Consider the following 57,671-nt stretch of genomic DNA (forward strand, 5'->3'; position numbering starts at 1 on the left):
TATCGGAAGCCTGGCCCTGAGCACCACCCAGAGGCTGATGGATCATAATACGCGAATTCGGCAAGGAGAAACGCTTACCCTTTGCACCGGCAGCAAGCAGGAAAGCACCCATCGAAGCCGCCATACCAGTACACAGCGTAGACACATCCGGCTTGATAAACTGCATCGTGTCATAGATGGCCATACCAGCAGAAACCGATCCGCCAGGAGAGTTAATATAGAGCGAAATATCCTTTTCAGGATTTTCACTTTCCAAAAACAGCAACTGCGCTACCACCAGATTCGCGGTCTGGTCATTGACCGGACCCACCATGAATATGACACGCTCTTTCAGCAGACGCGAGTATATGTCATAAGACCGCTCCCCACGTCCACTCTGCTCCACCACCATAGGCACCATGCCCAGCATATTTGTATCCAACGCCGAATTACGGATGATGCCTGTCATGTGATTTCCTTTTAAATTAAGCCTGAGCGTTATTACCCATCAGTTCGTCGAAAGGCAATTGCTTATCAGCGACCTTAGCTTTACCTAAAACGTAGTTAACGACGTTTTCTTCTAAAACAAGGGCTTCCACTTCTGCCAGACGATTACGATCACTGTAGTAGTATTTTACTACTTGCTGAGGATCTTCGTAGCTCTGTGCGAAATCTTCAACCTGGGCTTTGATCTGGTCAGCAGTTGCCTGCAGGCTGTTGGTTTTCACCAGTTCAGCCAGAATCAGACCCAGACGGACGCGACGCTCAGCTTGTGCAGCGAACAGCTCTTTAGGGAATGGAACGTCTTTAACATTCATGCCACGCTGAGCCATATCCTGACGTGTCATCTCTGCCAGACGCTCGGTATCCTGAGCAACCAGAGATTGTGGCACATCAAAGCTGACAGCTTTAACCAGTGCGTCCATGACGCTTTCTTTGGTTTTCGCTTTTACGCGGCCACGTACTTCACGCTCCAGATTTTCTTTGATGTCAGAGCGCATTTTTTCGATGTTGCCATCTTCTACGCCCAACATTTTAGCGAAATCTGCATCGACTTCCGGCAGATGTGCCCATTCAATTTTGGATACTGTGATCGTGAATTCTGCAGTTTTACCAGCAACATCCTTGCCATGGTAATCTTCAGGGAAAGCCAGTGGGAAAGTCTTGGACTCGCCAGCTTTCAGACCCAGAGTTGCTGTTTCAAACTCAGGCAACATACGGCCTTCGCCCAATACAAATACAAAGCCTTCAGCTTTACCGCCAGCGAATTCAACGCCGTCAATCTTACCGACGAAATCCACTGTAACGCGGTCACCGTTTTGTGCGGACTGGTCTGCGCCACCGTCACCGTGCGCGCCCTGCTCGCCTTTTACGTGAAAATGTACGCGTTGCTTACGCAGAATATCGATGGTTTTATCGATTTCAGCATCAGTCACATCAGATTTAACTTGCTCAACTTCTGCACCAGACAAGTCGCCAATGACGATTTCCGGATACACTTCAAAAGTCGCATCAAATGCTACATTACCTTCAGCAACGCCTTCGCCAGTTTTTGGCTCTATGCTAGGGTAACCTGCTACGCGCAGATTGTTTTCATTTGCAGCCAGTGCAAACGCCTGACCTACTTTATCGTTCAGGACTTCAGTCTCTACCTGATAGCCGTATTGTGCAGCCACCATTTTCATTGGGACTTTACCAGCGCGGAAGCCAGGCGCTTTTGCTGTACGGGCACGCACTTTCAAACGCTTTTCAACTTCTGATTTCACATCAGCGATAGGAAAAGAAATCGTGAGGCGGCGCTCCAATTTATCTAAAGTTTCGACTGCAGTTGCCATGAAAATCGTCCAAATAGTAAAAATTCTGTGGTGCGAGGAGGGGGACTCGAACCCCCACACCATTGCTGGCGTCAGGACCTAAACCTGGTGCGTCTACCAATTTCGCCATCCTCGCGGGATGAGTTAAGTTACATACCGACACAAAAATCTTGCATCAGCAAAAAAGCAAAGGGCGACCCGAAATTCAAGCGTCGCCCAAAACTAATGCATGTGGCATTACAACTCCAGCCCGATATTCTACTGGATTTTGTATTGCTGTGTCTTATTTTTTAAAGCATTTTCAAAAAAACGCTTCAAAACAATGCTGACACACCGATTTGATGCACAACCATGCACAGAACTCAGTCTGCGCATGACTGATTCAGGCTGACTCAGACCGGTTTTTTAACCCTGAACCAGGCTGCATACAAGGCGGGCAAGAACAACAGGGTTAACGCTGTGGCGATGATCAGACCACCCATGATCGCAACAGCCATTGGCCCCCAAAACACCGATCTGGACAAAGGTATCATCGCCAGCACTGCCGCTGCTGCCGTCAGAATAATCGGACGGAAACGGCGCACGGCTGATTCGACGACGGCATCCCAGGCAGGTACACCCTCGCGAATATCGTGCTCAATCTGATCAATCAGAATGACCGAGTTACGGATAATCATGCCAAACAAAGCAATCACACCAAGCTGTGCCACAAAACCAAAAGGACGGTGTAACAGCAGCAAGGCCATTGCGGCACCAGCCAAACCCAGCGGCCCAGTCAGGAACACCAGCAAGGAACGTGAAAAACTATGCAACTGCAACATCAGCAAAGTGAAGATAATAAAAATCACCAGCGGCACATTGGCAGCGATAGATTGCTGCGCCTTGCCACTATCAGCCGCGGCACCAGCCAGCTCGACCTTATAACCTGCCGGCAAAGCTGCCTGCAAATCTTTGAGCTTAGGCGCAATTTGCGAAGACACTGTCGGCCCCTGGATGCCATCCGCCACATCGGATTGCACCGTTACCGCCCATTCACGCCCTTCACGCCAAACAACACCCGGCTCCCAGAGCAAACCAATTTTAGCCAGTTGAGATAAAGGAACCGCCTTACCCGTCGCGGTTGGCACATTCACGACACGCAATGCTTCTATGGTTGCAGCTTCATTCACAGGCTGACGCACCACCATGTCGATCAGTTTATTCCCATCACGGAACTGCCCTACTGTAGTTCCGGATAACACGGTGTTAGTGACGCGCATAACCGCTTGCGAAGTGACTCCCAGTGCCCGCAATTTATCCTGATCGAGATCGACACGGATGACTTTGACCGATTCATTCCAGTTGTCATTAACGCCTACCGTATTTGGATTGGCGCGCATGACTTCCTTGACCTGATCTGCGATTTCACGCACTTTCGCGACTTCGAGTCCAGTCACACGGAACTGCACCGGATACGGCACTGGCGGCCCATTCGGCAGCAGCTTCACGCGTCCGCGCACTTCAGGAAATTCCGTCTTAAACGCATCGACAATTTTCAGGCGCAGCGCTTCCCTCGCCTTCAAATCTTTTGGCAACACAACGATCTGCGACACATTCGTTTGCGGGAAAATCTGATCCAGTGGCAGGTAGAAACGCGGACTACCAGTCCCAACGTAACTGGTCACACTCTCCACCCCATCCTGCTTCTGAATAAAGGCTTCAAATTTTTTGACCTGTGCTTCGGTTGCGCGGAATGCAGACCCCTCAGGCAACCACATTTCCACCATCAACTCAGGACGACTGGAGTCCGGGAAGAACTGCTGCTCGATAAATTTAAAACCAAACACACCCAATCCGAACACACCCAAAGTAACCATTATGGTCGTTTTGCGCCACTCCACACACCAGTTTACGATTTTTCTGAAGCGACTGTAAAACGGGCTATCAAAAATTTCATGAGAGTGATCACCAACTGCATGCGCCTTGGTTTTCAGCAGCAAGTAACCGAGATAAGGCGTAAACAGCACAGCTGCCAGCCAGGAAATCACCAGCGCCAGCGCATTGACTGAAAACATAGAGAAGGTATATTCACCGGCTGCAGATTTAGCCAGACCGATAGGCAGGAAGCCTGCAGCAGTGATCAAAGTCCCCGTCAACATAGGCATAGCAGTCGAGGTATAGGCAAACGTCGCTGCGTCAAATCTGGAGAAACCCTCCTCCATTTTACGCACCATCATTTCAACCGCAATGATCGCATCATCCACCAGTAAACCCAGCGCAATAATCAATGCACCGAGCGAGATTTTATGCAAATCGATTTCCAGAATATGCATGAACAGGAAGGTAATCGCCAACACCAGCGGTATCGTCAGACCCACCACCAGACCGGGCCAGATATCCAGTCGCAAAGGTTTGGTATGCAGGCCGAGCGACAAGAAACTGACCGCCAGCACAATCACCACCGCCTCGATCAGGGTGTGTACAAACTCCCCTACCGATGCTTTTACCGCATCCGGCTGATTCGTCACTTGTTCCAGCACGATGCCGACCGGGAGCTTGGCTTTCAGGTTGCTCACTTCTGCCTGTAAGTTCTTGCCCAGGTCGATAATGTTGCCGCCTTTTTCCATCGAAATACCAAGGCCAAGCACTTCCTTGCCATTGAAGCGCATTTTGTCTTGCGGCGGATTTTTATACTCGCGTTTGACCGTAGCAAAGTCACCCAGACGGAAGGTGGTTCCATTCGCACGCAGTTGCAGATTTTCCAGATCCTTGACTGTCATCAGTGCACCGGACACCCTGACCTGCAGGTTGTCGGTAGACGTAGTCAGTACGCCGGTACCTTCTACACCATTCTGAGAATTTATCTGCGAAACGATCGCATCGAATGACACGCCCAACTGAGCAAATTTCTGATGCGAAAAAACGATATTAATTTTTTCATCCTGCACACCAAACAGCTCTACCTTAGAAACCGAAGGAATACGCAGGAACTGCTGACGCACAAAATCCGCATATTCCTTTACCTCTTCATAGGTAAAACCATCACCGGACAATGCAAAGATAGAGCCATAGGTATCACCAAACTCATCATTGAAAAACGGCCCGATTACACCGGCAGGCAAGGTAGATTTAATATCGCCGATTTTTTTACGTACCTGATACCATGCCTGAGGCGTTTCCTTAGGTGGCGTAGATTCACGCAACTGCAGGATGATGACGGTTTCACCTGGTTTGGAGTAGCTACGAATTTTGTCTATATAAGGTGTTTCCTGGAGCTTTTTTTCCAGCTTATCAGTGACCTGATCCGCCATCTGCAACGCAGTAGCACCCGGCCAGATCGCTCGCACCACCATGGCGCGGAAAGTGAAAGGCGGATCTTCATCCTGCCCCAGCTTGCCGTAACTGAAAATACCGCCCAGCAGCAGCACCACAATCAGATAGCGGGTTAGAGGAATATGCTCAAGCGCCCAACGTGATAAATTAAATCCACCGGAAGAACTCATTTAGCCACTCCTACTGATGCAGCGCTCGCATCAACGCTGGGAGCCGGCTTAGCAACTGCACCCAGAATGCTGACCTTCTGGCCCGGCTTTAACAAATTGACGCCAGCCGTTACCACCATCTGACCTTTGTTTATGCCGTTTGCGATGGCGACAGTTTCACCAGAAGTGGCGCCCAACTGCACCGGAACCAGCTTTGCCACACCGTCCTGCACTACCCAGACCGAGCTCACACCTTTTTCCTGAAACAGTGCAGTCATAGGCAAACGAATCACCTCCTGAGCCGAGCCAGTACGCAGACTCACAGTTGCCGTCATACCCAGGCGTACATCCTGCACATCGGCAGGCAAGCTGATTTTTGCCAGATAGGTGCGAGTTGCAGGATCAGCCAACGGCGACAATTCACGGATTTTTCCGCTTATAACTTTGCCACTGTCAGCCCATAATCTGATTTGTATATCACTGAACTGCTTAATTGAATTAATCGCGTTTTCCGGAATACCGACCACTACATCCATCGCACCTGACTGAGCAACCCGAACCACAGGCGTACCCGCCGCTACGACCTGCCCAATCTCGGCTTCCAGTGCTGTCACCACACCATCTATATCTGCCACCAGGCTGGTATAGGAAGATTGATTTGACTGGTTTTTATACGCTGCCTGTGCCTGTTCGAATGTGGCCTGCGCTGCCTTGTAAGCAACTTCTTTGCTATCCAACACGGAAGCGGCTACGAAATTCTTAGTACGTAAATCCTGGTAGCGCTTCAGTTCAGCAGCAGCCAGATCGCGGTTGCTTTCCGCAGAACTCAATGCCGCTTTAGCCTGCAACTGTGCCAGCGCAATATCCTGAGGATCTAGCTGCATCAGTACCTGGCCACGTTTAACGACCGACCCCAACTCCACTTTTCTTACCAATATTTTGCCTGGCACCCGGAAACCCAGCCTGGATTCAATATGAGGACGCACCTCACCGGATAACTCCAACGCAGCAGAACTATCACTGACACCGGCGAAAATGGCGCGAACAGGACGTATTACCTCCACCTTCTCTGGTGCTTTAGAGCAAGCACTCAGTCCCAGCACGACGGACAGGGCAAGAGCAAACGGCAAGCGCAGGGCTGCGTAGCCTTTCATGAGATTTGGCTTTTCTGGTGTTAACACTGGAGTTTTCCTTTACTATGCAGGCTGAACGAGGTAGCTATATCAAAATAACAAGGTAACTTAATTACAAGATTTACGCAAAATTGTCCCAACAAGGCATGGCGACGCACGCAGTACCCACAGTACGACAAGGAGCCATAACGCAGCTGGGGCGGTTTTGCGTAAGTCCTAAATTACTGACTCAAAGGTTAGTTATTATATGTATCCATCCATTCTTTGCCAATGACTTTTCAGTCATTAATATTATTGCGCACCATGTCTGTCGATCATTACGAAAATTTCCCTGTTGCATCACTGCTACTTCCGGGCCGCTTGCGACCAGCCGTTCAAGCCATTTATGCGTTTGCACGATATGCAGATGACATCGCCGACGAGGGAGACTACGCCTCCGAATGGCGCCTACAACAATTACAAGAATTGGATGAAGACCTGGTTCGCATGCAATCTGGCAAGCCTTGCAAGCATCCACTGGTGAGCGCCTTAGTTCCACACATGCTAAAACATGCATTGCCAGCACAAGCATTGCGCGACCTACTCTCTGCTTTTAGCCAGGATGTGGTCAAGAAACGTTACCATAGTTTCTCTGAGTTAAGCGATTATTGCGCACGCTCTGCCAATCCAGTCGGCAGACTCATGCTGCACCTGTATCAGCATGTGAATCCGCTCAGTCTGCAACAATCCGATTCTATATGCAGCGCTTTGCAATTAATTAATTTTTGGCAGGATATTGCGATCGACTGGAACAAAGAGCGCATCTATCTGCCACTGGACGATATGCGCGAGTTTCAGGTTTCAGAAACTGACATACAAAGAATGACTGTCAACAAATCCTGGCAAGCATTGATGCAGTTCCAGACCGGGCGCGCCAGAACTATGCTGCTGTCAGGCAGCCCGCTGTGCAAAGCACTCGGCGGCCGGAGAGGCTGGGAGTTGCGCTTCGTTGTACAGGGTGGATTGTTGATACTTGAGCGCATAGAACAAGCCAACTACGATATTTACCAGCATCGCCCGGTTATCAAAAAATCAGACTTTCCTGTGTTGGCCTGGCGCGCACTGCGTATGTAGCGCAAACGAGCGCTTAGTCTTTACCACAAGGCGCTAACATCGCAGGCAAATCTTGCTGTTCATCATCATTCAGTGCACACTAGCTTACCAACCGAATCCTACGTTAAGAAAGCAATCAATGAAAGCCACTTTCCAACGCCTGGCCCTGCTTACCTGTGGCCTCATCATGCTAAATGGATGCACCGTCATTGCGATTGCAGATGCTGCTGTCTCCACAACCGTCAAAGTCGGCAGTGCCGTGGTAGGCACTGCTGTCGATGTGACCGCAGCTGGTGTGAAAGCTGTCACAAACAGCAACGACAAGCCTGCAAAATAAGTCCGTTCAAAAAACTGCTACATAAGCCAATTCCCCTTAGCGCCATGCCAAGTGAACAAAACATCGCCAGACAAAGGGCCGTGCAAAACGCGGCCAAGTCCGTGCTGGCGGCGCTGCCTCAAATGATAGACGCCAGCGACAATGAGCAAACGATTGCTGAAAAAGCGAAAAGCTTATTGCAGCAACAGGGCTATACCGACACTTGGTACTATGAATGCCACGCGTTGGTGCTACTGGGCTCGCGCAGTTGTATGTCGGTCTCAGGAAAAACTTACCAGCCGCAGGCTGAGCTGGTTGGGCAAACCAATCTGATCACCGTCGATCTGAGTCCGCTTGATGAAGAATGCTGGGGCGATTTTGCACGCTCTTTTCCAGTGGAAAACGGCCGGGTCATTTCGCAACCCCAGTCGCTGGAGTTTCAGAATGGGCTGCGCTTTGTACAAGCCATGCAGGCCCACTTACTGCGCATCGCAAGACCTGACTATACTTTCGGCCAGCTATTTGACTGGGCCAATTTGCGCATCAGACAAAGCGGCTTTGTGAATTTGGATTATCGCAATAATGTCGGTCACAGCATTGCAACCTCAAGAGAAAACCGGCAATTTATTGAGGCGAATAATCGGGCTCCACTCTCTTCAGTTGATTTTTTTAGTTTTGAACCCTTCGTGCGTCTGAAAGGCGGGCATTGGGGTTTCAAGCATGAAGGTATTTTTTTCTTCAACCAATCCGGTGTGCTCGAAGAACTCTGAAGAAACATCAGAAGCAAAAAAGCAGCTACTTGCATAGCTGCTTTTTTTGTTTAAGGAACTAGCCGTTTCTGACTAACGGGCTAAAACACGATATGTATCACACACAATTTACAATAATTTTAGCGGATGCCGCCGGATTGCTCATACTGACTGTGCCGCTAGGATTTTGCACCGTGCAAGTCTGACCTGCTGGCTGGGTGTCCACTTTCACCGAGTAAGCCGTACCGTCAAGCAGACTCCAGTTGAAGAAATAAATACCGATTGCATTTACCAGACGTTGATCTACCTTAGTTCCAAAGGTATTTGACAAAGTCAGCGAAGAACCCGCATTCAAACCATTGACCGTAAATCCGACTGGCACGGCTGGCACACAGCTGACGCCAATATTAGCTGCAGCATCAGGTTTGCTGTTATCAGCAGTTCCCGACCCGTTGGTCACTGAGCAAAAACGACCTGCAGGCGGCAAAGAAACACTCACTACATATGGCTTACCATGCGCAACATATTTGCCAGCCAATTGAAATGCGCCATTGCTGGAAACTGTTTCCACGTAATCCTGTAAAGTATTTTTAACTGTATCAGTGGTATTGGTGTTCAGCGTGATTTTGCCCGCATCCGGCAAGCCAGTGAGCGTACCTTTTAATTGCACATTGGGGACACAAGTCACAACAACCGAATTATTGACGCCTTCACCCGTCATTTTTCCAGTACCACCAGCGATATTGCAGTTAACATATTTAGGCTGCGCAGCAGCAGTAATCGAATAACTCGCATTGCTGGCAACATCAAATGCAAACGTGCCATCCGCAGTCATAAACTTTAAAAAACCACGCTCATTCTGCAAAGTCAGGCTATTCGTGCCATCTGTCCCCAAACCTGTAACCGTACCACCAATTGAAGTGTAGACAAAGCCACCACAACCTGCCAGTACCACAACGAGGCCACACGCTATTCCAAAAAATTTTGTTTTATTCAAGATCTTCATCCGGATGAGTAAAGTTGGTGAAAACACGCCTGACGAGTTGAGAGGCATATGACTTTTATAGCCCGATATTATACGTTCTATACGAATTTGGTCGAATAATTCTACGAATCAGCCGTCTGCGCTACCAAAAGTACCATCTAATCTTTCGCTGACAGTGGTTCCGGCTGCTGTTCTGTTTGTTGTTCTGTTTGCAGTTTGTTAGGATAGCGCCTTTATCCGGCATTGTGCCGACTACTTATCCGATACAGCATGTCTCCTGACGAATATTGCCAGCAAAAAGCGGCGCAAAGTGGTTCCAGTTTTTATTACAGCTTCCTGTTCTTACCAACAGAACGCCGGCACGCGATCACCGCCTTGTATGCATTCTGCCGCGAGGTCGATGATGTAGTCGACGAAAGCACAGACGACATGGTCGCCAGATCCAAACTGGGCTGGTGGCGCAAAGAACTGCAAGCTATGCTGGATCAGCAGCCCACGCATCCGGTTACCAAGGCATTGCTGCCACACGTGGCGACCTATCAGCTGGATAGCAAGCATCTGTTTGCCATCATCGATGGCATGGAAATGGATCTGAATCAGACCCGTTACCTGGATTTTGCAGGCTTACAAACCTATTGTTGGCATGTGGCGGGCGTAGTTGGCGTACTGTCAGCCAGTATTTTCGGCATCACGCATCCACAGACGAAAGAATTTGCCGAAAAACTGGGGCTCGCATTCCAGATGACCAATATCATTCGTGATGTGGGTGAAGACGCACGTAAAGGCCGGATCTACCTTCCCGTCAATGAATTACAGGAGTTCAAGGTCACCGCCGCAGACATACTGAATGCCAGACATAGTGCGCAATTCGAAGCGCTGATGCAGTTTCAGTATGAGCGCGCGCAGAAACTGTATGATGAAGCGTTCGCCCTGTTACCAGCACAAGACCGCAAGGCACAACGTACTGGCCTGATCATGGCCGCGATTTACCGCGCCTTGTTGGTTGAAATTCAGCGTGATGGTTTTCATGTACTCACGCAACGCATCTCGCTGACGCCTATCCGTAAGCTCTGGCTAGCCTGGAAAACCTATATCCGTGGCTGATTCCGCACTTCAAATCGCCGTGATAGGCGCGGGCTGGGCTGGTTGCAGCGCCGCAGTCAAACTGGCGCAGGCCGGGCACACAGTACAGCTACTGGAAGCCAGTGCCCATGCCGGTGGACGCGCGCGACGGGTTGACCTTCAGGGCTATGCACTGGATAACGGCCAGCACATCCTCTTAGGCGCTTATCACGACAGCGTGGCCTTGATGCGTGAGCTGGGACTGAAACCTGAGCAGTTATTCAAGCGACTGCCGCTGCAAATGATTTATCCGCCGGCGACCGATGGCATGCATTTTCTGGCGTCTGGCTGGCCTGCTCCCTTGCATTTGCTGATGGCCTTGTGGCATGCGCGTGGCCTCAGCCGTGACGATAAACTGGCACTGGCGCGTTTCTCGACAACAGCACGCTGGATGGGCTGGCAGCTACACCAGGATTGCAGCGTAGAGGAATTGCTGATTCGCTTTGAGCAAACGCCACGCTTAACGGAATTGATGTGGAATCCCTTGTGTGTTGCAGCGCTAAACACACCAGCACCTCAGGCGTCGGCACAAGTGTTTTTAAATGTACTCAGAGATAGCCTGGGTGCCAGCCGCAGCGCTTCCGACATGCTGTTGCCTGTGAGTGACCTGAGCAGCTTACTGCCGCAGGCTGCGATGAACTATTTGAAAAGCAAAGGGGCAAAAGTCCAGCTGTCTTGCCCAGTGAGGCAAATTCAGGCTAACGCCGACGCCAGGTGGTCGCTGCATACCAGCGACGGCAGCACTTATATGGCAGACCGGGTGGTGATTGCAACCGACAGCAAGAACGCAGCGCGCCTGCTGAATCCGCTTGCTGGCTCAGACTCCAAGGCCATACCCGATTACGACTATGCAGCCATCACTACCGTCTATCTGCAATATGGATCGGAAATGCGTCTGGCGCGACCCATGTTCGCCTTGCGCGAGCTGCCAGAACGCGCGCACTGGGGTCAGTTTGTATTTGATCGCGGCCAGTTACATGCTGAGCAGGCAGGCTTGCTGGCGATCGTGATCAGCGCTCCGACCAAGACACTCGAATTAACGCATGAAGAACTCGCAATCCAGGTCGCTCACCAACTTGCGGAATCACTGCAAGATTCTGCTTTGCTGCATCCAGTCTGGTCCAAAATCATCACCGAAAAACGCGCAACCTATCTGTGTCGCCCGAATTTAAGCAGACCGGACAACCGCAGCACTGTGCCCGGCATTTATCTGGCAGGCGATTACACCGCCGGTGACTATCCGGCTACTTTAGAAGGCGCTGTACGCAGCGGCATCGCGGCAGCACGCATGCTCAGCGCCGACGCCAAAACACGCAACGCGAATTAGTCAGTTCACAGATCATCCAGATCACGGATTTTGCTCATTGCTTCGTCAATACGATCAACGCTGATAATCCTTAAGCCATCAATGCCTTGCTTAGGCGCGTTTGCTTTTGGAATCATCGCCACGGTAAAGCCCAGTTTCGCGGCTTCGCGCAAACGCTCCTGACCGCGCGGCGCAGGACGGATTTCACCGGCCAGCCCAACCTCGCCGAACACCACCAGATGGCGCGGCAAGGGCTTATTACGCATCGACGAGTTAATCGCCAGCAGCACGGCCAGATCGGCCGCCGGCTCAGCAATTTTGACACCACCGACTGCATTGATAAACACATCCTGATCAAAGGCCGCCACCCCGGCATGCCGGTGCAATACTGCCAGCAACATCGCCAGACGATTCTGCTCCAGTCCAACCGACAGGCGACGTGCATTGGGTGCATGCGAACTGTCAACCAGCGCCTGAATCTCCACCAGCAGCGGGCGGGTTCCTTCCTGCGTCACCATCACACAGGAACCGGCGACCTGCGTATCATGCTGGGACAGGAACAAAGCTGAAGGATTAGACACACCGCGCAAACCGCGCTCGCTCATGGCAAACACGCCCAGCTCATTGACGGCACCAAAACGGTTTTTGATTGCACGCACCAGACGGAAACTGGAGTGCGTATCGCCTTCAAAATATAAGACCGTGTCGACGATATGCTCCAGCACACGTGGCCCGGCCAAGGCGCCCTCTTTGGTCACATGCCCAACTAAGATCATGGTGACATTCATGGTTTTTGCGACCCGCGTGAGTTGTGCCGCACATTCACGCACCTGGGCTACTGAACCCGGCGCAGAACTGAGCGCATCGGAATACAGCGTCTGTATCGAGTCGATCACCACCACCTGGGGCTGATGATCTGACAAGGTATTCAGGATTTTTTCGAGCTGAATTTCTGCCTGCAAGGCCAGCCCGGTCGTTTCTATGCCCAGCCTGTGCGCCCGCAAGGCAATCTGAGCGCCGGATTCTTCACCACTCACGTACAAGACTTTTTTAGAACGCGCCAGGTTGGCCAGGGCTTGCAATAAGAGTGTGGATTTACCTATGCCCGGATCACCACCAATCAATACCACACCACCGGGTACCAAACCGCCGCCCAGCACGCGGTCAAACTCTTCAATACTGGTGCTGAAACGCGGCACATCGGCGGCCTCAATGTCCGACAAATTGAGGACGGGTGCAGTCTGCGCCAGGCTTTGTGGTTTTGCAGAGTAACGGTTGCCTGCGCCTGCACTTTCAACCAGGGTTTCCACCAGCGTATTCCACTGACCGCAGGACGGACACTGCCCAGCCCATTTATTGACGATACCGCCGCATTCTGTGCAGGTGTAATTGGTCTTCGCTTTTGCCATATCTTTTGCCGTAACTTTCAGGATTCCCAAATAAACACTGATATTTTAACCAGTATTGAATAATTAGCCTGCGCTATTTCAGCCGATCCTGCAGATTTTCATGGTATAAAGCAGACCGATAACACTTTGTAACAGGCACATAATAAGCATGAAACGCGGTTTCTATACGATTATGGCGGCGCAGTTTTTTTCTTCGCTCGCCGACAATGCGCTGCTGATCGCCGCTATGGCGTTACTAATTTCCATGCAAGCCCCGGGCTGGATGACCCCCTTGCTCAAATTGTTTTTCGCTTTGTCCTACGTGCTGCTGGCCGCTTATGTCGGCGCTTTCGCGGATGCCCTGCCTAAAGGTAAGGTGATGTTCATCACCAATCTGATTAAGGTTGGTGGCTGTGCACTGATGTTTTTCCATGTTCATCCGCTGATTGCTTATGCACTGGTCGGATTTGGCGCTGCGGCGTATTCACCGGCGAAATACGGCATCCTGACTGAATTACTGCCTGCTGAAAAACTGGTGGCAGCCAATGGCTGGATCGAGGGCTTAACTGTCAGCTCCATCATCTTAGGTACCGTACTGGGTGGCTCACTGATCGACCCAAGGGTGTCCGCAGCACTATTGAATTTTGACTTTCCACTCATCGACTTCTCCATCAACACCCCCACTGAAGCCGCACTCTGTGTGATCACCGCGCTGTATGTACTTGCCGCGCTGTTCAATTTGCGCATACCTGACACAGGTGCACGCTACGAGCATCAGAAACCGAATCCGATCAAGTTGATCGCAGACTTTGGGCATTGCTTCAGCACCTTGTGGCGCGATAAGTTAGGTCAGATATCGCTGGCCGTTACGACGCTGTTCTGGGGCGCTGGTGCAACGCTACAATTTATCGTGCTGAAGTGGGCAGGAGAATCGCTGGGCTTACCATTGAACAAAGCGGCCATACTGCAGGGTGTGGTTGCGATTGGCATTGCAATCGGCGCAGTAGCAGCAGCGCGTTTCGTTCCGCTGAAAAAATCCCTGAGTGTGATGCCGCTGGGCGTAGCGATGGGTCTGGTCGTCACCACCATGATCTTCGTTCACAACGTCGTCATTGCCTACCCACTATTGATCTTAGTTGGTGCGCTGGCAGGTTTTTTTGTAGTACCGATGAATGCCTTGTTACAGCATCGCGGTCATGTGCTGATGAGTGCAGGTCATTCGATCGCAGTCCAGAATTTCAATGAAAACCTGTCTGTACTGATCATGCTGGGCTTATATGCTTTGATGGTCTCACTGGATCTGCACGTAAAAACAGTCATCGTACTATTCGGCTTATTTGTGGCTGGCACCATGTTGCTGGTCATGAAAAGACATGCAGCAAATCAAAAAGAATTTGACTCACTGGCGCTGATAGGCGAACACAAGCACTAGGACCTTCTTCACATTAACTCAGGCAGACATGCAAGCTTGCCTGAGTCGACGAGTGCTTCAGACTGAGCTACGACCATCCCGCTCAGAACGAAGAGCTCGCGCAGCTGTGGCACGCTCTGCCCAGTCATCCGGGATCACAAAACCACGCTCGTATTCCCATGCATAGCCAGCCGCATCGCGCCTGAGTTTAGCCAGCATTAAAGGCGCATCGGAAACTGCAAATTGCGCGCTGAGCATGCCTATCAAATCCACAGCACGGACAGATTGCGCCGCATCGACTCTGGCAGGCGCCAGCCATTCCAGGCGGTCAAGCAGACAGCCTTCCCAGTCAGATTGCTGGCGCAATTCCTGTAAGGTCCAGATTTGCCCTTTGCAATGATCTGCTGCCACACCCCTGACTTGCGGTAAATGCTGATTATCGGCCTCGCGATAAAACAACCAGCCCTTAATCAAAGCACTGACCTGATCAGGTGCGTGCTCCAGTCTCTCCAAGGCTTGAGGCTGCTGCCCGAGTCGCATCTGACTGTGAATAATCTTATGCATTTTGGCACCCAGACTATCTGCCAGATTGGGCCCCAGATAATCATAAACATCCGGCTTCTGCCCGCTGCTATCTGCTGTAGCAGGATGAAATAAATAGAATTTGGTGGCCAGCTCACAGTGCGTCCAGCCCGCTTGCCCAGGAATCAGAAAATCAAACTCCCCTACTGTTCTGCCTTGCGCATCATGGATCTGCAGGCCACGCTGAGTGCCCGGATACATCATTTGAAAATAGGCGTGCAGCAAATTTTCCGCATACAAACCCAATCGTCGTGTCGCCTTATGCCCGGCGAGCAGCCTTTTGAAAGCCTGAGGCGCACTCAGAATGTGCCGTATGTCAGCCCGCACATCCCGTTCTGACAAAAAAGCTGCACGCACATCTGCATCATGCCAGCACGCATCCGCGTTCAGTAAATGCGGTGAAGTCAGCAACCAGATCAAAGCACGCAGATCCGGATCGCTCACATCTCCCCATTCCGCGTGAAATGTCTGCTGATAAGTGAAATCAGTCATTCAATTCTGCTGCATGACTTGCATCGCCATGCACAGGTCTTGCCAGGCCTTACTTTTATCCAGCGGTTTTCTGAGTAAGTAGGCGGGATGATAGGTTGCGATCAACGGTATCCCTGCAAACACATGCTGTTTACCACGCAACTGCGCGACCGGCGTATTCATATCCAAGCCCAACAAAGCGACTGCGGCAGTTTTGCCTAGCGCTACGATGACCTGAGGCTGTATCAGTGCAATCTGGCGCTGCAAATAGGGCAGACAGGCTGCAATCTCTTCTGCACTGGGCGGTCTGTCCTTGCCAGCATCATCAGTCGGTCTGCATTTGACAACGTTTGCGATGTAGGCACGTTGTCCGCGCTGTACACCTAACGCTTTCAGCATATTGTCCAGCAATTGGCCAGCTGCGCCGACAAAGGGCTGACCCTGAATATTTTCGTTGTAACCCGGACCTTCGCCGACAAACAACCAGGGTGCACCTTGGTCACCAACGCCAAACACCGTTTGCTGGCGGCCTTCACACAAGCCACATGCGCGACAGCCAGCAACAGTCTGCTGCAGCTCATTCCAGCCCATCTGCATTAGCGACGCAGCCTGTGCAGGTGCAGCTACAACCTCAGGAAGCGTTGCAGATTGCGGCAGGCCCGCTACAAATTCTGCATTCGCTTCAATGTTGGCGTTGACAGGTGCAGAAGTTGCTATCAATGCCGGACCCGCATCCAGCATCGGCTCCTGAGTTTGAGCCTGATCTGCCAGCGTATGCGTTTCCTGCACTGCGGCGTTGACATCGACCGGAAACCAAACTGGACCCAAGCCCATTTCATTCAACATTTTTACCTGCAACAGCGAGCTGGCCGCACTCATCCCTGACTCCTTCGCATAACGATCGCATCTTCGCGGGTATTGGACTGCGCCGGATAATAAGCTTTTCTGCGCCCTATCTCGACAAAACCAGCCTGCTGATAAACCTGAATGGCACGCAGATTACTGACCCGGACTTCCAGCAAAATGGACTCCATTCCAGACTGCGCTGCATGATTGAACACATGATCAAGCAACTGACGCGCCAGACCCTGGCCTTGGAAAGAACTTGCGACCGTAATATTCAACAGATGTAACTCATCGACCACAGCCATCACCACACAATACGCAATGACACCGGCATCAGGATCACGCAGGCAAAATGCGTCATACCCACTGGTGAAAGAATCGGTAAAATTTCCACGGGTCCAGGGATGGCTGTATGACTGCTCCTCTATCGGCAGCAGGCTATCTACATCGGCCAGAGTCAGTCTGGAAACGGCAAATTGTTGCGCCATCTCAGACATGGCCTTTGAGTGCACGCTCAGCCGTTGTGAGCGCAATTTTATTGCGCAGATACAAAGGTTGTGCCTGCGAGGCAGGCTGAGCCAGACCCTGCATAAAATCCTGCAATGCCAGTTCTGCGACTTCACGCGCATGCGGCATCACGGACAACACCGGGTAAGGGAAATCACCGGGTATTGAAACACCGTTACCAGTTACCACCGTTACCGCCCCCAAAGACGCGCAACGCTGCAACAATTCGCCCTCTTCCAGGCGTAACAGTTCAGGCTGAGCGGTCTCACTCAGCACGCCATTTACATTGTGATATTGCGCCCAGTAATGCTCGCCCATACGCGCATCCAGCAAACAAACCAGCTCACTGTCCGGCGCATGACTGGCGGCTGCTTGCGCCATGGCGCGTAGACTAACCACCGGCAACACAGGCAAATCGGCCGCGTAAGCCATACCTTGAATAATGCCGCAAGCGGTACGGATTCCGGTGAAAGCACCTGGCCCACAGCCGAAAGCCAGTGCATCGCATTCTGCGAGTTGCACACCGGCTTCCGCCAGCAAACTCTGTAAAGCAGGTATGATGCCTTTCGAATGCGTTTCCACGCCCGATAATTCACGGATAAAGCGGCCACGCGCGCTGATAATTGCGGCTGACGCAAACTCTGTTGAGGTTTCTATTGCTAAAATCGTAGTCATACGCTTATTTTACTGTGTCCGGGCAGTGCAGGTGGAAATTTCCAGCCTGCGCTGCCCTCGATTGATCTCCCGAAGCCATACTCATGCAAGAACTCAAGGATTTACAAACCCAACTTCAACAATCGCGCTGGCTGGTTGCGTGCCTATGCGCCGCCTGGTGCGATACCTGCAATGCCTATCGCGAGCAGTTTGATGAACTGGCAAAAAAACACCCCGATAAATGCTTTGCATGGATAGATATTGAAGACGAAGCGCACTTGGTGGATGAGGTCGAGATTGAAAACTTCCCCACCCTGCTGATACAGCTAGACCACAATGTGGAATTTCTCGGCACTATGCTGCCAGATACCACGCAACTGCACCGTCTGCTGAATTCGTTAGCCAGCGAACTGCAAGCCGGTCAGGTCAAATCATTCAAGCGCAGCTCACTGAATCAAAACGCGCCAGACAACTGGGACCTCAGGCAATTAATACTGGATCAGCAGTAAGCAGATATCCCGCCCATCCCTTTTCTTATAGGAGAGATGCTCACTCAACTCGCTCCGAAAACGAAAAAAGGGACTAGATTTTCATCTAGTCCCTTGAATCTGGTGCGGCTGGCAGGAATCGAACCCACGACCCCTTGGTTCGTAGCCAAGTACTCTATCCAGCTGAGCTACAGCCGCGAAGACAGAGAGTATAGCACGATGCCATCTAAAATTACTAGCCCCTGATTCTAAATCTTACGCAAAATCCGGCACATCACTCAGGCAGTGAGTCCTCATCGTTTTGAGCGGCACAATGAAAAAAGGGACTAGATTTTCATCTAGTCCCTTGAATCTGGTGCGGCTGGCAGGAATCGAACCCACGACCCCTTGGTTCGTAGCCAAGTACTCTATCCAGCTGAGCTACAGCCGCGAAGACAAAGAGTATAGCACGATGCCATCTAAAATTACTAGCCCCTGATTCCAAATCTTACGCAAAATCTGGCGCATAACTCAGGCAGAGACCCGTCATCGTTTTGAGAAACACAACGAAAAAAGGGACTAGATTTTCATCTAGTCCCTTGAATCTGGTGCGGCTGGCAGGAATCGAACCCACGACCCCTTGGTTCGTAGCCAAGTACTCTATCCAGCTGAGCTACAGCCGCGCAAGCTGAGATTATAGCAAAGACCCCTGAGGAAAGTAAGTCTTTGCACCAACTAATTTAGATTTCGACCTGTGCGCCCACTTCGATAACACGATTACTTGGAATTTGATAGTAATCCGCAGCATCACGTGCATTGCGCGACATCGCCACAAACAAGCCCTCGCGCCAGGCTGCCATACCACTGCCAGGACTGGAAACGATGGTCTGACGGGAGATGAAATACGAAGTCTCCATAGGCTCAAACGTTAAACCATGCTGGGCACACAATTCCAGCGCCGCAGGAATATCCGGTTCATTTTTAAAGCCATAGAATACATCGACCTGATAGCAGGCATTACCCAGGCTGGTGACCTTCACACGCTCAGAAAACGGCACCCAAGGGATTTCACGGTTATACAGGGTCAGGAACACCACGCGCTCATGCAGGATTTTGTTGTGCGAGAGATTGTGCAACAAGGCATGCGGCACACCATCTGCCTCACCACGCAGGAACACAGCCGTACCATATACCCGCGTTGGCGGAGAGACGAATAAAGATTGCAAAAACTCTTCGAGCGGAATTGCATGCTTTTTCAGATTATCAAACACCAGCTCACGGCCACGCTTCCAGGTCACCATCACTGTAAACATCACGATACCCAATACCACCGGGAACCAGCCACCATGGAAGAATTTAAGCGCATTCGCCGAGAACAAGGCCAAATCGATGAACAGGAAAAAGCCAGTTGCCAGGATACACAGCAATAAATTGTATTTCCAACCGTAGCGAATCACAAAGAAAGTCAGCAACGAAGTCACCAACATCGTGCCAGTCACCGCAATACCGTAGGCCGATGCGAGATTAGAAGAAGACCCAAAACCCACTACCGCAGCAACCACGACAATTAACTGCATCCAATTCACAGCCGGAATATAAATCTGACCGATTTCTCTTGCTGATGTGTGCATGATTTCCATACGCGGCAAAATTCCTAGGGAAATTGCCTGCTTAGTCATGGAGAAAGTGCCGGAAATTGTCGCCTGAGAGGCAATCACCGTCGCAACGGCTGACAAGGCCACCAAAGGATAGATACTCCAGGAACCCAATTGTTGATAAAACGGATTTTCAGCTGCTGCAGGATTGGACAACAACAAAGCCCCCTGCCCCAGATAATTTAAAGCCAGCGCTGGAAATACCGCAATAAACCAGGCAAAGCGTATCGGCTGACGCCCGAAATGTCCCATGTCTGCATACAAGGCCTCAGCACCGGTAAATGCCAGCACAACCGCAGCCAGTGCCGGGAAAGCCAGATGATAATTTCCCATGAATTGCAGCGCATAGACAGGATTCAATGCCGCCAGTATCTGTGGCATCTTGAGGATGTTGTACACACCCATCGCTGCCAATGCAGCAAACCAGATGACCATGATAGGCCCAAACCATTTACCTATACCTGCAGTTCCTTTGTACTGAACCGCATACAGCAAAATCAGCACAACCAGCGTAATTGGCACCACAAACGGCTGAAACGCGGGCGTCGCCACTTCCAGCCCCTCTATCGCAGAGAGCACGGAAATTGCAGGCGTAATCACCCCATCTCCATAGAACAAAGCTGCACCGAACAAGCCCAGCACAAACAGGGTGAAATGCCATTTCGATTTTTTACCGACCGACTCCAGCGCCATCGCCGTCAAGGCCATGATACCGCCTTCGCCGCGGTTATCCGCTCGCAAGATCAGGGTCACATATTTCAGCGCAACAATAATGATCAGTCCCCACAAAATCAGGGAGACCACACCATACAGATTCGCTTCAGTGAGGGGGATTCCATGTTCTTTGGAGAACATCTCTTTCATCGTGTACAGCGGGCTGGTGCCTATGTCACCATAAACAATACCGATTGCAGCCAGCGTCAATCCAGCCATGCTGCTTTTTGCGTGTTGATTTTCCAATTGCGTACCTTGTAATTATTGGTGCATTGCACAATAGGTGATTCCGGTTTGAAATTCAATAGTACAGAATAAAAAAACAAATATATGAAATATTTACGCAACACTTCACGAAATAAACTTTACTTTTACATCCGGCAAGCAGCCTGAGACCGAGACCAGGCTTGGGTGCAAGCACCGCAACAGCAACAGCAAAAGCACTGAGCCAGAAATAAGCAGAGATTCACACCATCATCAGGCATCATGCTGAGCGCAACAATACATTCCTGAGGATTTGCAATTACAATGAATTCAACGGCAGTTGGCAATGCCGGGCTTAATTCTGTGCGAATAACTCAATACCCAGAGCAAGATGAAGATAGGGGGAATTTAAGATGATGAAAAAAGAAGAGAACCAGCAATGCAAATAAAAATGCCCGCATCAGCGGGCATTTTTACGAATCACTGGCGGAGACGGTGAGATTCGAACTCACGATCCAGGTTACCCCAGATGCTTCCTTAGCAGGGAAGTGCCTTCGGCCACTCGGCCACGTCTCCACACTATTACCACAAAGCTTGCGCTTCACAGCAATCGAGACCAAGATAATATCTGCTACACCGCTTTTGGTCAACTAGCTGTCAACACAAAAACAAGTTTTTTTGCAAACGCAGATCAGGCGCTTTCCAGTTCGAATGCTTTATGCAAAGCACGTACGGCCAACTCCATGTATTTCTCATCGATCAACACCGAGATTTTGATTTCCGAAGTCGAAATCATCTGGATATTGATCCCCTCTTCTGACAAGGTGCGGAACATTTGCGAAGCGATACCTACGTGGCTACGCATACCAACACCAACCACAGACACTTTGGACACCTTGGAATCACCAACGATGCTGGTTGCGCCAATATGTTCTTTAACGCTGCCTTCCAGTACCTGCATCGCTTTCGCGTATTCATTGCGCGGCACAGTGAAAGTAAAATCGGTTTTCCCTTCGACCGACTGGTTTTGGATAATCATATCCACTTCGATATTGGCATCAGCGACTGGGCCGAGGATCTGATAGGCGATGCCTGGGCGATCCGGTACGCACAGTACGGTGATTTTTGCTTCATCACGATTAAATGCGATGCCAGTGATGGTAGCTTGTTCCATATTTGTATCTTCCTCAAACGAAATCAGTGTGCCGGAAGTTGCTTCCTCTTCCAGCGGCATTAATGGATCCGTCAGCGATGACAGAACACGGGTAGGCATACGATAATTACCGGCAAACTCGACCGAGCGGATTTGCAGCACTTTGGAGCCCAGCGATGCCATTTCCAGCATCTCTTCAAATGTCACGGTATTGAGGCGGCGCGCCTCAGTCACGACACGTGGGTCGGTCGTATAGACACCGTCCACATCGGTATAGATCAGGCATTCTTTTGCCTGCAGTGCAGCAGCCACAGCGACTGCGGAAGTATCCGAACCACCACGACCCAGGGTCGTAATATTGCCCTTCTCATCCACACCCTGAAAGCCGGTAATAATCACGACCTTGCCAGCATCCAGATCTGCCTTGACTTTAGCATCATCGATGGATGCGATGCGTGCCTTGGTATGGGCGGAATCAGTTTTAATAGCGACTTGCCAGCCAGCATACGAGACCGCCTGCTTGCCGATAGCCTGCAAAGCCAGCGCCAGCAATCCTACCGATACCTGCTCACCGGTGGAGGCGATCATATCGAGTTCGCGCGGATCAGGCTGCGCATTGAGTTCTTTCGCCAGACCTAACAGACGATTGGTTTCGCCGGACATGGCAGACGGCACCACCACTATCTGGTGACCGGCATCATGCCATTTGGCGACGCGCTTGGCGACGTTCTTGATGCGTTCAGTCGAACCCATCGAAGTACCGCCGTATTTGTGGACGATTAAAGCCATAGATATAGAAGACGTAAGGGTGAAAAATGAGGTAGAACAACCCCTTACTCTACATGCTGCCCTGCAAAATAACAAGGCAATCAAAAGCAAATTTTCTTAAGTTATTCGTTCAACGCATACCGGTTTTTCGAATTTTCTACAGAAATATGGCAGAAAAGTTCATTTTCCAAAGAGGAAATTATGAAATTGGTGCGACGCAGTGCACGCTCACCACACTTAGAGGCAAGAACTCAGTCACACGAAAATCAGGAAATGAAGGTAAGCATGCCCAATTTGCACACATCCACCGCTTTAAAGCAGCCAGAATGCCGCATTTTCCAAGAGAAGCATGAACGATTGCCCGCTCATGGCCTGAGCGAGCTGCTCAAGAAGCATCCGGGCAGTAGCCCGTCTACCATATTACTTTTGAGTATATTTATATAAATAAATTATTGAAAGCTGCGCTTGCTGTCGCGCCACACTGCGGCGAAAAGCGCTTACTTTTCCACTTAATTAAGTGCGGACTTAAATGCTTACTTACTTTCCGGCTGATCAGCAAACATCTCATGCCAACCCTCATGTCCAAGCTTGCGCATGGCTTCCATATTGCGTTCGTAGATCTCTTCCGCTTCAGGAAAGGCTTCGACTGCCTTATCTATACTATCTTCGCGCAATAAATGCAGGGTCGGATAAGGCGAGCGGTTGGTGTAGTTTTCTATATCTCCGACTTCGCTATCCGCAAACTGGTAATCGGGGTGGAAATTCGCAATTTGCAAAATACCGGCCAAATCCAGCTCTTCCAGCAAGGCATCTGCCACATCCAGAAAATCATTGAAATCCATGAAGTCCCGTAAAACGTCCGGACAAATTAGCAAAGTGGTTTCGATTTTTTCAGGATTCGCTTCCGCCAGCACCTCCAGCTCACGGCGCAAATCCTCGACCAGATCCTGCTCACTCTTGGCCTCACTGACCACATAGCGAATTTGCTGCTTGACGTGCACCGCCTTAGCGAACGGACAAAGATTCAGACCGATAACGGCTTTTTCCATCCAGTTGACGGTTTGAGCAATCATGGATTCCTGAGTGACAGGCAAAGTAGACATAGACAAAATTCCTGAAAAATAAGCGCGCAAGCATAGCACAGCCCCCTGTCAGTTTTTCCGCCATTTGCAGCAGATTTTGGGGCAGTGTTGATTATGCACCGCCCTGCTGCAAAAAAACAAAAAGCGACACCATCAACATGGCATCGCTTTTCGCTATATCAAAGATACGGCTATCCTGGGACCGTATCAGATTTCTTCGTACAAAGGCAAAGTCAGGAATTCCGCAAAATCACCAGAAGTCGACATTTCTTCAAAAATCTGCGCTGCACGGTCATAGGTGGCGCCATCGCCAGCAACTGCCTTCACTTTGCTCAACTCTTCCGGGATCATAGCGCGCACCATGTCGGCCGTGACCTTGCGACCATCTTCCAGCTTGCCTTTGGTAGAGCGTATCCATTGCCAGACTTGCGAACGGCTGATTTCTGCGGTCGCTGCATCTTCCATCAGATTGTGGATAGGCACGCAACCATTTCCAGCTAACCAGGCACCCAGATAGTGAATGCCAACATTGATGTTATAGCGCAGGCCAGCTTCCGTGATCGGTGTTTCAGGCTGGAAGTTCAGCAAGTCCTTGGCGGACACTTCCACATCCGGACGTTGCTTGGTAATCTGATTCGGTGCATCGCCCAGTACTTTTTTGAATTCAGTCATGGCCAACTCAACCAGACCTGGATGCGCTACCCAGCCGCCGTCATAGCCATCGGTAGCATCACGTGCTTTGTCATTGCGCACACCGCCCATTGCAACTTCATTTTTTTCCGGATCATTTTTAATCGGAATCAAAGCAGCCATACCGCCTATCGCAGGTGCATTGCGCTTGTGACAAGTCTTCAGCAAAAGCAAGGCATACGAGCGCATGAAAGGTGCCGTCATAGTCACTTTGGCGCGATCTGCGAGGCAGAAGTCCTGGTCGTTCTTGAATTTTTTGATGCAAGAGAAAATGTAATCCCAGCGCCCTGCATTCAGACCCGAGCTATGTTCGCGCAACTCATACAGGATTTCATCCATTTCAAACGCAGCAACGATGGTTTCTATCAGCACTGTCGCCTTGATGGTGCCTTGAGGAATGCCGATTTCATTTTGTGCCATCACAAAAATATCATTCCACAAACGCGCTTCCAGATGGGATTCCATTTTCGGCAGATAGAAATATGGACCCGCACCGCGTGCCAGTTGCTCTTTCGCGTTATGGAACAGGAACAACGCAAAGTCAAAAATACCGCCGGAAATACGCTTGCCATCGACCAGCACATGCTTCTCATCGAGATGCCAGCCGCGTGGACGCACGACCAGCGTAGCAATTTTATCGTTCAACTGATACGACTTGCCGTTCTGTTCCAGGCTGATCGTGCGACGCACTGCATCGCGCATATTAATCTGCCCTTGCAATTGATTATCCCAATTCGGTGTGTTGGAATCTTCAAAATCAGTCATATAGCTGTCAGCACCGGAATTGAGTGCGTTAATCACCATTTTGCGTTCCACCGGACCAGTAATTTCTACCCGACGGCATTCGAGCGCCTGAGGAATAGGCGCAATTTTCCAGTCGCCCTCACGAATGTGGCGGGTTTCTGCCAAAAAGTCCGGGCGCTCACCGGCATCCATACGCCTGGCACGCGCAACCCGTGCTGCCAGCAATTCCTGACGGCGCGGTTCAAATGCGCGGCTCAGTTTTGCGACCAGCGCTAATGCTTCCGGGGTCAGGATCTGTTCGTAACCTGGCTTGATTGCTCCGGTAATTTCCAAACCTTGCGGCAATATCAACTGACTCATCGTGCTCTCCATAAAAAGAAACGCATTGAAACTGACTCAATGCAATAAACAAGGACAATAAATTAAGGCATCACTTCAAATTAAATCACTGATATGTTTCAAGAAAATGTAAGACATCGGCCAGCGTGCGCCCTGTGCCATGCGGCATCACGCCCAATTCTTCCAGAGGCGCACTATCGCGATTGACCCAGAAGGTGGTGTAGCCGAACCAGGTAGCGCAACAGACATCCCAGGCATTACTCGAAACAAACAACATATTTTTTGCCGGCACGCCAAACATGTCTGGTCCCAGCTGATAGGCTTCCGGCGCAGTTTTATAGACTTTCACTGCATCAACCGAGAGCAAATGCTGAAACAACCCCTGCATACCTGCATGTTCAGTCGCTGCCTGCAACATCTGCGGCGTACCATTGGACAGAATCGCCAGCTTGTAAGCCTTGTCCCGCAAAGATTGCAGCACTTCCCTATTTTCAGGAAAAGCATTCAGCCTTGCATACTGACCCATCAATGCATTTTGTGCATCCAGGTCTAATTGCAAGCCAAAATAACGGCAGGAAAATACCAGTGCATCCTGGGTAACTTCCCAAAATGGCTTATACATACAACACATAGTGCGCAATTGAGTGTACTCAATCTGTTTCCTGCGCCACAATTGAGCAAGTTGTTTACCGTAACCGGGAAACAACTTCTCTGCGAGTTCACTGACCGAATACACATCAAACAATGTGCCGTAGGCATCAAACGCAATTGCATGTATTGCCATCACTTTACCTCTGCATACCGTTTTGATCAGGAAGCTACAGAGTATATTCAATTAAAACAAACATAAATAAGAGATTTATCACTTTATCTTTTACTTTTTCGCAAAAATAAAAGATGAAATAGCTTTCATTCAGTATATAAATACTCGTAAACCGGATAAAACTGCTCTCTGAAGAAAGTTCTCACTCAGAAAGCATACGCAGAAGCGAATGGACGCGCCTATGCAAAAAATACATCTATCCATTACCTGACAAAACCATACCGAAGATCGCTAGTGTGCTAAATCAATAATAAAACTCTTTGGGGGAATGATTCTTCATGGATCAATTTAAACAAATCAGCACCTTTGCTGAGGTCGCCGCACGCGGCAGCCTGTCAGCAGCGGCCAGAGCAGAGGGAGTCGCACCAGCCATGATCAGCCGGCGTCTGGACGCGCTGGAAGAAAGGTTGGGCGTCAAATTACTGCAAAGGACCACACGCAAAATCGCACTGACCAATGAAGGCAGTTCTTTTTTAGAGGATTGCCAGCGCATCCTGTCGGAACTGGAAGAAGCGGAATCGTCCGTTGCCGAACGCAATGCCAGCGCCAGCGGCGTACTGACGATTTCAGCACCCGCCGGGTTTGGACGACAGCATGTAGCCCCTTTGATTCCAGACTTCTTGCAGCAACATCAGCAATTAAAACTGACACTGAGTCTGAATGACCGGGTAGTGGATCTGATCGGTGAAGGCGTGGATGTGGCGATCCGGATTGCCGCGCTGTCAGACTCCAGCCTGATTGGCGTCAAGCTGGCAGACAATAAACGTGTCGTGGTGGCCGCCCCCTCCTACCTGCAACGTCATGGTGCACCGAAAACCCTGGACGAACTGAGTAATCACAATTGCCTGGCCTTCAGTGCCGATGGCAGTCAGCGTGGCTGGACCTTCCGCCAAAGCGGGAAAAACGTGACGATTAAAGTCGATGGCAATATGGTCTGCAACGATGGTGAAGTACTGCATGACTGGGCCATCTCAGGGCGAGGATTGGCATGGCGCTCAATGTGGGAGGTCGGCGCGGAAATTGAATCCGGTAAGCTGGTCAGTGTACTGGATGAATACACCGCTCCCGGCAACGACATTTACGCCATTTTTGCTCAGCGACGCCACCTGCCCTTGCGGATACGGGCTTTCGTGGATTATCTGAGACAAGCTTACAGCTCACCGGACTATTGGAAAAAAGGCTGAGTCTGGTTCATCTTGGCGCAAGCATTTTGGGATAAAAAACAGGGAGCACGTCACAAACGGGCTCCCTGTTTTGTCTGCGCTGTTCGTAAACACAGCTTCAATTCAGATCAGAATTCTTCCCATTCATCGGCGCGCGGCTTATTTGCATTGCCCGAAACAGGCTTCGCATTACCACCCGAAGCCGCCTGGGAACGTGCAGGCAAAGACCTGACTTCCTGCTTAGACTTAACAGCAACTGGTCTGGCAGCAGGTCGTGCGGACGGTGCCGCAGAATGGGATGCATTTCCAGCCTCCAGTTTAAAGATACCTACCGCCTGATTCAGATTGCTGGCCTGATCACGCATACTGCCCGCCGCCGCAGCAGCCTGCTCCACCAAGGCTGCATTTTGTTGCGTCGCCTCGTCCATCTTGGTAATCGCCTGATTGACCTGCTGAATTCCTTCACGCTGTTCTTCGCTGGCAGCAGTAATTTCAGCCATGATGTCGGCCACGCTCTTGATCGACACCACGATCTCGTCCATGGTTTTTCCAGCATCATCGACCAGGCGCGCGCCCTCTTCTACTTTATCGACAGAATTTGCAATCAGCTCTTTAATTTCTTTTGCAGCATTGGCTGAGCGTTGCGCCAGACTTCTGACTTCGCTAGCCACCACCGCAAAACCACGCCCCTGTTCACCTGCACGGGCCGCCTCTACAGCGGCATTCAGTGCCAGAATATTGGTTTGGAAAGCAATCCCGTCAATCACCGCGATGATGTCAACGATCTTGTTCGAGCTTTCTTTAATTGAAGACATCGTGTGCACGACATCACCTACCACCTTGCCACCTTTGGAGGCAACATCAGAAGCAGTCAGCGCCAGCGTATTCGCCTGGCGTGCATTATCGGCATTTTGTTGAACGGTAGAAGTCAGCTCTTCCATGGACGAGGCAGTTTCCTCCAGGCTGGCAGCCTGTTGCTCGGTACGGGAAGATAAATCCATATTGCCAGAAGCAATTTCATCGGAAGATACCGCAATCGAGCCACTGCTCTGACGCACCATCGTGACCGTCTGCACCAGGCTTTGACGCATATTTTCAAGACCGGAAATGAGCTCTCCCATTTCGTCCTTAGATTCTGGCTTGAGTTGCTGAGTCAGATCGCCATCACCGATAGCACGGAACTGGCGCAAAGTCTGATGCAAAGGATGGGAAATAGCACGCAACAAAAAATGCGCTGAAATAAATACTGCAATCAGACCACCCACGACACCCAGCACATCGATCCAGACAAACCATTTAAAGGCGGTCTGACTTTGCTGATATTTGCTTTCAGATTCTTTCAACTGAAAGTCACTTAACTCAGCAATTTTGTCAGAGTAGGCGGAAAATAACTTCGGTACGACAGTCATATTTAAGCGATCAGCTTCGTCACGATTACCTGCCTTGATCGCTGCCGTCATTTTCAGATGCGCTTCGTTCATGTACTGATCGCGCGCGACAACAACCTGATCGGACAACTTTTTCTCTTCCTCATCCTGAGGCAAAGTCAAATACTTCTTGAATGCCTCATCTGACTTACCGACGTACATCTCAGAACGCTTAATCGTTTCTGCCACATCAGGAGCCTCCGGATGAGCAATTGCACGGTCTATCGTCACGCGTGATCGCACCATATCAACACGGGATTGCTGCAACGCATCGACCGATGGTAATTGATTCGTGAAAATCTCTGCAATGATGGCATTACTGTTCTTCACACCGATGATACCCATCACACCACCGATGACCAACATGATGGCCATGAAGGACATGGTACCGATCAGCCTCATTCTGATAGTCAGATTCAACATTCTTCCCTCACCTAATTAATTCCTGAGCACAATTGACAGAGAATACAAATTTTTCACTACCCAACCTTGATTCCGAACAATGACCGACACGATTTCTTATATTTACGCTGATGCAAAAATCTGGGCAGGACTCTTACCTGGGTTGCAATCCTCATCCATCATCTATTTCAGCTAACCTCATCACAGATTTTAACCGAGAGAAATGTGCAATTTAAGGCAAAGTTGATTTTGTTAAAAAATGTTGTTTTCTGACGAAAGTCAGTGTACAGGCAAAAAAAATCCCCGACGAATCGGGGATTTTTATCAGCTTGGCTTTACTCCGCCATCAGACTCTAATTACAGAGGCTGGATGTTGGAAGCTTGCTTACCTTTAGGGCCTGTAGTTACTTCGAAAGAAACGCGTTGGTTTTCTTTCAAAGATTTAAAGCCGGAAGATACGATTGCGGAGAAATGTGCGAACAAATCTTCGCCGCCTTCATCTGGAGTAATGAAACCAAAACCTTTAGAATCATTGAACCATTTAACAATACCTGTTGCCATTACAATTTCCTATTTCAGTGAATTTGGGCAGTTGCCCGATAGATCGTTTCAACCTCAGTAAGAAATGACAGACTGATACTGCAAAACCACTTTGAATCTCAACGACGATCTGATTATACGCACAAAATCTGAGAGGAAGTAAAATAAAATCTGAGTTTTGTGCATTTATCTGGCTTTTTTGAGGAATTTATCAAAGTTCCGTCTGATCTATAACGCATATTCAGCAAAATACCTCACTCTGACGCTTCTAATCAGCACGGGATGCAATTCCGCCGCAAGCAACTCAAGCTCTGCCATGCAACATAAACGCAGCTGCGCCAGTGGCTATCCTTTCCCCTTCTTCATTGCGCAACTCCATCAATACATTGGCAACCCGTTTCCCCAAACGCGTCACTTCCGCAGTCGCAATAAATGCGTTTCCTTTACCCGGCTTCAGATAATCTATCCTGAGGTCTATGGTACTCATCAGTCCGAATTCCCGAATCTGCGCATAAGCATCCTCACGTGGCTGGGTCTGCGCCAGCTTCAACAGAATAGCGACACCTGCCACGCTATCCAACACAGAAGCAATGACGCCACCGTGCAACATACCCTGTGCAAAATTACCCAACAAGTCATTCCGCATGGCGAGCCTTAATTCTGGCTGGTCACTGGCAAAGCTCTGCACCTGCAAACCGATCAGCCGGCAAAACGGGATGGCCTCTTCTACCACCTGCTTCAACAGCGATTGAAATTCAGGATTTTGCGACATATCGTTTGCCATCTTTACCCCTCAATAATTATTCAATCAAATGATTTATTAAATTGAGATTACATCAATTGACTCAGACGCACAATCTTTCCCTTAAGCCAAATGTTTGTGATATTTTTAATGCTTAGCTAATAACCATACAGTCAATGACTACCATGCAAAAACTGCTATTTTGTCTCATGCAAATCTGGGGCTACGCATTAATCAGCATGCTGCCTGTCGCGGCTTTTGCAGTCAGTCCCGCAAAGGAACCCATACTCAGGTGTTTTGTCACCTATGCCGGCAGTACCGAGGTGATTGAAACCGGCTTAAGTAGCAATCCTTACCAGGTCGCTGCCCACGATATTCAGGGGCGCTTTCGTTTTAAGCCAGTGATGATAGGTGAGCATGGTCGCATCAGTTACATCAAGCTTTATACCTACTTCCAAACCAACAAAACTGATATCCCCATCCATCAGGCCAGTTACTTCCCGCCATTCCGGCGCAACAAACAAGCCTATCTGCTGACGCCCCACAATTCCCTGTATGCGGGGGAAGTCGAGCGGGAACTCCAATATCACTGCACTTTAAAGAACCTGGCATCATGATTTCATTATTTCCCATTGCAAAAATCCGCTGCGCCAGCATCCTTATCTATGCAGTGGTCTGCTTGTCGACAAATTTTGCTCATGCCTCAGAAACCGGGCAAAAAGTCAGCTTGCTGTTTGCGGGCGACATCGTGCTCGATGGTCAGCCCGGAAAGTGGATCACCAAAGGAAAAGATCCGTTTTCCGCATTTGCCGCTGTTTTTGCATCGACCGATATACGGATTGCCAATCTTGAGTGTGTCGTTGCCAAAGAGGGTCAGGCAGCAGATAAAAACTTTACCTTCCGCGCAGAGCCGGAAAGCCTGAGTGTATTAAAACGCCATGTGGATGCGGTATCGATTGCAAACAACCATTCGGGGGACTTTGGGCGGGCTGCATTTTCTGAAATGCTCACACATTTACAGAAAAATCAGATTCAATACTTTGGCGGCGGGAATAATCTGAGCGAAGCTCACCGGCCACTGATCATAGAACGCAAAGGATTACGTATTGCACTGCTGGGCTATAACGAGTTCATGCCACGTAGTTTCGAAGCGGGTACTGCATCCGCAGGGATAGCCTGGAGTGAAGACGAGCAACTGGTACTTGATATTCAGCAAGCGCGACTACACTACAAAGCGGACCTGGTCATCCCGTTTATGCATTGGGGATGGGAGAACGAGCACCACTCCAATCAACGTCAACAACATCTGGCAAAAAAAATGATAGATGCCGGCGCGGACGCAGTGATAGGCGGCCACCCCCATGTACTGCAAGAGACATCGACCTACAAAGGTAAACCGATCATCTACAGCATAGGGAATTTTATGATCGATGCGCTGGATAATGAAGCGCAGACGCTGGGCTGGGTGATACGGCTGGAGCTAGATAAACATGGCGTGACCGTATGGGATAGTCGCGTAGCCAAAATCAGCGACGAAGGGATACCTGAACCTCAGGCTCAGCTAGCGAGTGCATGCTGGGTGCGCGGCGACAAACAGACTCGCCTTTGCAGCAACGTCGATACCGGTTTTAGTCCGGCTCAGATTCAGCGTTCAGGCGCTTTGCCAAAGGCACTAGCAAACTAAGGTCAGAACTGGCCACAGTCACACAGGGCAGTATCCATCCCTCCTGTTTTTCGTCCGGACTCAGACCTGGCCAATCCATAGTGAAACGGTACTGCCCCTGTAAAGACTGACACAAACACGCACGGCATGTGCCATTGCGACAGGAACTTGGCAGACTGATGCCCTGTTCCAAGGCATTTTCCAATATTGTCTTATCAGCCTGAAGCTCACAGCTCAGTCCGGATGGCATCAGCGTGAGCTGGTACTTAACATTATTTTTCGTCATAGTTTCCGTACTCACATTGCGTTTCGAAACTGTTACTACTAATACTAATAAAACTTAAACCATGTTCTGCCTGCCATCAAGGGCTGTCACAATACTTCATCAGGAAACACCGATACCCCACCAGAGCGGCATAAAAATATCAGGAGACCTCCTATGACAACAATCAGTCAGCCTGCAACTGATAGCAACATGAATCCGCCAGAACGCAGAAATAATACCCGAACCCAACTTAAATTATGTGAGCTGGACCCGACTCTCGCGATTGCAGGAGAAATCATCGGAGACTGCCTGCTATTACCAGACATACAGTCAGTGGGGAGCATGCGGGAATGCTGTCCACACTGCGGCGACGAAGCTTTGCAGCTACATCTGCGCTACCGCCATGTCAAACGCTCGCATTTATTTTGCAATCGCTGCCATCGCTGCTACGACGCCCTGCATCCGGATGGCAGTTCTGCAATTGCCAGTTGTACTCTGCTCGCCCCCCCGAATGCGACGGTCCCATAAAAAAAGCGGCTGACAGCCGCTTTTTTTATACTACCTATGACCTTCCGCCGGATTACACGACAGTTTGCAAGCGCATCGCAATACCCATATCACCGGATACTTTGAGTTTGCCCATCATAAATCCATTCATGGGATTGAGCTGACCAGTCAGCAAGGCACCCAGATCTGCCAGTGCGATGGTGATCGTGCAAGCTGCATCTTTGTTTTCGTTAGATACAGTATTCGGTGTGGCGCTTGCATCAACAAATACCACGCCATCGCTGCCACAATCAAATTTCAACGTTGCGTTCAAACCGCTATCATCACCCACTTTAGTGCGAATTGCTTCTGTGCATGCTTGCAAATCCATGTCTGCTGCTCCGAGAGTTAAAAAACGGATTGCAATGTAGCATGTATTCCTTTCGAGGAACAATACTAGAACTTGCAACTGCGCAATCCATGTTTAACGCAATCTAACGCAATACGCAACTCAACATCCAGTAATACTCATTGCGATAAATACGGATGTCGCGCGCAACAGCGGCAAACTTTTTACGCATATAACTGTCAGTCGGGAAGTTTTTGATGACCTCTACCCGACTGCCATCGGCCACGGTGTGGATATGAAAGGTATTGCCCTCCAGATCGGTACGCGCCACAGGTAAAGTTTCGCCTTCCACCTCATTATCATCAATCAATATCAGCGTGCTGCCACTGCCTATCGCTGCGCACCATTGCTTCAAGAGCTTGCTCTGGTCTTCACGCTTTACATGCGACCATAAAAATCCTGCGAACGCCGCACTATAACGTCCCGCTTCTGCGGCTGGCAGCGCAAACGCATCGGCAAGCGCAAAGTCTACGTTATCGTTATCAAATTCCTTGGTTTGTGCAATTTCCAACAATTCAGGACAAAAATCAGTCGCGTGCACGGATTCGGCGAAGTCCGCGATTTGCCGGGTCCAATAGCCGGTACCGCAAGCCAGTTCCAGCACTTTTTGTCCCATCAGCATCTCACAGACACGCTCTTCCATCTCGTCGAGATCATCCTCGCGCGCTTCGATCGCGTAGTCCTGCTCCAGAACCGGAGCACGTTGTGCGTAATAGTCGCGCAACTTTAAATCTGTCATGTTATTTCCGTTTATAAATCGTAAGTATCTTTATTGCCCTGCATCACACTATCCACCATTTTCCGGTTTAAAGTCGGGTTAAGCAATTCAATAAAAGTATAGACATAGCTACGCAAATAGGCCCCTTGCTTGATCGCAACGCGCGACACATTCATACCGAACAAATGCCCGACCGGCACTGCGCGCAAACTCTTGTCGCGTTCTGCATCGAAGGCCATGCCTGCGATAATGCCTATCCCCATGCCAAGCTCGACATAGGTCTTGATCACGTCGGCATCAATCGCCTCGAGCAAAATATCAGGCTTCAGATTTCTGATCTGAAACGCATGATCTATCTTGCTGCGACCAGCAAATGCCGCATCGTAAGTCACTAGCGGATAATGGGCGATATCTTCCAGCGTGATATTCTTGAGTTTCAACAATGGATGCTCCAGCGGCAACACCAGTACATGTTCCCACTGATAGCAAGGCAAGGAAATCAAACCGTCATAGCCAGCGATTGACTCAGTCGCGATCACCAGGTCCGCCTGATCCCGCATCACCATATCGGCGATCTGCTTAGGATTCCCTTGCAGCAAGGAAAGCCGAACCTTGGGGTATTTTTGCATGAAAGCCTGCACCACCTTAGGCAAGGCATAGCGCGCCTGCGTGTGCGTAGTCGCAATCGTAAAGCTGCCGCTATCCTGGGCCGCATACTCTTTACCTATGCGTTTCAGACCATCAATTTCCTGCATGATTAGCTCAACCGACTTCAGCACTGCCCGGCCAGGCTCAGTCAAACCACGAATACGCTTACCGTGGCGGGTAAAAATATCCACCCCCAGTTCTTCTTCCAGCTCAATAATTGCCTTGGAAACACCAGGCTGAGAAGTAAACAAGGCCTTGGCTGCCTCAGTCAGATTAAAATTCTGACGAACAGCTTCACGGACGAAGCGCAATTGATGTAAGTTCATGAATGACAATATTCTGTGAATGTGGCGCAGACAGCCAGGGCGCTGTCCATGCTTTCAGGAAATAAATTAGCATTAATGGCATGTAATTACCCGAGAAACCATTGCCACTAAAAAAATTAGCACCAAATTACAGCAACGAGGGCTGGAATCAGCTCGCCTAGCTTATGTCGCTAACCTTTAGTAAAACTGAATTGATATACTACCAGCAGTATATAGAGACCGAGAAAAGAATTCCATGCTCAAATTTCACTTCGCACCAAACTTAGGCAAGAATCTGGCTTTTTTTTCTGTTTTGAGCCTCTTACTCACACTATTTATACATGATCCTGCCGCAGCGCAGCTTCCCGCTGCCAACCCGACAAGCTCCAAAACGCCGAAAATCTGCGTGGTTTTATCGGGTGGCGGCGCCCGTGGCTTCGCCCATATAGGCGTGCTCAAGCAATTGGAAGCGATGCACATACCGATAGACTGCATCGCGGGTACCAGTATGGGTGCGGTCATTGGCGGCCTGTACGCATCAGGCATCCCAGCCACAGAAATTGAAAAACGTCTGGAAAAACTGAAACTCAATGATATTGCGCTGGATCGCATAGACCGTCGCCAACTGCCACAAAGCATACGCGAAGAGGACGAGCAATATCCGCTCGGCGCCACGCTGGGTCTGAGTGAAAACGGGGTAAGGCTGCCTAGCGGCGTGGTGCAGGCCAGCCAGTTTCAGGAACTGATACAAAACTGGACCTCACATCTGGCACCAGACATCAAATTTGACCAGCTGCCCATCCCCTTCCGCGCTGTCGCGACCGATCTGGAAACCGGTGAAATGGTCGTCTTTGACAAAGGCGCGCTGCATAAAGCGATACGTGCGAGCATGGCTGCGCCTGGCGTATTTGCGCCAACAGAAATCGATGGTCGCTTGCTGTCGGACGGCGGACTGGTGCGTAACCTGCCGGTAGACATTGCCAGAGACATGGGGGCGGACGTCATTATTGCAGTTAATATTGGCACCCCGCTCATGCCGCGCAAGCAATTGCAGACCCTGTTCAACGTGAGTCAGCAAATGGTCAATATCCTGACCGAACAAAACGTCAATGCGCAGAAAGCCAGCTTAAGGGAAAGCGACATCCTGATCGAGCCCAACCTGGGCAATATAGGATTTCTGGACTTTGGACGATCCAAGGAGGCCACAGAAATCGGTCAGACTGCAGCCAGACAATTGCAGACGAAACTGGCGGGCCTTGCCTTACCAGATCAGGCCTACCGGGTGGCGCAAAACAAGCGCGAGAATCCTCAACTGCCACCGATACAAATCAGCTTTATCGATATCGACAACAATACCGCGATTCCCGAGGCCGACATCCGGCGCCTGATAGGATTTGAAATCGGCAGCTTTTACAATGCGGAAGAAGTCAATGCCAAACTGGCTGCACTGGGCACGACCAGAGAGTTTGATAATCTGAGTCATGAACTGGTTCAAAAAGACCGTCGCTATGGCATCAGGATTCAGGCTAATGGCAAAAACTGGGGCCCGCATTTTCTGCGTTTTGGTCTGGCTTTATCCAGCGGCTTCGATGGTGCAGGTGGCTACCGCCTGCAAATCGGACATCGTCGTCCATGGCTGACTGAGGGTGGTTTGGAGTGGCGCAATGATGTGGAGCTTGGTAATACGCTCAAATACCGCACGGAATTACGACAACCCTTGTTTGAGCGCGAAGGCAGTTATCTGCTGCCTTTTGCGCAGATCAGCGAAAATACTGTGAATTTCTACAGAGACAATGTGCGGCTCGCTGAATATAGTCTGCGTGCACAAAAAGCCGGTGTCGAAGTTGCATACCGGCTCGGTAATCTGGGTACGCTGGGCGAAGCACGGCTAGGTTTAAATTACAACCGCTACAGTATTGTTCCGAAACTGGGCGGGGTGATCACGTCAAATGGCGTGGACATCACCGGCTCAGTTGACAGCTTGCCTAGCGCGAGTATTCAACAGTATGGACTTAAAACGGGTGTTGTGATCGATCAGCTCAGCGACCCCAGTTTTCCGCGCCAAGGCTACAAAGTCGATACCGGCTTATTTTTGGGCATGGATCGTTCACGCGACAGCTACCAGGAATTCAATCTCGATACAGTCTGGGCCAAGAGTTACGGCAGCCACAGCCTGAATCTGAAATTCAGCGCCGCAGGACTGTTTCAGAAAAACGATAACAAGATACGTGGGATAGGCTCGATGCTGGGTGGTTTCCAGCGCTTGTCCGCCTATCAGCAAGATCAGTTCCTTGGCAACTACATGCTATATGGCAGCGCCACCTATCTGCTGCGCGCCGTCAATTTCGAAATGGCGGGACAAAGCCTGTTCGTTGGCTCTTCACTCGAAATGGGCAATGTCTGGAATGAAAAGAAGGATATCTCTGTCAACTCTTTGCGCAAAAGTCTGAGTTTCTTTGGTGGCGTCAACAGTTTCATGGGGCCAGTATATCTGGGCTTTGCGATAGGCCAGAATGGTGCGCGTACGGTATTTTTCCAGTTAGGACGTCAGTAGTCTGGCTGAATTGGTGTGTTCAACAACCCTTATCCACATACAGATACGGGTTGTTGATTCAGTTATGAAGAAGGGCGGGCTTAATCCGGCTCAACCAGGCTCTGATCAATCGCACCGAAGATGGACTTGCCGTTTTTATCCAGCATTTCTATCTTAATGCTGTCGCCATATTGCATAAACGGAGTAATAGCTTCGCCAGTAGCGATCATTTCCAGCGCACGTTTTTCGGCGATACAGCTATAGCCTTTGGCGGCGTCTTTGTTGGACACCGTTCCCGATCCTATGATGGTACCAGCGCGCGCGCGGCGGGTTTTACACAAATGCGTGATCAGTTGCGGGAAAGAGAAAGCCATATCGATACCGGCATTCGGCTGACCAACCAGATTGCCGTTCCAGCTTGATCGCAGCGCCAGATGTACTTTGCCATCACGCCAGGCTTCGCCTAACTCGTCGGGTGTCACTGCCACCGGAGAGAAACTGGAGGCCGGTTTGGACTGAAAAAAGCCAAAACCTTTCGCCAGTTCTGCAGGAATCAGATTGCGCAGTGAGACATCATTGACCAGCATGAGTAAGCGTATATGCTCAGCCGCACGGTCGGGACTCACGCCCATAGGCACATCATCGGTGATGATCGCAATTTCACTTTCAAAATCAACACCCCATTCGGCTGACCCCAGCACAATGTCATCACAGGGGCCGATGAAATCATCACTGCCGCCCTGGTACATCAGCGGATCATGCCAGAAGCTCTCAGGCATCTCGGCCTGACGCGCTTTTCTGACCAGCTCTACGTGATTCACATAGGCAGAGCCATCCGCCCACTGAAATGCGCGCGGCAGAGGCGCCATGCACTGATGCGGCTGAAAATCGAAGCTATAGGCGACTTTACCTGCATTCAAACGCTGATACAGCTCTTCCAGCTGCGGTGCCATGAATTGCCAGTCATCCAGTACGCGTTGCAAAGTCGGCGCAATGCCGTTGGCGATGCAGGCCGTTTTCAGGTCGCGCGAAACCACGATTAATTGTCCGTCACGGGACCCGTCTTTTAAGCTCGCTAACTTCATATTTCCTCTGTACAGTCAGGTTTGCCGCATTGTACCTGATCAGCTACGCTGGCTGCGATAGCGTCAGGCCGCAGATTTTTCTTAAGCAGTGAACTATGCCAGCCCGGCGCGCTCCAAACAGCTCAGTCAGCAAGCTGCCAGACCGACATAGGGACGCCGGATTTCGCAAATCCTTGTGTATCCATCTGGCACTCCTGCCTTAAAATGACAACATAGTCCGTGCAGCGAATTCTTTGCCTGCAGCGGATATTGATCCAATTGACGTGACATTTAGTGAAAGCTTATTGTGAATAAATCCATGCGCACTTTACGCATCTTGCCTGCCCTGCTGCTGGGATTGGGATTAGTCAACACCGCCTACAGCCTGCCTGCCACAGCACAAACCAACACCACGCTGAGCGGCAAAACCGCGAATCCACAACAAAAATTACTGGCACTGGCAGATCGCTACTATGTCGCTAGTGCAGAATTCAATCCGCTGGAAGCGACTTATCATGGCGATGCCGGCTATGACGATAAATTGCCGATGACCTTAAAGCCTGAGGTACGTGCACGTCAGATCGCGTTTTGGAAAAACATGGTCAAAGAGCTTAAGGCATTAGCTGTCGGCCAGTTGTCCGGACAAGACCGTGTGACTTACGACATCCTGCTGCACGAACTGGAAGGCAATCTGTCACTGGCAGCTTACCCTGACCACCTTCTGCCCATCAATCAAATGGACAGCATCCCACTGACACTCGCCCATTTTGGCAGCGGCCAAAGCGCACAGCCGCTGAACACCCCGGCACAATACGACGCTTATCTGAGCCGCATCACACAATTGCCAGACTGGCTGAATCAGGCCACCAGCAATATGCGGACCGGTAAAAAGCGCCATATCACACTGCCTATGGCATTGGTCAATTCTTTGCTGCCACAGTTCAAACAACTGGCTTCCGGCAAAGTAGAGGATCACCCTTACTACCTGCCGATTATCAATATGCCGGCCAGCTTCTCTGATGGCGACAAGACCCGCTTGCGTGAAGCGTATCAACGTGAAATCACACAAAAAACCCTGCCAGCGCTGAAGGAGTTTTACCAATTCCTTCACGATGACTATCTGCCTTCGGCCCGACCAAGCACAGGCTGGGGTGCGCTGCCGAACGGCGCCGCCTGGTATCGTGCCTGGGTTGCAGAGCAAACCACGACCAATCTGACGCCGGAACAAATACACGCCATCGGCCTAAAAGAAGTCGCACGTATTCAAAGTGAATATGCGATTCTTGGCCCTAAACTGGGCTATCACGGTGATGCACAAGGTTTACCTGGCTGGATGGAAACCCAAACCACTTACCGCACTTTTAAGACTGAAAAAGAAATCCTGGACGCCTATAAAGCGATTGATCAGGAAATCCGCAAACACCTGCCTACCTATTTCGGCAAGATCCCGAAAGCACCGCTGGAAATCCGCCCTGAGCCTGAAATCAGCCGCGAAACCGCATCCGATCATTACACCTCGCCTGCATTAGACGGTTCGCGTCCCGGCGTGTTCTGGGCCGTCATCAATAATCCGGCAGATTATGCAAGTACCGGCATGAAAACCCTGTATCTGCACGAAGGTCAGCCCGGCCACCACTTCCATCTGGCCAGCCTGCAAGAACTGGATGTGCCTAAATTCCGTCGCGTCGGTGGCAATGTTGCCTACACCGAAGGCTGGGCACTGTATGCAGAAACCCTGGGCAAGGAAATGGGCTTATTCGCCAATGATCCACCGGCTTACTACGGTCATCTGAGCGATGAAATGCTGCGCGCTACCCGCCTGGTGGTCGATACCGGCATGCACGCCAAGGGCTGGACCCGTGAACAGGGCATCAAGTATTTGCAACAGACCCTGGGCTATACCGAAGCTGCTTCACGCCAGGCGATAGAACGTTATATGGCCTGGCCGGGTCAGGCGCTGGGTTACAAGATAGGATCGCTGAAAATCATGGAATTGCGCCATCTGGCTGAGGCTGAATTGGGGCAACGCTTTGATCTGCGCCAGTTCCATGATGCGATTTTGAGTGATGGTACGCTACCTTTATCGCTATTAGAGACTAAAATGCGCAAATGGATTGCTGAACAGAAATCTGTTAACGCAAGCAAATAAGTTTTATTTTTACAATTACATTGCTTTCATTCCTGCTGACGACCGGATTTTCCGGTCGTTTTCTGGCACAAGCCACACTGCCTGATTGACCTGAGAGATTAAGTCAAGCAGAATGAAACCCTAGTGGGCAGCGTTGCCGCTTTGCATTATTTTTCTTTTTCAAACTATTTAATGTAAGCGTAATGCCATAGCCATCATGAACTCACAGTGAAATTCTGCGATGAACCGACAAAAAGCACTCAAATGCATCGTTGAGCAAGCCCACAAGGGTGACCTGGTCTTTCCAGCCAATGTAGCCGCCTCTCTGAAGCTGCAACAAACGCTGGACGATCCGGATTGTTCTGTCGATATGGCAAGTAAACTGGTCCTCAATGAACCGCTGTTGGCTGCAAAAGTGGTGGCGATTGCCAATTCTGCCGCGTACAACCGTGGTGGTGATGTCACCAATGTCAAAGCTGCTATTAACCGGCTCGGCTTCAAGACCTTGCTGGCCATCGTATCCAGCCTGATCGTGCGCCAGCTGGCCGGATCGAGCAAAGACAAAGCCATCCAGGCAAAAACGCAAAAACTGTGGGAACACACGGCGCAAGTCGCGGCGCTGTCCCAGGTGATTGCGCGCCGCATCACCCGGCTGGACCCGGATACCGCCATGTTTGCCGGCATCGTGCATGAAGTCGGTAATTTTTATTTGCTGTCCCAGGCGGAAGAATTTCCGTCTTTGCTGGAACCAGACACATTTGGCGTCGGTGAAGTCGATGACGAGCTACCTGAATTTGAGGATACGCTGGTCGACCTCGAATCCTCTGAAGCCATCATCGGTCGTGCCGTGATACAGAAACTCTGCTTGCCCGGCTCTGTGGTGGAAGCGCTGGAATCAATGTGGTACGGCTTACGCGCCATGCCACCGGAAACCCTGGGCGACACTCTGTTGCTGGCGAATGAACTGGCTGCCACCAAATCACCGCTGGATTTCAATTCCTATGCAGAGTCTGAGCGCTTTACATCAGAAATTGATTTTGTGGTCGGCGATGGCACGCTCAACAGCATACTGGAAGAGTCGGACGAGGAATTGCGTACGTTGACTTCTGCATTGCTGGCCTGACGCTCAGCGATCACATCATCGACAAAAGCCTCCTGTCACCGCTGCGGTACAGGGGATTTTTTTTTTGACAGACTCACCGCAAGCTCAACCCTGTGCCAGACTGACTTCGGTCAGCCAGCACCCCTCGCTGATATGATGCGTGACTTGCCCGATACGGTGCGCGCCATCAAAACGGCGGCCGCAGCCCCTTAACACCAATAAGCCGCCGGGTTGCGCCGCTATGCTGCCAGCACACTGCACCTGACCGGAAACACCGAAGTCACTTTGCACAGGCTCACCCGGTAGCGACTGTAGTGTTAAATCTGCCGCCAGCAAAGATTCGCCCATGACCAGCAGCAGCTCAGGCTGCGCTGCTTGCGCTGACGCGCCTGGATACAGCACTTGCTCGATCTGGCATTGCAGCTCCAGCGTGGGCGGCTGATTTGGCTGGAGACGCAAACGCAGGCTGAGTATGCGTCCGGATAAACGCAACTGATTCAGTCCGCCCGGGCCCAGACCCAGCGCTATCGCCGAGCCTGGTAACAATAATTTCTGCGTCGACGGCACCAGCGCCGTATCCAGCACCAGACTGGCGCTGGCCTGACCATACGCTGATAGCTGCAACTCCATGCTCAGGCAGCGTATCGCATCGGGCAGAGGCTGCGCATTGACCGCTATCGTAAAACTGACCAGTTGTGATAAATCGACAGACTGCATACCTCAGGGCTTTCTGAAATCAGGGTGAAGCTTAAAGCGCCAGTATCCTGCATCATTAACAACAGGCCCGGCGTTACCGGGCCTGATCCTAACATAAGACAAACTTATGCTGAGAAAAGTGCATTCAGCGCGGGCCAGCCAGTGCCGCCTGTATCTGGGTCAGTGAAGACGGATCTTCTATCGTGGTCAGATCACCTGCATCCCGTCCCTCGCAAATCGCCTGTATAGAACGACGCAATAATTTGCCAGAGCGGGTTTTGGGCAGGCTGTTCACAAAATGCACGCGGGCCGGACGCGCCACCGCACCCAGCTGCTTATCCACCACGGCCATCACTTCAGCTTCTAGCGCACGTTTTTCAGCCTCACCCGGATATAACTCAGGCTTCTTCAAAATCGCAAACGCAACCGCGACCTGACCTTTGAGCTTATCTTCTACCCCAACCACCGCCACCTCAGAAATCTGAGCATGGCTGGACACACTCTCTTCGATTTCACGTGTACCCAAACGGTGTCCGGCGACGTTAATCACATCATCAGTGCGGCCGAGTATGAAGAAATAGCCATCGGCATCGCGTATGCCCCAGTCAAAGGTCGAATACAGTTGTTCGTGCGCGAACTGACTCCAATAGGTATTCACAAAGCGTGCATCATCGCCGAATACGGTCTGCATGCAGCCCGGCGGCAGCGGCCCGCGTATCGCCACCACGCCTTTTTCATTGGCGGCACATTCCTGTCCGGTAGACTCATTGATGATGCGTACATCATAGCCATACATGGGGACGCCGGGACTGCCGAGCCGGGTCTCTTTATGCTCGATGCCGCGTGCAATCGACAGGATGGGCCAGCCAGTTTCGGTCTGCCAGTAGTTATCAATAATCGGCACGCCGAGCTCATTGGCAATCCAGCTGGAGGTGGTTTCATCCAGCGGCTCACCGGCCAGATATAAGGCCTTCAGCGAAGATAAATCGTGCTGTTTCATCAGTTCAGGCGGATGCTTTTTCAGTACGCGAATCGCGGTAGGCGCAGAGAACATGCGGCTCACACGATGACGTGCCACGATACTCCACCAGATACCGGCATCTGGCCGTATCGGTGTACCTTCATACATGATGGTCGCCATGCCAGCGATCAGCGGGCCATACACGATGTAAGAATGGCCGACCACCCAACCTATGTCCGACGTGGCGAAATACACCTCACCCGGATTACCGCAAAAAATATGCTTCATCGAAGCCGCCAACGCGACCGCATAACCACCCACATCACGCTGTACCCCTTTAGGCTTACCGGTGGTGCCTGAGGTATACAACACATACGACATCGCATTCGATTCCAGCCAGGTCACTGCTACCTGCGCCGCCAGATACTGTTCACGCAATGCGGCATAATCCACATCGCGCCCGGCTACCAGTTGCATCGCCTCCAGCCCGCGATCCACCAACAAGACATGAGCAGGCTGATGGCTGGCAGCAGCAATCGCCTCATCTAACAAAGGCTTATACGGCACGGCTTTGCCAGCGCGCATACCCGCATCAGCAGATACGATCAGGACCGGCTGCGCATCATCAATACGGGTTGCCAGACTTTTCGCCGCAAAGCCGCCAAATACCACGGAATGCACGGCGCCAATACGGGCGCAGGCCAGCATCGCAAATGCAGCTTCAGCAATCATGGGCATATAAATCAACACCCGGTCCCCTTGCTTCACACCCAGGCTCTGCATAATCGCAGCCATGCGCTGCACTTCGCGATGCAAGTCAGCGAAGCTATACACCTGCTCCTGACCGGTTTCTGTGGAAATCGCTATCAGGGCTGGCAAATCTGCCTGCGTGTTCAGCCAGCGGTCCACTGCGTTATGGCAGAGATTGGTTTCACCGCCGACAAACCAGCGTGCAAACGGTGGATGGCTGTGATCCAGCACCTCAGTGTAAGGCTTATGCCAGTCTATGAGTTGTGCTTGCTGATCCCAGAATTGGTCAGGTTGTTGCAGAGATGCCTGATAAAAATCCTGATAGTTCATGATGTCTCCAGTCTGATTGCGTAAGTACTGCTGTTTTTAATTTTTTGCTTTTTGTCTGTCAGTTTGGTGTAAGCGAATAAAAAAAACGCTGCCGTTTTAAGGGGCAGCGTTGTTTAGCATGGTGCTTAAGTAGTCCATGATGGCGTCAGTAAGTATCACCGGGAATTCTGACCCAGCCTTCCATCAACACGCGCGCGCTGCGGCTCATGATGGCTTTTTTCACTACCCATACACCATCCACCTGAGTCGCTTCAGCACCGACCCGCAGCGTGCCGGATGGATGACCAAAGCGTACTGCGCTGCGCTTACCTCCACCGGCCGCCAGATTCACCAGCGTGCCGGGAATCGCAGCCGCAGTACCGATGGCTACTGCCGCCGTTCCCATCATTGCATGGTGCAATTTGCCCATAGACAGCGCGCGCACCGACAAATCGATGTCACTGGCGCTGACTGACTTACCGCTGGACGAGACATAATCCAATGGTGCCGCCACGAAGGCGACTTTAGGCGTGTGCTGACGTTTAGCCGCTTCATCGGGATGCGAGATCAGCCCCATGCGTACAGCGCCATAGGCGCGTATGGTTTCAAACTTAGCCAGTGCTGCCGCATCGCTGTTAATCGCTTCCTGCAATTCTGCGCCGCTATACCCGAGTTGTTCTGCCTTGATGAAAATAGTAGGAATGCCAGCATTGATCATGGTCGCCTGCAAAGACCCTACACCTGGTACTTCCAGCGTATCGATCAGATTCCCGGTTGGGAACATGGCACCGCCGCCCCCCTCTTCTTCGGCGGCAGGGTCCATAAATTCCAGCTGTACTTCAGCGGCTGGAAAGGTCACGCCATCGAGTTCAAAGTCGCCGGTTTCCTGTACTTCACCATTAGTGACCGGAACATGCGCAATGATGGTTTTAGCGATATTCGCCTGCCAGATACGCACCACAGCGATGCCATTCTGTGGCACCTGATCGACCAGACCCATTTGTATGGCACAAGCTCCAACCGCTGCCGACAAATTGCCGCAGTTACCGCTCCAGTCCACAAAGGCCTTATCTATAGCGACCTGACCGAACAGGTAATCTACATCATGGTCTGGCTGACTACTCTTCGCCAGCAATACGGTTTTAGAAGTACTGGAAGTCGCACCGCCCATGCCATCAATTTGCTTACCATAAGGATCGGGGCTACCAATCACACGTAACAACACGGCATCACGCGCCGGACCAGGCTGCTGCGCCGCTTCGGGCAAATCCTGCACCCGGAAAAACACACCTTTACTGGTGCCACCACGCATATAAATAGCGGGGATTTTAATTTGAGCCGGATAAGTCATACATCGTCCAATTCTGTTGAATACGAGACTGAGATTAAAAGCGCCGAAAAGCGCTAAACACAGAGACACAGAGGAAAAAGAGAACTGCAGGAGTAAACGATTTATCCAGCTTTTCTCTGTGTCTCATTCCCTCTGTACTCTCTGTGTTAAATCAGCCCATCAAATCATCACATCAGCTTTTCGTCGCTTCCAGGAAATCCTGGGCGAAGCGTTGCAGCACACCACCGGCTTCGTAGATAGAGACTTCTTCTGCGGTATCCAGGCGGCAGGTGACCGGCACTTCCAGGTGTTCGCCGTTTTTGCGATGGATATGCAAGGTCAGGCTGGTACGCGGTGTGCGGGCGCCAGTCACGTCATAGGTTTCTGTACCATCCAGTCCCAGCGTGAGGCGATTTACACCCGGTTTGAACTCCAGCGGCAACACACCCATGCCAATCAGATTGGTGCGGTGTATGCGCTCAAAGCCTTCTGCCACAATCACTTCCACACCGGCCAGACGTACGCCTTTGGCAGCCCAGTCACGTGAAGAACCCTGACCGTAATCCGCACCGGCGATGATAATCAGCGGTTGCTTACGTTCCATATAGGTTTCTATCGCTTCCCACATGCGTGTGACCTTGCCTTCCGGTTCGATACGGGCCAGCGAACCCGCTTTGACCTTGCCTTCGACATCACGCACCATCTCGTTCTTCAGGGTGGGATTGGCAAAGGTCGCACGTTGTGCCGTCAGGTGATCGCCGCGATGGGTTGCATAGGAATTGAAATCCTCTTCCGGCAAACCCATTTTGGCCAGATATTCACCGGCCGCACTGTTAAGCATGATGGCGTTTGAAGGCGATAAATGATCGGTCGTGATATTGTCACCCAGCACAGCCAGTGCGCGCATGCCACGCATAGTACGCTCACCGGCCAGAGCGCCTTCCCAGTAAGGCGGACGGCGGATATAGGTTGATTGTGCACGCCAGTCATACAGCGGTGGCACGCTGGCGGCCTGCTCAGTGGAGATCGCAAACATCGGTTCATACACCTTGCGGAACATCTCAGGTTTGACGCTGGATTTCACGATCGCATCGATTTCTTCATCCTGAGGCCAGATGTCTTGCAGACGGATTTCTTTACCATCCACCACGGCCAGCACGTCTTTTTCTATATCAAAGCGGATAGTACCCGCAATCGCATAGGCCACGACCAGCGGTGGCGAAGCCAGGAAAGCCTGTTTTGCATAAGGATGGATACGGCCATCAAAATTGCGGTTACCGGATAACACAGCCGTCGCGTACAAATCGCGGTCTATGATTTCCTGCTGTATCACCGGATCCAAGGCACCGGACATACCATTGCATGAGGTACACGCATACGCAACCACACCGAAGCCCAGTTTTTCCAGCTCAGGCATCAGGCCAGCTTCCTCAAGATACAAGGTGACAGCTTTGGAGCCTGGCGCTAAGGAGGATTTGACCCAAGGCTTACGGACCAGACCCAGGCGATTGGCATTACGCGCCAATAAGCCAGCAGCGATCACATTGCGCGGATTCGAGGTATTGGTGCAGCTGGTGATTGCAGCGATAATCACTGCGCCATCCGGCATCTGACCAGGCACATCCTGCCACGCAGCCGCTATCCCTTTGGCAGCCAGATCAGCAGTCGCAACCCGTGCATGCGGATTGGATGGGCCAGCCATATTGCGCACCACGCTGGACAAATCAAACTTCAGCACGCGTTCATATTCGGCATCAACCAGGCTATCGGACCACAGGCCAGCAGTCTTGGCATAGGTTTCCACCAGAGCGACCTGTTCTTCACTGCGACCGGTCAGTTTCAGATAATTGATGGTCTGCTCATCGATGCTGAACATCGCGGCAGTGGCACCGTATTCCGGCGCCATATTGGAAATCGTGGCGCGGTCACCCAAGGTCAGCGCGGCTGCACCGCTGCCATAAAATTCGAGGTAAGCGCCGACCACTTTGGACTGACGCAGGAATTCTGTAAGTGCCAGCACCACGTCGGTTGCAGTAATGCCAGGCTGAGGCTTGCCACTCAGTTCAACCCCGATGATATCGGGCAAACGCATCCAGGATGCACGGCCCAGCATCACATTTTCAGCTTCCAGACCACCGACACCGATAGCGATGACACCCAGCGCATCTACGTGCGGAGTATGGCTGTCAGTACCCACCAGAGTATCCGGGAATGCGACGCCGTTCTGCGCATGGATCACCGGCGACATGCGTTCCAGATTGATCTGATGCATGATGCCATTACCTGGCGGGATTACATCGACGTTTTTGAATGCCAGCTTAGTCCAGTTAATGAAGTGGAAGCGGTCTTCATTGCGACGGTCTTCGATTGCACGGTTTTTTTCAAACGCCTGCGGATCGAAGCCACCACATTCAACCGCCAGCGAGTGATCGACGATCAGCTGCACCGGAACCACGGGATTCACCTGAGCCGGATCACCGCCCTGCTCTGCAATCGCATCACGCAGACCGGCCAGATCGACCAAGGCCGTCTGACCCAGGATATCGTGGCATACGACACGTGCCGGAAACCAGGGAAAATCCAGCTCGCGCTTACGCTCGATCAGCTGTTTTAAAGAATCGTTGAGTGTCGCAGGATCACAGCGACGCACCAGATTTTCTGCCAGTACACGCGAGGTGTAAGGCAGTCTGGCATAAGCACCTGGCTGTATCGCTTCGACTGCCGCACGGGCATCGAAATAGTCCAGCTGAGTGCCGGACAGGTTTTGACGAAATTGGCTATTCATAGGTTTTTCTTTCTCATGACAACGCGAGTTTAAATCCCTCGTGACTGGCGACAAATCCCAGGCTGCCGTAAAAACGGTGCGCCTCTTGTCTTTGTTTATCACTGGTCAGCTGCACCAGGCGGCAACCACGCTCACGCGCTTGCGTGATTGCCTGCTGCATCAGCCAGCGGCCTATGCCCTGACCACGCAAAGCACTGCTGACACGCACACTTTCTATCAGCGCCCGCCAGGCACCGCGCCGGCTCAGGCCGGGTATGAAAGTCAGCTGCAACATCGCAATGACTTCCCCCTGCTGCCCTGCTAATTCGGCCACCAGCAATAACTGGTTAGCATCCTGATCGATGGCATGGAAAGCCTGCACATAGCAAGCCTGGTCCGGGTCGCCGTGATCGCGGTTTTTACCCAGCACATCGTCGGCAATCAGCGCCAGCAAACCTGGCAGATCAGACTGCCGCGCACGCCGGCACAGCAAAGCAGAAGTGTCAGAGTTCACGAGGTCTCCGGATGATTACTGACGCTCGCTGATAGGAACGAATTTCAAATCTTCCGGCCCCACATAGTTGGCGCTAGGACGAATGATCTTGTTATCGATACGCTGTTCTATGATATGCGCTGCCCAGCCAGAGGTACGTGCGATCACAAACAGCGGTGTAAACATCGCAGTAGGTACACCCATCATGTGATAGGACACGGCAGAGAACCAGTCCAGATTCGGGAACATTTTTTTGATATCCCACATCACTGTTTCCAGACGTTCTGCGATATCAAACATTTTGGTGGAACCCGCTTCTTCCGATAGCTGGCGCGCGACTTCTTTGATCACTTTGTTACGCGGATCAGAAATGGTGTACACAGGGTGACCGAAACCGATCACCACTTCTTTGTTTTCCACGCGCTTTTTGATGTCTGCTTCGGCTTCATCAGGATTGTCGTAGCGCTTCTGGATTTCAAATGCAACTTCATTCGCACCGCCATGCTTAGGACCGCGCAAGGCACCGATCGCACCTGTGATGGCAGAATGCATATCCGAGCCAGTACCGGAAATCACACGGCCAGTGAAAGTCGAGGCATTGAATTCATGTTCTGCGTACAGGATCAGCGAAGTATGCATTGCCTTGACCCAGGATTCGGAAGGCGCTACACCGTGCAGCAAATGCAGGAAGTGACCACCAATCGATTCATCATCGGTTTCTACATCGATCCGTTTGCCGTTATGGCTGAAGTGGTACCAGTACAGCAGCATGGAGCCCAGCGACGCCATCAGACGGTCGGCGATATCGCGTGCACCCGGCGTGTTGTGATCATCTTTTTCTGGCAAAGCACAACCCAGTGCGGAGACACCGGTACGCATCACGTCCATAGGATGAGATGCTGCTGGCAGACATTCCAGCACGGCCATCACACTGACAGGCAAACCGCGCAGAGCTTTGAGCTTAGCCTTATAGGCTTTCAGTTCAGCCGCAGTCGGCAGTTTGCCGTGTACCAGCAAATGCGCAATTTCTTCAAACTCGCAGGCATCTGCCACATCCAGAATATCGTAACCACGGTAATGCAGGTCATTGCCAGTTTTACCTACGGTACACAGCGCGGTATTACCTGCTGTGACGCCGGACAGGGCAACTGATTTTTTTGGTTTGAACGTTGGGTTATCTTGAGTACTCATGCTGATCTCCAGTCGGTTTTTATCTGATTGAATTCGTTTTGGCTGTAAGGTTTATTTTGCTTTTTGCTGTGCAAACAAGGCATCCAGCTTTTGTTCAAAATCGTGGTAATTGATACGTTCGTACAATTCCATGCGGGTTTGCATGGTGTCGACTACCTGCTGCTGGGTGCCGTCGCGACGGATCGCGTGATAGACATTTTCAGCGGCTTTGTTCATGGCACGGAATGCGGAAAGGGGATACAGCACCAGGCCCACATCTGCGGATTTCAATTCTTCGACGGTGTACAGGGGTGTAGCGCCGAATTCTGTGATGTTGGCCAGAATCGGTACTTTCACCGCATTCGCGAATTGTTTGTACATATCGAGCTGGGTAATCGCTTCCGGGAAAATCATGTCCGCACCGGCTTCCACGCAGGCCAGCGCACGGTCTATCGCAGCGTCCAGACCTTCCACTGCGAGCGCATCGGTACGTGCCATGATGACGAAGTTTTCGTCGGTACGCGCATCGACTGCTGCTTTAACGCGATCGACCATCTCTTGTTTAGACACGATTTCCTTGCCCGGCCTATGGCCGCAACGCTTGGCACCCACCTGATCTTCGATATGCATGGCGGCAGCGCCGAATTTGATCATGGACTTCACAGTGCGGGCGACATTGAAGGCGGAGGAACCAAAACCGGTATCCACATCCACCAGCAAAGGCAGATCGCACACATCCGTAATACGACGCACATCGGTCAGCACATCATCCAGATTGGAAATGCCCAGATCCGGCAAGCCGAGTGAGCCGGCAGCAACACCGCCACCGGACAGATAAATTGCTTTAAAACCGGCACGTTTTGCCAGTAAAGCATGATTGGCATTGATAGCACCGACCACCTGCAACGGGGACTCTTCTTGCATCGCCTTACGGAAGGCGGCTCCTGCGGAATATTGACTCATCTGCTTTCTCTCAGTGACCGGCGTGATGCCACAGCCGGGTGTTGTTGAACAAGTTTAGCCACTCCATTGCAAAGCCTGTGCCAGTACAGCATTCACAGCGACTCTGCCAGCCCCAGCTTAGGCTTGCAGCAATAAAAATCAAGCACTTAGCGAGCTGATTTGCGCCAGATCAGACTACAGACAGCATGACAAGTCAGACTACTTGTTTCATAATGAGGTTTCATTGAAACACATAAATGAAACGCCGCAACACTCATTTGCAACAGTCCTGTATAGCCCAACGAAAGATGAACTCTCCATGAAATATCCGGCTACCACCCGCGACCAGGAAAAACCGGTGATCTGGACCGTCTCGATCTCGCGCCTGTTTGATATGTTTCGCGACATCATGGTCGAATACGATGCCAACGCTGATATCGTTCCGCTGCAGATGGGCTTCGAAGACGCGGTACAACACATACGCGAACGCCTGCTGAGCGAACGCTGCGACGCCGTGATCGCCGCCGGCTCCAACGGCGCCTACCTGAAGAGCCGGTTGCCGGTACCAGTCGTGATCGCCAAGGCCAGCGGCTTCGACTTAATGCAGGCCTTGGCACGAGCGCGCCGCGTTTCACCGGAAATCGGCCTGATCACTTACCAGGAAACTATGCCTGAGCTGGCCGAATTTAAAACGACTTTTGGGTTTCAGATTGCGCAGCGCACTTATGTGACCGAAGAGGATGCACGCGCCCAGATCAGCGAACTGAAAGCAGCCGGTATCAAGGCCATCGTCGGCGCAGGTCTGATTACCGATTTGTCTGAAGAAGCCGGACTGACCGGCATCTTTATGTATTCAGCGACCTCAATCCGGCAGGCATTCAATGATGCACTTGAAATCGCTCGTCTGACCCGGTTAGAAAGCAGCCGAGGACGCAATCACCCAGCGGCTGATGCACTCAGGGCGCGCCACAGCCTGGCTGACTTGCGCGGCGATTCGGCCGCGATGCAGGCTACCCGGCGCGCCGTCAGCCTGTTTGCACGCTCCCCTGCTACCGTATTAATTCAGGGCGAAACCGGCACCGGCAAAGAATTAGCCGCTCAGGCCATACACAGAGAAAGCCCGCGCGCACGTCAGCCCTTTGTCGCCATTAACTGTGGTGCAATCGCGGAAAATCTGCTCGAGTCTGAATTATTTGGCTATGAAGAAGGCGCTTTCACAGGCTCGAAACGCGGCGGCCATGCGGGCCTGTTTGAAACTGCGCATCGCGGCACCCTGTTTTTGGATGAAATCGGTGAAATGCCGCTCCAGCTGCAGACCCGGCTATTGCGCGTACTGGAGGAGCGCGAAATCGTGCGGGTCGGTGGCGTGCGTCCCGTCCCGGTGGATGTGCGCATCATCAGCGCCACCCATTGCGATCTGGAACAGCGCGTCGCCAACGGACAGTTCCGCGCCGACCTGTTTTACCGCCTGGCGGTTTTGCGTCTGAGCATGCCTACACTGCGCGAGCGACCTGAAGATATACTGCCGCTCGCGGTCTGGTGTCTGAAGCACGCGCTGGCTGCGATGGGCGCGCGCCCACATGTGAATCTGCATGCGGAAATGCTGAGTTGCCAGCCTTTGCTGAGCGCCTATCACTGGCCGGGCAATGTACGCGAAATGCGGAATATGATGGAGCGCCTTGCCTTGTTTCTGGCAGCTGAACCTTTGCAGGCGCTGAGCCCACATTTCATTCAAGAAATTTTGCCTGAAATTACATCAAAGAAACAATCTTTAACCTCAACTACCCTGATAGATGTGGCAACATCTGCAGAGATGGACGATAAAGAAGTTTCCATAGAGAAAGCAATGGAAATGTTCCAGCAAAACCGTGAAGCAGCCGCGGCTTATCTCGGCATCAGCAGAACAACTTTATGGCGAAAAATGAAAAAGTTGAGGTGATTAATAATTGTATCTTTTCGTCACAATATTAATATCAGTGTAAGGTAAAATGCTGGGAAGAATCTTACACAACGGCAAACTGGATCAAGTGCTCACTATGAAAAAATTACTGATTGTTGACGATAGCAAAGTCTCACGCATGGTCATTCGTGCCCACGTGAAAGCCGTTCAGCCAGACTGGGAATTTGTGGAAGCTGCAACTGGTGAAGATGCACTCAAGATAGTCGATGAAGCGAAACCGGATTTCTGCACCATGGATATTAATATGCCGGGCATGCTGGGTACCGATGCTGCCGAGCAGATACTGCAGAAACATCCACACATGCGCATCGCCATTTTCTCTGCTAACGTACAAGATACGATGCAATCCCGCGCCAATTCTATCGGTTCGATTTTCGTCGCTAAACCAGTTACAGAAAAATCGATCGCTATCGTACTCAATTACTTTGCGAGCGCAGCATGAACATTCTGAGCGAATTACATCTTGATGCACTAAGCGAAGTTTTCAACGTCGGCGCAGGCCGGGCCGCGGCCAGCCTGTCAGAAATTGTCGGCGATGAAGTCCGTTTATCTGTACCTTCAGTTGAAATTCGCAAGTCGTCCGAGATTGATCTGTCAGTCATGGGACTCAAGGGTGAGCGCTTTGGTGCAGTGCATCAGACCTTTACTGGCAGCTTTGAAGCCGAGGCAATTCTGCTGTTCACAGAAGAACACGCACTGGAAATTGTACGTGACATGATGGGTTCACAAATCAGCCTGGAAGAACTGGCTGAATTTGAACAAGAAGCCATGTGTGAACTCGGCAATATTATTCTTAATGCCTGCCTGTCCGCCATGGCGGATATGCTGAGCATTCCGATGAATTGCTCCTTACCGGATTACTCGGTCGCATCAACGGAAGAAATTCTGCATCGTTTCAATGAAGAAGATGTCGATCATTCTTACCTATTATTGCTGCATATTGATCTGGCGATTGAAAAGCGACGCTCAGAAGGTCATTTGATTTTCCTGTTAAGTTCAACTTCACTGAAAGACCTGATCACCCAAATCGAACGCTTTTTAGGGGAAATCTAATGTCGGTGCCGGTGCCTGCCACTCCATCGCCCACAGCAATGGAAGTCATACTAAACACCATCAGTCTGGGACTGATCGTGGTGGATAGTCAGCAAACAGTCACTTTATGGAATGACTGGGTAGCACGCCACAGCGGCATGGAAGCAAAACAGGCTATTGGCAAGCCAGTCAGTGAAGCGTTTTCGGAACCGCCCAGCCGCGCCTTTTCTCTTGCGCTGGCAAACACCCTCAACTATGGACTGCCGGTGGTGCTATCGAATGCCTTGCACCGCTCGCCGCTGGCGCTGTTTGAACGCATGCTGGATGTGCCAGGAGCGGTCAGACTGCATCAGTCAGTGACACTGACACCGATACAGATAGGTAGCGAACGCTGTTGCCTGATACAGATTTCTGACTCGACAACCTCGATCAAGCGTGAAAAAATCCTGCGCTCCCATTCAGAACTACTGAAAAAAGAAGCGACCACCGATGGTTTGACCGGCATTTATAACCGACGCTTTTTTGACGAACACTTCAAGATGGCACTGGGACATTCCACCCGCCAGAACAGTTCAATTTCTGTATTCATGGTCGACATCGACTTCTTCAAAGAATATAACGACTTCTATGGTCATGTGATCGGCGACAAAGCCCTTATCGAAGTCGCCAATACCCTCAAACAGCAATTGCTGCGCGCCAGTGATGTGGTGGCGCGCTTCGGTGGTGAAGAGTTTGTGCTGATGCTACCGAATATGGCGCAAGAATCGGCTGTACAATTCGCGGAAAAATTACGACTGGCAATCTGGAACAGCGACATTCCGCATGCACGCTCCAAAATCGGTGATCGTGTCAGTATCAGCATCGGCTACAGCCATTTCAACAAGATGGAAAGCACCGATCCGAATGCGCTCTTGAGCACCGCCGATGCGGCACTGTATGAAGCAAAAAAACAGGGGCGCAATCGCTGTTTTTACAAAGAATTACCGCAATTGAGCTTTCCCAAACCCGGGAACTAAAGTATCAGTGTAAAGCCTGATTCATGATACGGCGAAGCACTGCCAGAATTTACTTTATACTTATCATTGTACGAATCCCCATCCGTAATCTGGTCTGGAATTCTGTTCTCACACTGACGCTGATGCAGCGTCCTCCCACTTTCTCTTTCAGGTATAGCCATGACTAAGACTATGAACTTCTCCCGTCGCCAACTCACACTGCTGATGACTGCCAGTCTGCTTGGATTTTCCGGCATGGCATCTGCCCAAACCCAGCAAGTATTGCGCGTCTCCGCTATTCCTGACGAAGCACCGACAGAATTGCAGCGTAAATTCAAACCACTGGGTGCTTATCTGGAAAAGAAACTGGGCATGAAAGTCGAGTTCACGCCCGTCACTGATTATGCGGCATCGGTAGAAGGCCTGATCAATAAAAAACTCGACATGGTATGGTTCGGCGGCTTCACTTTTGTACAGGCAAAAGTTCGCAGTAAAGACCAGGTCATCCCACTGGTACAGCGCGAAGAAGATGAAAAATTTAAATCGGTATTCGTCACTACCCATAAAGACATCAATAAGCTGGAAGACCTGAAAGGCAAGACCTTCAGCTTTGGCTCTGAGTCTTCAACCTCAGGCCATCTGATGCCGCGCTCATTTTTACTGGCAGCGAAAATCAATCCGGATAGCGACATGAAGCGCATTGCATTCTCTGGTGCGCATGATGCGACTGTGGCGGCGGTTGCTGGCGGCAAAGTCGATGCCGGCGCACTCAATATCTCGGTTTGGGAAAAACTGGTAGCGCAAAATAAAGTCGATCCCCGTCAGGTGCGCGTGTTCTATACCACGCCAGGTTATTTTGACTATAACTGGACGGTACGCGCCGACATGCCAGCCGACTTACGCAAAAAAATCACCGATGCCTTCCTCGCGCTGGATGCATCCAAACCTGAAGATAAAGAAATTCTTGAGCTGCAACGCGCTGCACGCTTCATCCCGACCAAAGCTGAGAATTACAAAGCCATAGAAGCGGCTGCACACAATGCGGGCTTACTCAAGTAATGTCGGTCACACCCGTCTCAAACGCAGCACCCGCCACCCAAATCAGCCTGCGCGATCTGTGTGTGCGGCATACTGGTGCGGCAGCATCCAAGTCTGACGCTGGCCAGAACTTTGCACTGAAAAATATCTCTTTGCAGATTAAGTCTGGCGAGCAGATTGCCATCATCGGTCCTTCCGGTGCGGGCAAAACCACCCTGCTGCATACGCTCGCCTGTGCACACCAGCCTGCCAGTGGCGAGCTGGTCTGGAATGACAGTTATCCCTGGCAGCACACAGATGCGGAGCGTCATGCGATGCGCCGCCAGTTATTCCTGGCACCGCAAAGCCCGCCACTGCCCGCGCGCCAGCGTGTAATCACCAGTGTACTGGCTGGCCGCCTGCCACAATGGTCGCTATGGCAGTCGCTGCGCAGCCTGTTCAGTCCGTCTGATCCGGTTGCCGCCTATGAAGCGCTGGCGCACTTTCACTTACAGGATAAACTGTATGCCCGGGTGGACCAGCTGTCCGGCGGTGAGCGTCAACGCTGCGGCCTGGCCCGTCTTTGCCTGTCGGATGCACGCCTGCTGCTGGTGGACGAACCACTGTCAGCACTGGACCCAACCCTGGCCGTGCAGACGCTGAACAGCCTGCAACAACTCGCGCGCCAACGTCAGGCTACGCTGATTTGCAGCCTGCATCAGGTCGAACTGGCGCGTACGCATTTCCCCAGAGTGATAGGTTTGCGTCAGGGCGAAATCCTGTTTGATACCGATCGCGTCACCGATGCCATGCTGACCGGGTTATATCGTAATGCGGGCAGCACAAGCGCGCCCGCACACCTTGCCACTGCCGCAGCGCCAGACACGGCGCTGCCGGACACCATGCGCTGTTTCTGAGGTGAGTGTGAACGCTGAAAGATCCGCACCGCTGCACGCTGACGCTCTGCGCGATCCCGCCTGGAAATCGCGCGTCAGCCTGCTGCTACTGGCTATAGTTTTGCTTTGGCCTTTGCTTAGCATGACCGAGTTCCGGCCCTGGGATTTGATGGATGCGCAAAGTCTGCAAGCGAGCTGGCAATTCCTAAAGAACTTTTTCCCGCCAGCGCATGATGCCGAATTCCTGCAACTGGTGTTAGTCGCGACCTGGCAAACCATCGCGATGGCCACGGCTGGCGTTACGCT

The 57,671-nt window shown here is 51.2% G+C and carries 49 protein-coding genes, 5 tRNA genes and 1 pseudogene (2 of these 55 cut by a window edge); 20 read left to right on the forward strand and 35 right to left on the reverse strand.

From position 1 onward, the window contains the following. From clpP to H8K43_RS14580, 5 genes are all read right to left on the reverse strand, one after another. On the reverse strand, positions 1-448 hold the 5' portion of the coding sequence (gene clpP / locus H8K43_RS14560; RefSeq protein ID WP_329604529.1) for an ATP-dependent Clp endopeptidase proteolytic subunit ClpP. It extends 179 nt beyond the left edge of the window; the window shows 448 of its 627 coding nt (coding positions 1-448); the start codon lies at positions 446-448; its stop codon lies off the left edge, out of view. A 16-nt stretch (positions 449-464) separates the two neighbouring features. Next, on the reverse strand, positions 465-1,814 hold the full coding sequence (gene tig, locus H8K43_RS14565) for a trigger factor (RefSeq protein WP_186904495.1): 1,350 nt from the start codon (positions 1,812-1,814) through the stop codon (positions 465-467). Positions 1,815-1,842: 28 nt separating this feature from the next. Then, positions 1,843-1,929: transfer RNA gene (locus H8K43_RS14570), tRNA-Leu, on the reverse strand. 256 nt (positions 1,930-2,185) lie between these two features. Then, positions 2,186-5,275 carry an efflux RND transporter permease subunit gene (locus H8K43_RS14575; RefSeq protein ID WP_186904496.1) on the reverse strand — a complete coding sequence of 1,030 codons (3,090 nt, stop codon included), beginning with the start codon at positions 5,273-5,275 and terminating at the stop codon, positions 2,186-2,188. Then, positions 5,272-6,408, reverse strand: coding sequence for an efflux RND transporter periplasmic adaptor subunit (locus H8K43_RS14580; RefSeq protein ID WP_186904497.1), 1,137 nt, complete (start codon positions 6,406-6,408; stop codon positions 5,272-5,274). Before H8K43_RS14580 ends, H8K43_RS14575 begins: the two co-directional genes overlap by 4 nt. 282 nt (positions 6,409-6,690) lie before the next feature. Between H8K43_RS14580 and hpnC the strand changes: the two genes are divergently transcribed. Genes hpnC through H8K43_RS14595 form a run of 3 tightly spaced genes read left to right on the forward strand, consistent with a single transcriptional unit; the run spans position 6,691 to position 8,565 of the window. Further along, positions 6,691-7,500, forward strand: a complete 810-nt coding sequence (gene hpnC, locus H8K43_RS14585) for a squalene synthase HpnC (protein ID WP_186904498.1) — start codon at positions 6,691-6,693, stop codon at positions 7,498-7,500. 52 nt (positions 7,501-7,552) lie between these two features. Beyond that, positions 7,553-7,816, forward strand: a complete 264-nt coding sequence (locus H8K43_RS14590; protein ID WP_222611053.1) for a hypothetical protein — start codon at positions 7,553-7,555, stop codon at positions 7,814-7,816. A 44-nt stretch (positions 7,817-7,860) separates the two neighbouring features. Beyond that, positions 7,861-8,565: a M24 family metallopeptidase gene (locus H8K43_RS14595; RefSeq protein ID WP_186904499.1), complete on the forward strand. Its 705-nt coding sequence runs from the start codon at positions 7,861-7,863 to the stop codon at positions 8,563-8,565. A 97-nt stretch (positions 8,566-8,662) separates the two neighbouring features. On the opposite strand, the gene H8K43_RS14600 is transcribed toward H8K43_RS14595, so the two are convergent. Next, positions 8,663-9,541, reverse strand: coding sequence for a hypothetical protein (locus tag H8K43_RS14600; RefSeq protein WP_186904500.1), 879 nt, complete (start codon positions 9,539-9,541; stop codon positions 8,663-8,665). 258 nt (positions 9,542-9,799) lie between these two features. Here H8K43_RS14600 and hpnD point away from each other — a divergent pair, with 258 nt between their 5' ends. Together hpnD and hpnE are read left to right on the forward strand one after the other, a co-directional pair. Beyond that, the gene (hpnD, locus tag H8K43_RS14605) at positions 9,800-10,633 is read left to right on the forward strand and encodes a presqualene diphosphate synthase HpnD (RefSeq protein ID WP_186904501.1); all 834 of its coding nucleotides are present in this window, start codon (positions 9,800-9,802) and stop codon (positions 10,631-10,633) included. Continuing rightward, positions 10,626-11,978 (forward strand): hydroxysqualene dehydroxylase HpnE, encoded by a 1,353-nt coding sequence (hpnE, locus tag H8K43_RS14610; RefSeq protein ID WP_329604530.1) that lies wholly within the window; start codon positions 10,626-10,628, stop codon positions 11,976-11,978. The genes hpnD and hpnE overlap by 8 nt, the downstream gene beginning before the upstream one ends. A gap of 5 nt (positions 11,979-11,983) precedes the next feature. On the opposite strand, the gene radA is transcribed toward hpnE, so the two are convergent. Further along, positions 11,984-13,366 (reverse strand): DNA repair protein RadA, encoded by a 1,383-nt coding sequence (radA, locus tag H8K43_RS14615; RefSeq protein ID WP_186904502.1) that lies wholly within the window; start codon positions 13,364-13,366, stop codon positions 11,984-11,986. Between the two features lie 148 nt (positions 13,367-13,514). Between radA and lplT the strand changes: the two genes are divergently transcribed. Then, complete coding sequence (gene lplT, locus H8K43_RS14620; RefSeq protein ID WP_186904503.1) at positions 13,515-14,777, forward strand: lysophospholipid transporter LplT; 1,263 nt, start codon at positions 13,515-13,517, stop codon at positions 14,775-14,777. Positions 14,778-14,834: 57 nt separating this feature from the next. On the opposite strand, the gene H8K43_RS14625 is transcribed toward lplT, so the two are convergent. From H8K43_RS14625 to tsaB, 4 genes are read right to left on the reverse strand one after another with little or no spacing between them, the layout of a single operon-like run. After that, the gene (locus tag H8K43_RS14625) at positions 14,835-15,830 is read right to left on the reverse strand and encodes a DUF1853 family protein (protein ID WP_186904504.1); all 996 of its coding nucleotides are present in this window, start codon (positions 15,828-15,830) and stop codon (positions 14,835-14,837) included. Next, a complete protein-coding gene (locus tag H8K43_RS14630) occupies positions 15,831-16,688 on the reverse strand; it encodes a uracil-DNA glycosylase (RefSeq protein WP_230403973.1) in 858 nt (285 codons plus the stop codon). After that, the gene (gene rimI / locus H8K43_RS14635) at positions 16,685-17,152 is read right to left on the reverse strand and encodes a ribosomal protein S18-alanine N-acetyltransferase (protein ID WP_186904505.1); all 468 of its coding nucleotides are present in this window, start codon (positions 17,150-17,152) and stop codon (positions 16,685-16,687) included. The genes H8K43_RS14630 and rimI overlap by 4 nt, the downstream gene beginning before the upstream one ends. Continuing rightward, entirely contained in the window at positions 17,145-17,837 is a 693-nt protein-coding gene (tsaB, locus tag H8K43_RS14640) for a tRNA (adenosine(37)-N6)-threonylcarbamoyltransferase complex dimerization subunit type 1 TsaB (protein ID WP_186904506.1), read from the reverse strand. Before tsaB ends, rimI begins: the two co-directional genes overlap by 8 nt. Positions 17,838-17,920: 83 nt before the next feature. On the opposite strand from tsaB, the gene H8K43_RS14645 reads away from it, so the two are divergent. Further along, on the forward strand, positions 17,921-18,325 hold the full coding sequence (locus tag H8K43_RS14645) for a thioredoxin family protein (RefSeq protein WP_186904507.1): 405 nt from the start codon (positions 17,921-17,923) through the stop codon (positions 18,323-18,325). A gap of 100 nt (positions 18,326-18,425) precedes the next feature. On the opposite strand, the gene H8K43_RS14650 is transcribed toward H8K43_RS14645, so the two are convergent. From H8K43_RS14650 to H8K43_RS14690, 9 genes are all read right to left on the reverse strand, one after another. Further along, positions 18,426-18,502: transfer RNA gene (locus tag H8K43_RS14650), tRNA-Arg, on the reverse strand. Positions 18,503-18,657: 155 nt separating this feature from the next. Beyond that, a tRNA-Arg gene (locus H8K43_RS14655) sits at positions 18,658-18,734 on the reverse strand. Positions 18,735-18,889: 155 nt separating this feature from the next. Continuing rightward, positions 18,890-18,966, reverse strand: a tRNA-Arg gene (locus H8K43_RS14660). Positions 18,967-19,023: 57 nt separating this feature from the next. Further along, positions 19,024-20,871, reverse strand: a complete 1,848-nt coding sequence (locus tag H8K43_RS14665) for a potassium transporter Kup (RefSeq protein WP_186904508.1) — start codon at positions 20,869-20,871, stop codon at positions 19,024-19,026. A gap of 469 nt (positions 20,872-21,340) precedes the next feature. Then, positions 21,341-21,432 (reverse strand) — tRNA-Ser (locus H8K43_RS14670). 115 nt (positions 21,433-21,547) lie between these two features. Then, complete coding sequence (locus H8K43_RS14675; RefSeq protein WP_162021791.1) at positions 21,548-22,798, reverse strand: aspartate kinase; 1,251 nt, start codon at positions 22,796-22,798, stop codon at positions 21,548-21,550. Positions 22,799-23,310: 512 nt separating this feature from the next. Next, positions 23,311-23,880 carry a DUF1415 domain-containing protein gene (locus tag H8K43_RS14680; protein ID WP_186904509.1) on the reverse strand — a complete coding sequence of 190 codons (570 nt, stop codon included), beginning with the start codon at positions 23,878-23,880 and terminating at the stop codon, positions 23,311-23,313. Positions 23,881-24,066: 186 nt separating this feature from the next. Further along, complete coding sequence (gene aceB, locus H8K43_RS14685) at positions 24,067-25,653, reverse strand: malate synthase A (protein WP_186904510.1); 1,587 nt, start codon at positions 25,651-25,653, stop codon at positions 24,067-24,069. A gap of 85 nt (positions 25,654-25,738) precedes the next feature. Further along, entirely contained in the window at positions 25,739-26,419 is a 681-nt protein-coding gene (locus H8K43_RS14690; protein WP_408058549.1) for a haloacid dehalogenase type II, read from the reverse strand. Between the two features lie 314 nt (positions 26,420-26,733). On the opposite strand from H8K43_RS14690, the gene H8K43_RS14695 reads away from it, so the two are divergent. Further along, positions 26,734-27,639 (forward strand): LysR family transcriptional regulator, encoded by a 906-nt coding sequence (locus H8K43_RS14695; protein WP_186904512.1) that lies wholly within the window; start codon positions 26,734-26,736, stop codon positions 27,637-27,639. Between the two features lie 107 nt (positions 27,640-27,746). On the opposite strand, the gene H8K43_RS19100 is transcribed toward H8K43_RS14695, so the two are convergent. The 3 genes from H8K43_RS19100 to H8K43_RS14710 form a co-directional block, all read right to left on the reverse strand. Beyond that, positions 27,747-29,468 (reverse strand): methyl-accepting chemotaxis protein, encoded by a 1,722-nt coding sequence (locus H8K43_RS19100; RefSeq protein WP_186904513.1) that lies wholly within the window; start codon positions 29,466-29,468, stop codon positions 27,747-27,749. Positions 29,469-29,804: 336 nt separating this feature from the next. After that, entirely contained in the window at positions 29,805-30,008 is a 204-nt protein-coding gene (locus H8K43_RS14705) for a cold-shock protein (RefSeq protein WP_162021796.1), read from the reverse strand. Between the two features lie 283 nt (positions 30,009-30,291). After that, positions 30,292-30,771, reverse strand: a complete 480-nt coding sequence (locus tag H8K43_RS14710; RefSeq protein ID WP_186904514.1) for a thioesterase family protein — start codon at positions 30,769-30,771, stop codon at positions 30,292-30,294. Positions 30,772-30,914: 143 nt separating this feature from the next. Between H8K43_RS14710 and H8K43_RS14715 the strand changes: the two genes are divergently transcribed. Beyond that, positions 30,915-31,346 (forward strand): hypothetical protein, encoded by a 432-nt coding sequence (locus tag H8K43_RS14715; RefSeq protein WP_230403974.1) that lies wholly within the window; start codon positions 30,915-30,917, stop codon positions 31,344-31,346. Beyond that, on the forward strand, positions 31,343-32,413 hold the full coding sequence (locus tag H8K43_RS14720) for a CapA family protein (RefSeq protein ID WP_186904515.1): 1,071 nt from the start codon (positions 31,343-31,345) through the stop codon (positions 32,411-32,413). Before H8K43_RS14715 ends, H8K43_RS14720 begins: the two co-directional genes overlap by 4 nt. On the opposite strand, the gene H8K43_RS14725 is transcribed toward H8K43_RS14720, so the two are convergent. From H8K43_RS14725 to H8K43_RS14740, 4 genes are all read right to left on the reverse strand, one after another. Beyond that, positions 32,358-32,678, reverse strand: coding sequence for a 2Fe-2S iron-sulfur cluster-binding protein (locus H8K43_RS14725; protein WP_186904516.1), 321 nt, complete (start codon positions 32,676-32,678; stop codon positions 32,358-32,360). The genes H8K43_RS14720 and H8K43_RS14725 overlap by 56 nt on opposite strands. A gap of 559 nt (positions 32,679-33,237) precedes the next feature. Beyond that, positions 33,238-33,534, reverse strand: a complete 297-nt coding sequence (locus tag H8K43_RS14730; protein ID WP_162021800.1) for an SCP2 sterol-binding domain-containing protein — start codon at positions 33,532-33,534, stop codon at positions 33,238-33,240. Positions 33,535-33,637: 103 nt separating this feature from the next. After that, a complete protein-coding gene (locus H8K43_RS14735; RefSeq protein ID WP_186904517.1) occupies positions 33,638-34,291 on the reverse strand; it encodes a class I SAM-dependent methyltransferase in 654 nt (217 codons plus the stop codon). Between the two features lie 11 nt (positions 34,292-34,302). Continuing rightward, positions 34,303-35,244, reverse strand: coding sequence for a CysB family HTH-type transcriptional regulator (locus H8K43_RS14740; RefSeq protein ID WP_162021802.1), 942 nt, complete (start codon positions 35,242-35,244; stop codon positions 34,303-34,305). A 235-nt stretch (positions 35,245-35,479) separates the two neighbouring features. Here H8K43_RS14740 and H8K43_RS14745 point away from each other — a divergent pair, with 235 nt between their 5' ends. Next, complete coding sequence (locus H8K43_RS14745; RefSeq protein WP_186904518.1) at positions 35,480-37,777, forward strand: patatin-like phospholipase family protein; 2,298 nt, start codon at positions 35,480-35,482, stop codon at positions 37,775-37,777. An 80-nt stretch (positions 37,778-37,857) separates the two neighbouring features. On the opposite strand, the gene H8K43_RS14750 is transcribed toward H8K43_RS14745, so the two are convergent. Next, entirely contained in the window at positions 37,858-38,841 is a 984-nt protein-coding gene (locus tag H8K43_RS14750; RefSeq protein WP_186904519.1) for a fumarylacetoacetate hydrolase family protein, read from the reverse strand. Positions 38,842-39,139: 298 nt separating this feature from the next. Here H8K43_RS14750 and H8K43_RS14755 point away from each other — a divergent pair, with 298 nt between their 5' ends. Then, the gene (locus tag H8K43_RS14755; RefSeq protein WP_186904520.1) at positions 39,140-40,969 is read left to right on the forward strand and encodes a DUF885 domain-containing protein; all 1,830 of its coding nucleotides are present in this window, start codon (positions 39,140-39,142) and stop codon (positions 40,967-40,969) included. Between the two features lie 220 nt (positions 40,970-41,189). After that, the gene (locus tag H8K43_RS14760; protein WP_186904521.1) at positions 41,190-42,071 is read left to right on the forward strand and encodes an HDOD domain-containing protein; all 882 of its coding nucleotides are present in this window, start codon (positions 41,190-41,192) and stop codon (positions 42,069-42,071) included. Between the two features lie 84 nt (positions 42,072-42,155). Here the strand turns inward: H8K43_RS14760 and H8K43_RS14765 are convergent, their stop codons facing one another. From H8K43_RS14765 to prpB, 7 genes and pseudogenes are all read right to left on the reverse strand, one after another. Continuing rightward, positions 42,156-42,767 (reverse strand): hypothetical protein, encoded by a 612-nt coding sequence (locus H8K43_RS14765; protein WP_186904522.1) that lies wholly within the window; start codon positions 42,765-42,767, stop codon positions 42,156-42,158. A 124-nt stretch (positions 42,768-42,891) separates the two neighbouring features. Continuing rightward, positions 42,892-44,796, reverse strand: a pseudogene (locus H8K43_RS14770) (propionate--CoA ligase); the annotation flags it as partial. A 136-nt stretch (positions 44,797-44,932) separates the two neighbouring features. Continuing rightward, entirely contained in the window at positions 44,933-46,117 is a 1,185-nt protein-coding gene (gene prpF, locus H8K43_RS14775) for a 2-methylaconitate cis-trans isomerase PrpF (protein WP_186904524.1), read from the reverse strand. Positions 46,118-46,289: 172 nt separating this feature from the next. Then, on the reverse strand, positions 46,290-48,881 hold the full coding sequence (acnD, locus tag H8K43_RS14780; RefSeq protein ID WP_186904525.1) for a Fe/S-dependent 2-methylisocitrate dehydratase AcnD: 2,592 nt from the start codon (positions 48,879-48,881) through the stop codon (positions 46,290-46,292). Positions 48,882-48,894: 13 nt separating this feature from the next. Continuing rightward, a complete protein-coding gene (locus tag H8K43_RS14785; RefSeq protein WP_186904526.1) occupies positions 48,895-49,374 on the reverse strand; it encodes a GNAT family N-acetyltransferase in 480 nt (159 codons plus the stop codon). 15 nt (positions 49,375-49,389) lie between these two features. Continuing rightward, positions 49,390-50,544 carry a bifunctional 2-methylcitrate synthase/citrate synthase gene (gene prpC, locus H8K43_RS14790; RefSeq protein ID WP_162021812.1) on the reverse strand — a complete coding sequence of 385 codons (1,155 nt, stop codon included), beginning with the start codon at positions 50,542-50,544 and terminating at the stop codon, positions 49,390-49,392. 51 nt (positions 50,545-50,595) lie between these two features. Further along, a complete protein-coding gene (prpB, locus tag H8K43_RS14795) occupies positions 50,596-51,486 on the reverse strand; it encodes a methylisocitrate lyase (RefSeq protein ID WP_162021813.1) in 891 nt (296 codons plus the stop codon). 298 nt (positions 51,487-51,784) lie between these two features. Here prpB and prpR point away from each other — a divergent pair, with 298 nt between their 5' ends. The 7 genes from prpR to H8K43_RS14830 form a co-directional block, all read left to right on the forward strand. After that, a complete protein-coding gene (gene prpR, locus H8K43_RS14800) occupies positions 51,785-53,404 on the forward strand; it encodes a propionate catabolism operon regulatory protein PrpR (protein ID WP_186904527.1) in 1,620 nt (539 codons plus the stop codon). A 97-nt stretch (positions 53,405-53,501) separates the two neighbouring features. Beyond that, positions 53,502-53,867, forward strand: coding sequence for a response regulator transcription factor (locus H8K43_RS14805; protein ID WP_222611054.1), 366 nt, complete (start codon positions 53,502-53,504; stop codon positions 53,865-53,867). After that, complete coding sequence (locus H8K43_RS14810; protein ID WP_186904529.1) at positions 53,864-54,478, forward strand: chemotaxis protein CheX; 615 nt, start codon at positions 53,864-53,866, stop codon at positions 54,476-54,478. Before H8K43_RS14805 ends, H8K43_RS14810 begins: the two co-directional genes overlap by 4 nt. A gap of 38 nt (positions 54,479-54,516) precedes the next feature. Next, entirely contained in the window at positions 54,517-55,473 is a 957-nt protein-coding gene (locus H8K43_RS14815; RefSeq protein ID WP_230403976.1) for a GGDEF domain-containing protein, read from the forward strand. A 204-nt stretch (positions 55,474-55,677) separates the two neighbouring features. Continuing rightward, on the forward strand, positions 55,678-56,511 hold the full coding sequence (locus tag H8K43_RS14820) for a putative selenate ABC transporter substrate-binding protein (RefSeq protein ID WP_230404002.1): 834 nt from the start codon (positions 55,678-55,680) through the stop codon (positions 56,509-56,511). Then, on the forward strand, positions 56,511-57,386 hold the full coding sequence (locus tag H8K43_RS14825) for a phosphonate ABC transporter ATP-binding protein (RefSeq protein WP_186904532.1): 876 nt from the start codon (positions 56,511-56,513) through the stop codon (positions 57,384-57,386). The genes H8K43_RS14820 and H8K43_RS14825 overlap by 1 nt, the downstream gene beginning before the upstream one ends. A 7-nt stretch (positions 57,387-57,393) precedes the next feature. Then, a protein-coding gene (locus tag H8K43_RS14830) for a PhnE/PtxC family ABC transporter permease (protein ID WP_329604532.1) crosses the window boundary here: on the forward strand, positions 57,394-57,671 show its 5' portion. Its footprint extends 571 nt past the window's final position; the window shows 278 of its 849 coding nt (coding positions 1-278); its start codon is at positions 57,394-57,396; the stop codon falls past the right edge of the window.

The organism is Cognatundibacterium curvum (assembly GCF_014284235.1).
GTDB lineage: Bacteria > Pseudomonadota > Gammaproteobacteria > Burkholderiales > Burkholderiaceae_D > Undibacterium > Undibacterium curvum.

Excerpts from the sequence above, each read along its gene's own strand:
- H8K43_RS14580 (WP_186904497.1), bottom strand. The coding sequence starts at position 6,408 with ATGAAAGGCTACGCAGCCCTGCGCTTGCCGTTTGCTCTTGCCCTGTCC.
- prpR (WP_186904527.1), top strand. The coding sequence starts at position 51,785 with ATGAAATATCCGGCTACCACCCGCGACCAGGAAAAACCGGTGATCTGG.
- H8K43_RS14810 (WP_186904529.1), top strand. The coding sequence starts at position 53,864 with ATGAACATTCTGAGCGAATTACATCTTGATGCACTAAGCGAAGTTTTC.
- H8K43_RS14595 (WP_186904499.1), top strand. The coding sequence starts at position 7,861 with ATGCCAAGTGAACAAAACATCGCCAGACAAAGGGCCGTGCAAAACGCG.
- prpC (WP_162021812.1), bottom strand. The coding sequence starts at position 50,544 with ATGAGTACTCAAGATAACCCAACGTTCAAACCAAAAAAATCAGTTGCC.
- radA (WP_186904502.1), bottom strand. The coding sequence starts at position 13,366 with ATGGCAAAAGCGAAGACCAATTACACCTGCACAGAATGCGGCGGTATC.
- H8K43_RS14820 (WP_230404002.1), top strand. The coding sequence starts at position 55,678 with ATGACTGCCAGTCTGCTTGGATTTTCCGGCATGGCATCTGCCCAAACC.
- H8K43_RS14755 (WP_186904520.1), top strand. The coding sequence starts at position 39,140 with ATGCGCACTTTACGCATCTTGCCTGCCCTGCTGCTGGGATTGGGATTA.
- H8K43_RS14665 (WP_186904508.1), bottom strand. The coding sequence starts at position 20,871 with ATGGCTGGATTGACGCTGGCTGCAATCGGTATTGTTTATGGTGACATA.
- H8K43_RS14710 (WP_186904514.1), bottom strand. The coding sequence starts at position 30,771 with ATGGCAAACGATATGTCGCAAAATCCTGAATTTCAATCGCTGTTGAAG.
- H8K43_RS14575 (WP_186904496.1), bottom strand. The coding sequence starts at position 5,275 with ATGAGTTCTTCCGGTGGATTTAATTTATCACGTTGGGCGCTTGAGCAT.
- H8K43_RS14720 (WP_186904515.1), top strand. The coding sequence starts at position 31,343 with ATGATTTCATTATTTCCCATTGCAAAAATCCGCTGCGCCAGCATCCTT.
- H8K43_RS14715 (WP_230403974.1), top strand. The coding sequence starts at position 30,915 with ATGCAAAAACTGCTATTTTGTCTCATGCAAATCTGGGGCTACGCATTA.
- aceB (WP_186904510.1), bottom strand. The coding sequence starts at position 25,653 with ATGAGTCAGTTGATATTGCCGCAAGGTTTGGAAATTACCGGAGCAATC.
- H8K43_RS14680 (WP_186904509.1), bottom strand. The coding sequence starts at position 23,880 with ATGTCTACTTTGCCTGTCACTCAGGAATCCATGATTGCTCAAACCGTC.
- H8K43_RS14705 (WP_162021796.1), bottom strand. The coding sequence starts at position 30,008 with ATGGCAACAGGTATTGTTAAATGGTTCAATGATTCTAAAGGTTTTGGT.
- H8K43_RS14725 (WP_186904516.1), bottom strand. The coding sequence starts at position 32,678 with ATGACGAAAAATAATGTTAAGTACCAGCTCACGCTGATGCCATCCGGA.
- H8K43_RS14825 (WP_186904532.1), top strand. The coding sequence starts at position 56,511 with ATGTCGGTCACACCCGTCTCAAACGCAGCACCCGCCACCCAAATCAGC.
- H8K43_RS14805 (WP_222611054.1), top strand. The coding sequence starts at position 53,502 with ATGAAAAAATTACTGATTGTTGACGATAGCAAAGTCTCACGCATGGTC.
- hpnC (WP_186904498.1), top strand. The coding sequence starts at position 6,691 with ATGTCTGTCGATCATTACGAAAATTTCCCTGTTGCATCACTGCTACTT.
- H8K43_RS19100 (WP_186904513.1), bottom strand. The coding sequence starts at position 29,468 with ATGTTGAATCTGACTATCAGAATGAGGCTGATCGGTACCATGTCCTTC.
- hpnD (WP_186904501.1), top strand. The coding sequence starts at position 9,800 with ATGTCTCCTGACGAATATTGCCAGCAAAAAGCGGCGCAAAGTGGTTCC.
- H8K43_RS14750 (WP_186904519.1), bottom strand. The coding sequence starts at position 38,841 with ATGAAGTTAGCGAGCTTAAAAGACGGGTCCCGTGACGGACAATTAATC.
- H8K43_RS14695 (WP_186904512.1), top strand. The coding sequence starts at position 26,734 with ATGGATCAATTTAAACAAATCAGCACCTTTGCTGAGGTCGCCGCACGC.
- H8K43_RS14645 (WP_186904507.1), top strand. The coding sequence starts at position 17,921 with ATGCAAGAACTCAAGGATTTACAAACCCAACTTCAACAATCGCGCTGG.
- H8K43_RS14730 (WP_162021800.1), bottom strand. The coding sequence starts at position 33,534 with ATGGATTTGCAAGCATGCACAGAAGCAATTCGCACTAAAGTGGGTGAT.
- H8K43_RS14740 (WP_162021802.1), bottom strand. The coding sequence starts at position 35,244 with ATGAACTTACATCAATTGCGCTTCGTCCGTGAAGCTGTTCGTCAGAAT.
- rimI (WP_186904505.1), bottom strand. The coding sequence starts at position 17,152 with ATGTCTGAGATGGCGCAACAATTTGCCGTTTCCAGACTGACTCTGGCC.
- tig (WP_186904495.1), bottom strand. The coding sequence starts at position 1,814 with ATGGCAACTGCAGTCGAAACTTTAGATAAATTGGAGCGCCGCCTCACG.
- H8K43_RS14630 (WP_230403973.1), bottom strand. The coding sequence starts at position 16,688 with ATGAGTGCGGCCAGCTCGCTGTTGCAGGTAAAAATGTTGAATGAAATG.
- prpB (WP_162021813.1), bottom strand. The coding sequence starts at position 51,486 with ATGAGTCAATATTCCGCAGGAGCCGCCTTCCGTAAGGCGATGCAAGAA.
- H8K43_RS14760 (WP_186904521.1), top strand. The coding sequence starts at position 41,190 with ATGAACCGACAAAAAGCACTCAAATGCATCGTTGAGCAAGCCCACAAG.
- H8K43_RS14765 (WP_186904522.1), bottom strand. The coding sequence starts at position 42,767 with ATGCAGTCTGTCGATTTATCACAACTGGTCAGTTTTACGATAGCGGTC.
- lplT (WP_186904503.1), top strand. The coding sequence starts at position 13,515 with ATGAAACGCGGTTTCTATACGATTATGGCGGCGCAGTTTTTTTCTTCG.
- H8K43_RS14735 (WP_186904517.1), bottom strand. The coding sequence starts at position 34,291 with ATGACAGATTTAAAGTTGCGCGACTATTACGCACAACGTGCTCCGGTT.
- acnD (WP_186904525.1), bottom strand. The coding sequence starts at position 48,881 with ATGAATAGCCAATTTCGTCAAAACCTGTCCGGCACTCAGCTGGACTAT.
- H8K43_RS14675 (WP_162021791.1), bottom strand. The coding sequence starts at position 22,798 with ATGGCTTTAATCGTCCACAAATACGGCGGTACTTCGATGGGTTCGACT.
- prpF (WP_186904524.1), bottom strand. The coding sequence starts at position 46,117 with ATGACTTATCCGGCTCAAATTAAAATCCCCGCTATTTATATGCGTGGT.
- H8K43_RS14625 (WP_186904504.1), bottom strand. The coding sequence starts at position 15,830 with ATGACTGATTTCACTTATCAGCAGACATTTCACGCGGAATGGGGAGAT.
- H8K43_RS14815 (WP_230403976.1), top strand. The coding sequence starts at position 54,517 with ATGGAAGTCATACTAAACACCATCAGTCTGGGACTGATCGTGGTGGAT.
- H8K43_RS14745 (WP_186904518.1), top strand. The coding sequence starts at position 35,480 with ATGCTCAAATTTCACTTCGCACCAAACTTAGGCAAGAATCTGGCTTTT.
- tsaB (WP_186904506.1), bottom strand. The coding sequence starts at position 17,837 with ATGACTACGATTTTAGCAATAGAAACCTCAACAGAGTTTGCGTCAGCC.